The organism is Pontibacter populi, from assembly GCF_040278685.1.
Classification (GTDB): Bacteria; Bacteroidota; Bacteroidia; order Cytophagales; family Hymenobacteraceae; genus Pontibacter; species Pontibacter populi.
The window spans coordinates 1-57,671 of record NZ_JBEOKT010000021.1 but is presented as its reverse complement, the minus strand read 5'-3'; the positions used below and the strand labels follow the sequence as shown (position 1 = coordinate 57,671).

The following is a 57,671-nucleotide window of genomic DNA, read 5'->3' as shown; positions in this document are numbered from 1 at the left end:
TGCAACTGCTACGAACTATCTTAATACAACCGTTACACTCAAACTCCCGAGTAGTATTTTACATATCGCCCGACTTAGCAGATTGCTTCTCGGCTTTTTCGCGGGCTTTTATAGATTTTTGCTCGAGCTTGTATGTTTTTTTGGCCGCATTAGCAGCATCCGTGTTGCGTTTGTGCGCCTCCTTTGCAGCTTTATATTTATCCTGGGCCAGTTTTAACTCTCGTTCTGCTTCTTTTAGCGCCGATTTGGTTACTTCTGTTGAAGCACTTCGCACCTGAAATATCGAGTCGGCCAGATGAAGGCGGCGCGCATCTTCGTCAGCTCTAGAGTTAGTAGATTGTGCCATAGCCGGAAAACTGCCAATAAGCACGAACAGTAAAGCGATTATTGTAGATATGTATAACTTTTTCATAGTATTGTATACGCAAATTAATACATTGAGTCTCAACAAGATACTGCTACTAAAACGTTACAACCGAGGCTATACTTCAAGAAATAAAAACGCCTCTCCATTTCTGAAGAGGCGTTTTTATTTTATAATTTGATGAAGTTTACACCAGTATTCTAACAGGGTTCTCCAGCAGGTTCTTAAATGTCTGCAGGAAAGCAGAGCCAACAGCACCATCCACTACACGGTGGTCGCACGACAGGGTAACTTTCATTACATTGCCAATACGGATCTCACCGTCGCGCACAACAGGCGTTTGCTTGATACCACCAACGGCCATGATGCAGGCATCCGGCGGGTTGATGATCGCAGTGAATTCTTCAATACCGAACATGCCTAAGTTAGAGATAGTAAACGTGTTACCTTCCCAGTCTGATGGTTGCAGTTTCTTGCTCTTCGCTTTGCCACCCAGGTCTTTCACCTCAGCAGCTATAGTTGACAGTGATTTATAGTCGGCGTTGCGAACAACCGGCACCAGCAGGCCTTCTTCTACAGCTACGGCTACACCAATGTTAATGTGCTTGTTATAACGGATCTTATCGCCTAACCACGACGAGTTAACTGCAGGGTGCTGACGCAATGCCGCAGCAGCCGCTTTAATTACCAGGTCGTTGAACGACACCTTAACCGGAGACACTTCGTTGATAGAAACGCGGGCTTCCATCGCCTTGTCCATGTCAATTTCCATGGTCAGGTAGAAGTGCGGAGCCGAGAACTTGCTTTCTGCCAGACGGCGTGCAATTACCTTACGCATCTGCGATACGGCAACTTCTTCATAAGCATCGGCAGGTGCACCTGGTATAGTTGCAGTAGGTGCAGCCTGTGGTGCAGCAGCAGCAGCTTTCTGTGGCGCTTCAGCACCCGGTTTAAAGTTCTCAATATCGCGCTGAACGATACGGCCACCTTCGCCGGTACCTTTTACCTGTGCCAGGTTAATACCTTTCTCCTGCGCCATTTTCTTGGCCAGCGGAGAAGCTTTTATTCTACCACCTTCAGCAGTTGTGCTTTCGGTTTCAGCGCCTTGTGCAGGCACGGTAGTAGTTTCTACTTTATCAGAAGTAACAGCATCCACACCAGCTTCTACAGACTGGTCTGTCTGTGTGCTTTTCTTGCTTCCTTCGGTATCTGCGCCGCCTTCCAGCAGGGCTTTATAGTCTGCGCCTTCTTCGCCTATAATGGCAATAACAGCATCGATAGCAACAGAATCGCCGGCATTTACGCCAGTGTACAACAGTGTGCCATCTTCGTAAGATTCCAGCTCCATAGTTGCCTTATCGGTCTCTACTTCAGCCAGTACATCACCGGATTTTACTTTATCGCCTACTTTTTTCAGCCAGCTCACCAGTACGCCTTCTGTCATAGTATCGCTCATTTTCGGCATCCTGATAACAGATGCTTTAATGTTGCTGGTATCTACAGATGTTTTAGCAGCCGGAGCTTCTGTTTTTGCAGGTGCAGCAGCAGGTTTTGCTTCTTCTTTTTTCTCTTCCTTAGGAGCTTCAGTTTTTGCAGGTTCAGCGGGCTGAGCGCTTCCGCCTGCTTCGTTTAATAAGCCCGAAATATCTTCACCTTCTTTACCAATAATGGCTATTACAGCATCAATCGGAACAGCTTCGCCTTTTTTAGGACCAATGTAAAGCAGTGTGCCATCGTTGTACGACTCCAGCTCCATAGTTGCCTTATCAGTCTCTACTTCTGCCAGCACATCGCCGGAACTTACTTTATCACCAACCTTTACCAGCCAAGATGCGATCACCCCTTCGGTCATCGTGTCACTCATCTTTGGCATTCTTATTACTTCAGCCATATTTGTCGTATCGTTTTATCGCCCGGGTCGGGCTCCTTATAATCCGCCCAAAATTAGATTTAAAAATATTTTATTCAAACTATACTACCTAATTTGTTCGTGAGGGTCGGGTATAGTTTGGTCAGGTGATTTTTGAATGTGCAGATGGGCTGTGTCGCAATAGCTTTTAACGGTAAACATACTGCCCGTATAATCAAGCTGATACAGGCACAGGTTCTGGTGCTCGAACTGGTCCATGCAGCGGAGCGGGTACTTTAGCAACTGGCACAACAAAATGCGCATGGCGCGGCCGTGCATACAGATCAGTATAGTTTCTTCTTCGGGTCTGCTCAGTATAGTTTCGATAACCGACACCTGCCTTGCCGCTACCAGGTCCGGGCTTTCGCCGCCTTCAATGCAAACGTGGGTTTCGCCATCGCACCAGGTCTGCAGAATGTTATGGTAATAAGCGTCTTCTTCGGGCGTAATGCGGGTACCTTCGCGGGTTCCCCAGTTTATCTCGTTCAGGCCATCGTATGTTTCGTGCGGTATGCCCAGGTCCAGGAAACCCTGCACCGATTGTATGCTGCGCTGTAACATGGAGGTATAAACTTTATCGAAAGGGATGTGTTTATAGTGCTGAAAAAACAGGTTTGCCTGGCGCTGTCCTTCGTCGTTTAACTGCGAATCTACGCCGCTGCCCTGCACAATGCACTGTACGTTGTAATCTGTTTGCCCGTGGCGGATAAGGTATACTTTTTTGATACTCAAAATTCTTCTACTTTTGCTTTTAAGGACTTTTCAACCGCGAAAATAGCCATCGCAGCCCATGGATAAAAATATAAGTACGTTAGAGCGCGTAAAGGAGTGGAATAAAAATACCATGGTAGAGCACCTGGGTATTGAAGTAACGGAAGCCGGCGAAGGATACCTGGTGGGCAAAATGCCTGTCGATTTCCGCACGCACCAGCCGATGGGTCTGCTGCATGGCGGCGCTTCGGTAGTGCTGGCCGAAACGCTGGCAAGTATAGGTGCTGCCCTGCAGGTTGACCTGACTCAGAAAGCCTGTGTTGGGTTAGAGATAAATGCGAACCACATTCGCGGTGTAAGCGAAGGCTGGGTGTATGGCAAAGCAACCGTTTTGCACAATGGCCGCCGCACCCAGGTTTGGGAGACTAAAATTACAGACGAAGCCGGCAACCTGGTATGCATCAGCCGCATGACAGTGGCCGTTATCGATAAAAAATAGAATCATGGCAGATCATGCCCCTGGCAATACAAATTCCGGAACCGATACGCAAAAATATAGTTTAGAGCAGGTTGTAACTACCGCACTAGCCTTACAATTGCCTGTAGCCGTGTGGCGCTTTCCCTCCGCTTCAGGAGCAAACGCTTGCATCTCTTTTAATAGCGCTATACACATCGAACAACCCGAGCTTGAGAACAGTCCCTTTGGTTTTTTTTTCTGTCCGTTTGTAGTTGGTGAGCAACCTACTCTTTTTATTAAAGCTGATATTGTTCATAGTTCTGAAACCGGGCTTTTAACTTTTTCTGATGATGTAACTCAAACACAAAAGCAGGAATTTATAGTTGCGCTGCAAAGGTCGCAAAGTATAAAGCAAAACTGGCACCTGCATGCTTCTGAAACTATAAATCAACAAACCGAAGCCGGATTTAAAGATGCTGTTGCTGAAGCCATTACAACTATAAACAATGGCTACATGGAAAAAGTGGTGCTGTCGCGTACGGCTACCCACCCATTGCCTGCCGGTTTTAATTTGATAGCGATCTATAGTTTGATGCTGAAAAACTACCCGAACGGTTTTGTGTCGCTGGTTTCGGTGCCAGAGGCTGGAACATGGCTCGGTGCCTCCCCGGAAATATTGGTCAGCGTCGATACGGATAATGTTTTCAGAACAGTAGCTTTGGCCGGAACACAACCTGCCACACAGGGAGAGCCGGTAGGCAATGCAATCTGGCGGCAAAAGGAAATTGAAGAGCAGGGCATGGTAGAGCGCTATATCCTGAGCTGCTTCAAAAAACTACGCCTGCGAGAGTATACCGAAGTTGGCCCCCGAACGATTGTTGCCGGCAACCTGATGCACCTGCGCACTGATTTCAGCGTTGACCTGACCGAAGTAGACTTCCCGACACTGGGTTCAGATATGCTGGAACTGCTCCATCCTACCTCAGCGGTTTGCGGTTTGCCAAAAGAGCCGGCGCTACACTTTATAAAAGCGCACGAAGGCTATAACCGAAGCTATTATAGTGGCTACTTAGGTCCGGTTAATTCTCCTGATGGCACACACCTTTACGTAAACCTGCGCTGCATGCAGCTCCTTAAAGACCAGGCCATACTATACGCCGGAGCAGGCATTACCGGAGAATCAGACGCTGAAAAAGAATGGCAGGAAACCCAGTATAAAATGCAGACAATGGGGAAAATACTGTCTAATTTTTAATTTAGGATGAGTGAATCAGTGAATATTCAAAGTAAATTCATTTTTTAAATTCAGCTTTCTTAAATTCTATTCACTCGATCACACAATCGCTCATTCAGTCATTATGATACTTCAGCCAGTTGTTAATATAGCCGAGATTTGTGCCCGCAAGGGAGTGGAAAATGTTGTGTTGTCGCCGGGGTCGCGTTGTGCGCCTTTAACGATAGCGTTTGCGCGTCACCCGAAGCTGAACGTTAGAACTGTAAGCGATGAGCGTGCCGCTGCTTTTATTGCGTTGGGCATGGCTTTAAGAACTGGTAAGCCAACGGTATTGATCTGCACATCGGGCACTGCTGCGTTAAACTATGCTCCCGCCGTAGCTGAAGCTTTTTTCCAACAGGTGCCCTTGCTTATACTTACTGCTGACCGCCCACCTGAGTGGATTGACCAACTTGACGGACAGACCATCAGGCAGCAAAACATCTATGGTCAACACATCAAAAACAGTTATACTTTTCCGGTTGATTTATCGCATAAAGACAGTGTGTGGCATAGCGAACGCATGGTTTCCGAAGCGCTGAACGAAACATTGGCTTATCCTGCCGGTCCGGTTCATATTAACATCCCGCTACGTGAGCCCTTTTACCCTGCTGCCGGCGAAGAACTTGTTTTTGACTCTGATGTAAAGGTTATAGTAGAAGAGCCTGCCAACTATAGTTTAAGTGAAAAACAGGTAGCGCAATTGCAGAAGGAGATCAGCAACTATAACCGCATTCTTATAGTTTCCGGTCAGCAAAACCACACAACAGAAATACAACCAGCATTACAGCAGTTTGTCGAGAAAACCGGCGCCGTTATAGTTGGCGACCTGATCGCAAACATACATAGGTTACCGCAAACTATTCGCCACCAGGATGCCATCCTTGCCTGCTCTGACCCTGAGAAGTTGGAGAGGTTACAACCTGATCTGCTGATCACATTTGGTAAATCGGTTATCTCGAAGGCACTTAAACTTTACCTGCGCAAGTATAAGCCAAAAGCGCACTGGCATATACAGCCAGCCGGCCAGTTAGCAGATACGTACCAGTCGCTTACCCGCATTATCCGAAGCACCCCGGAGGCTTTTTTCGGAACTATAGACGCTACTAAAAATGACACAAACTATAGTTCGGACTGGACTGAGATTGAACATAAAGCAGCCTCGTTCTTAAAAGATCATACCTCCAAAGCCGAGCTTAGTGAGTTAACCATAGTTGCCCGGATTTTTGAGAATCTGCCGCCTCAAAGTAACCTGCATTTAGCCAATAGCATGGCTGTACGCTATGCCAACATCATAGGGTTAGCTGCCGGAAAAAATGTGGAAGTGTATGCTAACCGAGGCACCAGCGGCATAGACGGAAGTAACAGTACCGCCGTTGGTTGTGCCCTTACCAACTCCAATATCACCACGCTTGTTACCGGTGACATGGCTTTCTTTTACGACCGTAACGGTCTGTGGCATAATTACCTGCCTCAAAACCTGAGAATCGTTATTCTGAACAACCACGCCGGCGGTATTTTCAGGTTAATAGACGGCCCAAAACAGCAACCGGAACTGGAGGAGTTCTTCGAGACGAGACAAGCGCTGGATGCTGCCAACACAGCCCGTGATTTCGGAATGAACTATATTGCCTGCCATAGTTCAGAAGAAATGGAAAGTACTTTAATGACTTTTTTTGCTGCTGATGCCGGAGCAGGTATTCTGGAGATCTTCACGGATAGTAAGGCCAATGCAGCATCTTTTGCAGCATATAAGCAGGCGTTGTTGAAAGCATTGTAGGTTTATAGTTTCCGTGGTCTACCCCCCAGCCCCTCAGAGCTATGCTCGCTACCTTCGAAATCTCTTCTCGGTAGTTTAAGGCGGGGAGCTTTTCTGCTTTTTACTTTGTCATCTCGAACAGCGTGAGCGATCTGATCCAGTTTAACATCCCCCTTCGCCCCCTTCAAAGGGGGACTTTCTGCTGTTGCTATAGTTAGCATTATAGTTCTATAGTTTCAGCCTATCCCGCGGACAGGTCGCGACCTGTCCCTACGGAAATACAACCATGATGAATCTCGGAGCTTATCAGTTCAAACTATAGACAAACTATAACTATGAGAAATATCACAGTCTTCGGGTTGAGCGCCTTGTGAATATCTGGTGCCGCAGGCATTGCGACGCAGGAGCAAAAGAGATTCGCACAGCGCGATGCCCGAAGACGGGGCCTCCCGGCCGTGAGGGCACCAAAGCCTGATTGAAACGATAGGTTTGTAGAGCTCCCAGGATTAGATGTAGTTTGAAAGGATAGCTTGGTTCGGGAGGTATAGCTCGCTAAAAGCTGAGATAGATTTCTCACTTTGTTCGAAAAGACAGTAATGAAACTACAGGACACATAAGATTTCTCGGCTGCGCTCGAAATGACAATAGAGAATAGCTATTAAATTACCACTATTTACCCACCAACCTTATATTCCAGAAAATAACTATAATTCCCTTTGCTGCCTTTTTTACGGGCCATAACTGCGAGACTACCCTGGGCTGGTTTTAGCTGGATGATGTGGCTGGTGCCTTTCGTATCAAAGTAAAACCATTGTTTATTGTTTAGCACTAGCAACTCAACATCGTCGGCAACAGTGAACGACAAAAAGTAAGATTTACCGGGCTGCAGCTTTCCGTGCAATGGGGCTTTCTCTATTTTTATAGGCAGGTCGGTGTTCCAGGTAGTAGGGATGTTGCTGAGTTTGCCCGTGGTCAGGCCTGTTAATACTTCAGAAGCGTCGACACCCAGTTTAAAAAGCGACTCCTCTACAGAGGTAAGCTTTTCGTACTGTGCCAGTGTTATCGGCTTTTCAATTTGCTGCCATTTCGGGTCTTTGGGCAGGTGGCTGAACAGGAAGGCATGCGGGTCAACATCAAACCAGTATGGATTATAGGCAACTATAGTTTTCAGCTTCCCATTCACCATTCTCGCGCTCCCTGAGCCCCAGGTGGCATCAACCAACCTCCAGCTCCCATTCAGATACACGCTATTCCAGGCATGGTTTGTTTGGTTAAACCTTCTTCCGGGTGAATACCCATACCCTTTGGCATATCCGCTTATAATTTCAACTTTCAAACCCATTTCCTCACCAAGCGCTTTGTAAAGTCTGGCGTAACCATCGCAGACCGATAACCGGTTCCTCAAAACTACTTCCACTGAATTGTCACCGAAGTTACCGGCATTGTACCCGTGGTCGTTGTAGCGGATGTTCCGGGCAATCCAGGCGAAAACAACACGGGCACGTTCGTAATCGTTTGTGGCTTCTTTATTAAGGTAAGCTGCCAGAGTTTTTACGTTTTTGGCATATCGAGCATCGGTGTTAAAAGCAAACAGGTCAAGTTCCTGTAAGCGTGCGGGGCCTGGCAAATTAGTTGCAAATCCCTGTAAAACAGGAAGTGCCGCAAAAAGCAATACCAACAGGAAGTATCGAAATAAACGAAAGTGACTAAGTCTGTTTTTAAAGAATGAGTGATGTTTGGTAGAGAGCATAATAACGATGGTATTCAAACTATAAACAACAATGCCGGGTATAGCACATTGGTTCAACTATAACGACAGGCATAACTCGATAAGTATACTATTCCAAGACAATCAAACTAAAATCTTAAGATAATGAAGCAGTTACAGGCATGTATTTTGTGAATGATTTGCTTGGCGTAGCCCGGCGTTGTAATGTTGCACAAGTAGCTGCCGCTTGTTTTGCCGGTTGGTAGAATTTTATTAAGGCAGAAAAGTAACATTTCGGGTTTGTTTCACTTACAGAAACTATAGCGCTGACTTGTTGGTTTTCAATTAAATTTTGAGCTTATGACACAATACAACAGGTGGTACCACCCGTACGATATTGACGAAAAATACAATAAGAGAGTAGCCTACTTCAGCATGGAGTATGGCATAGATCAGGCTTTTAAGATCTATTCAGGGGGGTTGGGTTTTCTTGCTGGTTCGCATATGCGCAGCGCCCACGATCTTCGCCAGAACCTGATTGGAATCGGGATGCTTTGGAAATATGGTTACTACGACCAGGTTCGTCACGACGACCAGAGCATGCGGGCCCAGTTTCAGAAAAAGTTTTACTCGTTTCTGGAGGAGACCGATATAACAGTTACCGTTCTGGTGAACAATCACCCGGTAAAGGTAAAAGCCCTCGCGCTTAAACCTGAGATATTCGGTACAGTACCCATGTATTTCCTGACCACGGATATTGCTGAGAACGATTACCTTGCCCGAACTATAACGCACCGTTTATACGATCCGGAGGTAAGTACCCGAATTGCACAGAGCATTGTGCTGGGTATAGGAGGCGGCAAAGTAGTGGAAGCACTAGGCGGAGCAGATATCTATCACTTGAATGAAGCCCATGCCCTGCCGCTATCTTTCTCGTTACTTGATAAATACCGAAGCGTAGAAAAAGTGCGCGAGCACATGGTGTTTACCACGCACACCCCTGAAAAAGCAGGTAACGAAGAGCACGATATCAATTTCCTGGACAGGATGAGCTTCTTTAATGGCACCCCGTTGGAAGAAGTGCGCAAGCTAACCCATATGGAAGGCCATTTGTTTAACCACACGTTGGCTGCTCTCCGACTTTCTAAGGTAGCTAATGGTGTATCGCAGCTGCACGGCGAAGTAGCCAGGCAGATGTGGGATGAAAACCATGGTATCTGCGAAATAAAAGCCATCACCAACGCCCAACATGCCAATTACTGGACCGACGACGATATCTGGGATGCCCTTCAGGCTGGCAACGATAACGCCCTGCTAGTTCGCAAAAAGGAAATGAAGCACCTGCTCTTTAAAGTAGTAGCCGACCAGACGGGTAAACTGTTTGATCCGGAAGTGCTGACCATCGTTTGGGCCCGTCGTTTCGCTGCCTATAAGCGTGCCGATTTACTGGTTCGTGATTTTGAGCGTTTCCTGGAGATCATCAATCACAGCGAGCGCCCGGTGCAGGTTATCTGGGCTGGTAAGCCTTACCCTTTTGATGAAGGAGCTGTCAGCACATTTAACAAGCTGGTTCATTTATCCAGAAAGCAGCCGAACATGGCCGTTCTGTCTGGTTACGAAATGGAGCTATCACGTAAATTGAAACAAGGTTCGGATATCTGGCTAAATACGCCACGTCGTCCGCGCGAAGCATCCGGTACCAGTGGCATGACAGCCTCTATGAACGGATCAATAAACTTTTCGATTCAGGATGGCTGGTTACCTGAATATGCCCGCCACGGCGAGAACAGCTTTATTTTACCTATAGTGGATACCAACTTGCCGGAGCATCTGCAGGATTCAGAAGACCATCATAACCTGATGCATATCCTGGAGCACGAGATCATTCCTACTTATTATCACGATCGAGGTACGTGGCTGAGAATTATGAAGCAAAGTATGATAGATGTGTTACCGTTCTTCGGCTCAGACCGTATGGCGCATGAGTATTATGAGAAGCTTTATAGTTACTAAACTATAGTTTACTTATTTAAAAAGCCGCTTTGTTTATCGCAAAGCGGCTTTTTTGTGTTATTCATTTGTCATTTCGAGCATCAACCGAGGGATCTTAATTGTCCTATAGTTCCTTCTTTGTCATTTCGACGTCAGGAGAAATCTGAGTTCTATAGTTAGATCTCTTCCAACTTGAACCAAGCTGTAGTTTCAAACCACTCTTCATCCTGGGAGCTTTAGTTACCTATCGTTTCAAATCCGCTTTGGTGCCCTCATGGCCGGGAGGCCCCGTCGTTGGGCATCGCGCTGTGCGAATCTCTTTTGCTCGTGCCTCGCAATGCCCTACAGGCACCAGATATTCACAAGGCGCTCAACCCAAAGACTGATTCGTTTCTCATAGCAACCATCCATCTATAGTTTGATTCTATAAGCTCCGAGATTCATCATGGCTGTATTTCCGTAGGGACAGGTCGCGACCTATCCGCTCGATAGGCTGAAACTATAGAACTATGACTTCAACTATAGCATTAGCAGAAAGTCCCCCTTTGAAGGGGGCGAAGGGGGATGTTAAACCATACCAGATCGCTCACGCTGTTCGAGATGACAAAGTAAAAGGCAGAAAAACTCCCCGCCTTAGACTACAGAGAAGAGATTTCGAAGGTAGCGAGCGTAGCTCTGAAGGTTGGGGGTGGTTGGACAACGTTAACTATAGAAATATAGCCAAAGCTGCTACTGGCTTTGTCCCAGGCGGGCCAGTTGAGTCAGGAGACTCAACACCATCGTATGTCACGAGTCTGGAGACTCGCGCCAGCATTTATAAATCCATCAACCCCAAAAGCTTCAACTCATCCCTAAATTCCCTGAACACCTCAGCCAGCTTTACCGGCGGAAAATGCGCATTCAAGCCACTGGGGTTCGGCAACACCCAAACTATAGTTTCAGCAATTAAATCCGGTTGGCGGCCAAGTATAGCTTTAGGTTGGTTAAAAGCAGTACGGTAAGCAGAGATCCCTAAAATTGCCAGCACTTTTGGCCGGAATACCTGTAATTTACGCTTTAAGCTAATACCACCCTGTTTTAGTTCTTCTATAGTTACCTCTGCTGCTGACGCCGTGGCCCTATCCACTATATTGGTAATGCCATACCCCAGCGAGATCAGTTCCAGTTCTTCATCGGGCGCAAATAGGCGTGGCGTAAAACCTGACCGGTAAAGCGTAGGCCAGAACCTGTTGCCGGGGCGAGCAAAATGATGACCCGTAGCGGCAGAATACAAACCCGTGTTGATTCCACAAAAGAGCACACCCAGATCAGGCGCAATCACATCACGAATGGTCCTGTTCTGTGCAGCAGCAACTTCTGCTTTCGTAGGTTTGATCATCAGTTTTATACTATCTTTTCACAAGTTATTTCCGGTTAAATCTTTTCGTACAAGCCACTATATAGGTTTTCCCCTATTTAAATCCAATTTTGCCTATAACAAGGGTTGTAGTTAATACAAATTATCTCAACCTTCTGGTTTTGTAGTCGTACTTAGTCAAAACTTAATATAGTCGGCAACCATCCTTTTTACCTGTCACAGTACAAACTACGGCACTGGTAAAGTAAAGTCATGTTGCCGCCTACCGATCTGATACCTAACCGAACGAAACAGTGTATAGCAAACTTCTACCAACCACTATCGCTTTTTTGCAACAACTGTTTAGCCAATATGCTACTTCCGAAGCTACCCAATGGCTAACAGAAAAACAAAAACAGGTACAATCGTCTCAAACAGGCAAGGAGATATACTTGCCCTTCAGCGCCGCGCCGCGTTATGTAGGAAAAGCCCCTTTAAATCCGACATCTGAAGAGTTAGACCAGGCAAATCAATTACGCCAGGGTTTTAAACCAGACAACTGGACTACAGACCAACTAGCCAGAACTATACTACTGCTAGGTCTGTCAGGCGATGATGCCGACAACTATAGCAAAACCATACTGAAGCTGTTTGGCACCGCCGATATGGGAGAACTGGTAGCTTTGTATGCAGCCTTGCCGCTGTTGCCTCACCCCGACAAGTTTGTACACCAGGCAACTGAAGGCATCCGGACAAATATGGGGAACGTGTACGAAGCCATCGCTTTGGACAACCCCTACCCTTTTAAGAACTTCTCAGAAGCTGCCTGGAACCAGATGGTACTGAAGACGATCTTCACTGGCAAGTCGCTGAACAGGATTTACGGTTTAGACGAGCGCACAAACCCCGATCTGGCGCGTATGCTGTCGGACTATGCGCACGAGCGCTGGGCAGCCGGCCGCACCGTAACACCCGAACTGTGGAGACCGATTGGTCCTCATATCAACGAAACTATAGTCTCAGATATTAAAAGGCTTTTTGCCAGCGACAACGAGACCGAACACGAAGCTGCTGCCTTAACCTGCTATCAGAGCAATTACCCCGAAGCCCAGGCTTTACTGGACCAACACCCGCTGTTAAAACATAAGATCAGAGAAGGCCAGCTTACCTGGAGCCACATTGGCCAGAAAGCGATTACAGCCTAATATAACCTATCACCCGAACCAAATCCCTTACGCTAATGAACACGTTGCAAATGAAATTTATTGACCCGCACATTCACATGACATCCCGAACCACCGACGACTATGCAGCTATGCAGAAAGCCGGTATTGTGGCCATTATAGAACCTGCTTTCTGGCTGGGGCAACCCCGCACGGAACTTGGCTCTTTTAAAGATTATTATAGCAGCCTTATCGGTTGGGAGCGTTTCAGGGCAAGTCAGTTCGGGATAAAGCATTACTGCACCATCGGTCTGAACTCTAAAGAGGCGAATAACGAAGCGCTGGCAGAAGAAGTAATGGATTTGCTACCGATGTTCATCTGCAAAGAAGGCGTAGTGGGTGTTGGCGAGATCGGGTACGACGACCAGACCGCTGCCGAAGACAAATACTATAGATTACAACTGGACCTTGCCAAAGAAGCCAACCTGCCGGTTCAGATACACACCCCGCACCGCGATAAAAAAGCCGGCACCATCCGTAGCATGGAAGTGGCTCTGGAACACAAACTGGACCCGGGCATGGTGATAGTAGACCATAACAACGAAGAAACCGTGCGCGATGTGCTGGACCGTGGTTTCTGGGCAGCCTTTACCATTTACCCTAACACCAAAATGGGCAACGAACGCATGGTGGAGATCGTGAAGCAATATGGCTCCGAACGCATTATCGTGAACAGTGCTGCCGACTGGGGCATCAGCGACCCGCTTGCCGTTCCTAAAACAGCTTCGTTAATGTTAGAAAAAGGTATTAGTATCGCCGATATTCATAAAGTATGCTACCAGAACGCGCTGGATTCGTTCGGGCAAAGCGGACAGATGAAGGAAAGCGACTGGCTGGAGAATACAACGATAGATCAGAGCCAGAAGCTGTTCAACAACTCTATCCTGCGTGGCGGGCAGCTGCCAACTATAGGCGAGATCAGAACCAACCCGATCTTTGATTCCAACATTATCCGTTAACATGACTACATTCGGAGCATACATACGCCTGATGCGGCCAGCCAACATTGTAACCGCTATTGCCGACATCCTGATGGGTTTTGCCGCATCGGGTGCAGTGGTGTTAACTTTTACCAATGTTCGGGGTAATTTTCCTGAAAACGGTTTTGAGATCCTGGCCTGGCTTATCCTTTCAACAATAGGCTTGTATGGCGGCGGCGTGGTGTTTAACGATGTATTTGATGCTGATTTAGACAGAGTTGAAAGACCGGAACGCCCTATCCCCAGCGGAAAAGCAACTATAACCGGCGCATCTGTACTTGGAGCTTTGCTTTTAACTATAGGTGTAGTTGCTGCGCTGCAGGTTTCTATAGTTAGCGCGATCATCGCAGCTATAGTTGCCAGCCTGGCTGTGCTCTACGACTGGAAAGGGAAACATCATCCTGTACTTGGTCCGATAAACATGGGCAGTTGCCGTGGTGGTAACCTGCTGCTGGGTGTAAGTGCCATACCTGCTGCACTGGAGCAACTATGGTTTATCGCCCTTATCCCTATTATTTATATCTCAGCTATCACCATGATCAGTCGCGGGGAAGTGCATGGGGGCAGTACTAAAGCATTAAAAGGCGCGGTGGCCTTATACCTGATCGTTTTTGCTGGAATTGCCAGTTTAGCCTTATTGCCGCAGTTTTCGTTAGTATATAGTTTGCCGTTCCTGGCGCTGTTTGCGTACCTGGTCTTTCCACCCTTGTTTCGGGCTATGCCGTCGCCGGAGCCACAGTTTATTATGCGTGCCGTTAAAGCTGGTATTTTGGCCCTGATCGTGATGAATGCGAGCATTGCCGCAGGTTTTGCCGGGTGGCAGTACGGCCTGGCGGTTCTTTTATTGTTACCAGTATCTATGTTTATGGCGAAACGCTTCGCTGTAACCTGATCTATAGTTTAGGCTTATGAGAGCAATTAAACAGTCTTTTGCCGTGCAGTTTGAGTATGGCATTTACTTTACAGAAGATATTTTTGAGCAGGAGAACGCCATGCTCCGCGATGTGGTGCAACAAAGCAGTCATGCACCTGCCAAGGTGTTTTTTATAGTAGATAGCGGCGTAGCCGAAGCGCATCCGTTTCTGCAGCAATCCATGCTGAACTATACTGCTACACACGCTGATGTAATGACATTGGCTGCCAAACCGCTTATCATACCCGGCGGTGAAGCCTGTAAAAACAATCCCGAAGTGCTGCAACAGGTGCTGGAAAGCATCAACCAACACGGCATTTGCAGGCATTCTTACCTGGTAGCAATCGGTGGCGGCGCGGTGCTGGACCTGGCTGGTTTTGCGGCTGCTATCGCGCATCGTGGTATCCGCCTTATCCGTATCCCAACTACAGTTTTATCACAGAACGATTCAGGTGTAGGTGTAAAGAACAGCATGAACGCCTTTGGCAAAAAGAACTTCCTGGGCACCTTTGCTCCCCCGGTAGCGGTTATCAACGACAGCAACTTCTTGCTTACCCTGGATGAACGTGACTGGCGAAGCGGCATTTCCGAAGCAATTAAAGTAGCGTTGATAAAAGATGCCAGCTTCTATCAAAGTATAAAAGCCGATGCCAGCTTACTGAAACAACGCGACATGCGCGCCATGAACCGCCTGATACACCGTTGTGCCGAAATGCACGTGGAGCACATTGGCGGCGGCGACCCGTTTGAGTTTGGCTCATCGCGTCCGCTTGATTTTGGCCATTGGGCCGCCCACAAACTGGAGCAGCTCAGCAACTATAGTTTGCGCCACGGTGAAGCAGTTGCCATCGGCATTGCCCTGGATGTAGTGTACGCTAAACTAACCGGAATGCTTTCTGCAGACGCCTCAGATGATATTCTGAATCTGCTCTACAAACTCGGCTTTGACCTGTATACCAAACATCTTTCAACTTTAGAAAATGGCCAGCTGAGCATTTTAAGAGGCTTAACCGAGTTCCGGGAGCACCTGGGCGGACAACTGACCATCATGCTGTTGGATGAGATAGGCCACGGCATAGAAGTGCATCAGATTGACGAAACTATAGTTGCTGAGGCCGTTAAAGTCCTGCAACAAAAACAACGTCAACTTTCAGCAAATATCTTATCTGAATCAAAAAAGACAGAACTTGTAGTACCCTTATAATACCCTTAGCCATGATTTTACCAAACGGCACCCACCTTACCTATTGCACCAACATACACCCCGGCGAAAACTGGGCAGATGTGCTGGCAAGCCTGAAACAATACCTCCCTGAAGTTAAAAAACAGTTATCGCCAGAGGCGCCTTTTGGTGTGGGCCTGCGCCTGTCTAACCTGGCGAGCCAGGAACTCCTGATCGGCAATAACTTAGCTGAGTTTAAAAGCTGGCTGCATGCCGAAGGATTGTATGTGTTTACCATGAACGGCTTCCCCTACGGAGGCTTTCATCACCAGGAAGTTAAGGATGCCGTGCATAAACCGGACTGGACCACCCAGAACCGGCTGGCTTATACGATACGCCTGGCCTACATTCTGGCTGAGCTATTGCCGGAAGGGATGGAAGGTGGTATTTCCACATCGCCCCTCTCCTACAAACCATGGCTGGGCTTTAACAAGGTTCGTTTTAATGAAGTGTTTAAAACAGCCGCCAAGCACCTGACCCTGCTCACAGAAGAGCTAATTTATTTGAAAGAAACGACAGGCAAAAATATACATATTGACATTGAGCCTGAACCAGACGGCTTGCTGGAGAATACACAGGAGGTTATCAGTTTTTACCAGAAATGGCTTTTATATATTGGCTGCAAGCGCCTGACCAGTACAAGAGGCCTGTCGCCGGATGAAGCGGTGCATGCATTGCTAAACCATATCAGGGTTTGCTACGACGTTTGCCACTTTGCGCTGGCTTACGAAGCCCCTGCCGATACTTTTGCAAAGCTAAAGGCCGCTGGCATACAAATAGGCAAGATACAACTAAGTGCCGCTTTAAAGACCGAATTACCTACCGGCGAAGCAGCCCGCTCCGACCTGGCCCAGAAACTACAGCCTTTTGCAGAATCAACGTACCTGCACCAGGTAGTGGAACGCGATGTGTTTGGCAAGCTGAACTACTATAGCGACCTTCCTTACGCGCTGCAGCATATTCAGAAACCAACTGCCACCGAGTGGCGCACACACTTCCATGTACCGCTCTTTACCCAAAACTACATCGGCCTGAACTCTACCCAGGACGATGTGGAAACAGTGCTAACCTACATTGCAGAGCATCCCCAATTAACGCAGCACCTGGAAGTAGAGACTTATACCTGGGAAGTACTGCCGGAAGGACTTAAAACTGACCTGACCACTTCTATAGTCCGCGAACTGGAATGGGTATTGCAACAGACACAAATAAAAGAAAATGCGTAAAACCGTAGTTGTAAACGTAGTGGGCCTTTCCGGCTCCCTTATCGGCGAACATACTCCCTTTTTAAAGCGCTGGTCTGACCAAGGCAATCAGGCGACTATACAGCCCGCTATGCCTGCCGTTACCTGCTCGGCACAAGCAACTTATTTAACCGGCAAATGGCCCGAAGAACACGGCATCGTGGGCAACGGCTGGTATTTTAATGACGAATGCGAGATAAAGTTCTGGCGACAGTCAAACAAACTGATACAGGCACCTAAGATATGGGAGGTAGCTAAAGCCATGGACCCAGGCTTTACGGTATCCAATATGTGCTGGTGGTATAACATGTACTCCAGTGCTGATTACGCGCTAACCCCACGTCCGCAGTACCTAGCCGATGGCCTCAAACTACCCGACTGTTATACCCAGCCAGCCGACTTACGGGATACCTTACAAGCTAAATTGGGCGCATTCCCGCTGTTCAATTATTGGGGACCGATGACGTCTATCAAGTCCAGCCAGTGGATCGCAGAGGCCTCTAAGATCACCGATGACATGCACGACCCGACCCTGACGCTTATTTACCTGCCTCACCTGGACTACAACCTGCAGCGCTTCGGCCCAAATGATGCACGCATTGCCAAAGACCTGCAGGAAATTGATGCGGTAGTAGAAGATCTCGTCACATTTTATGAGGACAAAGGTGCACAAGTGATCATTTTGTCAGAGTACGGCATTTCGGCGGCAGAGAAGCCTGTGCATCTGAACCGCGTGCTGCGCCGGAAGGGCTATATTGCCGTGCGTGATGAACGGGGTACCGAGCTGCTGGATGCCGGTGTGAGCAAAGCCTTTGCGGTAGCCGACCACCAGGTAGCACATATCTATGTGAATGACCCGAATGATCTGGAGGCTGTAAAAGAGCTGATAGCGCAGGTACCGGGTGTACAACAAGTGCTGGCTGGCGAGGAACGAAACAAGTATCATCTGGCCCACGAGCGCTGCGGCGACCTGGTAGCCATTGCCGAGAAAGGTGCCTGGTTTACCTACTACTTCTGGTTAGATGACGCCAAAGCTCCAGACTACGCCCGCATGGTAGACATCCACAAAAAGCCCGGCTTTGACCCGGTGGAGATGTTCATCAACCCAACTATAAAGTACCCGAAAGCAGTGCTGGGCGGTAAGCTGCTGAAAAAGAAACTCGGCTTCAGAACAGTGATGGATGTGATACCGTTGGATGCCACGTTGATCAGAGGCTCGCATGGCAGGGTGCCTGAAGACAAAGCCGAATGGCCAGTGTTGCTGACCAAACAGAAGGAACTATTACCACAAAAAGAGCTGCAGGCAACAGAGGTTTTTAACATAATTCTCCAACATTTGCAGGCCGAACAATTTGTACTTAACTAAGTAAAAGAGCAACCACGCCGGTTGCTCATTTTTTATCTGTCATAGGGCTGCGCTATAGTTGGCCTGAAAACCAGCCACACTAGTAACCCGATCGGCCAGGAGAGCAACGCCACCATGAGCGCTACCAACCAGCCCGGCTTACCACGGCTGATCGCATCGCGGTACGCCCACACGATACTCCACACATACAGGATCAGCAGCGCAATTCCCAGTACAATACCAACCAGGCCAATGGCTGAAAAGATGTCCTCCATTCGCATAGGTGTTTCCATAGTCATTTCAGCTTATCATACTCTAAAAAACGCAGTACATCATCTATTGTTTAGCTTCTTGTTAATCAGACTTATATATTAGTTATAATAAATATACGCTTTAAACTATAAACGATTTTATAAGATCGATAAAACCCCTTTAACCACATCATTGAAACCTGCTCTATTCTCAAATAACCTAAACCCGCCTATAATTCAGCAGACACATACTATAACCACCATATATAAATGCACATTACGCTAAACAACATCTTAAACCATTACTCATTACAAATCCACTTAAACATACTGATATAAAACAACTTAATACACCATATAAGACAACTTGTCATAGTCTAAAAAATTGGCTTAAAGCTATAAACCCGGACCATAGTTCAAGCTACCTCATTTAACCACATCGCAGTTGACCGCGTAACTCTAAAGTCCTGCTACAGGAAAACACACTTAACGAGAGAACTATGGGACTGAAGGACCTGATCAATAAAGTAAAAAAAGAGGCCGCCGTTTTAACAGGTGATGCCACTAAAGACAAGCAATATTCCAACCAGAACAGCTATCAAGATGAGGCATCTGCCAGGGAGGCTTTTGAAAGATCGCGCCAGAAACTGTTTGATGTGAACCGCTGGTCTGAGCTACCCGGCATCAATTCTACTTTTGAACTTTTTAGTGAAACCGGGGTAAAGCTTACACAACCTGTAGACAAGCCGGGCTACTACATCCGGATAGAACTTCCGGGCCCTACTCCTGAAAACTGGGTGCATATAACCGAGCTGAACCAGGACGGGGACATGGCCGAATTTGTTGTACACCCCAGCCGTAAACCCCAACCTGCCCCCGACGAAAAAGATGAGATAAAACACTTCTTCGCCAAAGAGGCAAGCAGCACATTCCGGGTAGAACGGAACGGCAGTACCATCACCGCTTATGAGATCGGTCGTAACGAAGCAATAAATAATCAGGGCGAAGAAGCCGGCGACCGCGCAGTTGCCAACACCCTGATAGCCGAAGGCGGCTGGGCCGGTGTGCAGAAATTACAATGGGATAAACTGACCGCCTACCTGGTGCATATAGAAGAAGCAGAACCTAAAGAACAATAACTATGGAAAATGAGAATAAGAGCAAAGGAGTAGTAGTAGTAACGGGAGCATCAGCAGGGTTGGGCAGGTCTATTGCCAGGGAGTTTGCCAAAGAGGGCTACGACGTGTCGTTGCTGGCTCGCGGCGAAGACGGCCTGAAAGGTGCTAAGGCCGAGGTTGAAGCTTTAGGCAGGCGTGCTGCTTATTTTATAGTTGATGTAGCCGATGCGGATGCCATTGAGAAAGCCGCTGAAGAAACAGAAAAGCAACTGGGTCCGATAACTGTCTGGGTAAACAATGCTATGAACAGTGTTTTCAGCCCTATAAAGGAAATGCAGGCCGAAGAATATAAACGCGTAACCGAGGTTACCTACCTGGGCCAGGTATATGGCACCCTGTCAGCGTTAAAGCGCATGCTGCCCCGTAATAATGGTGTTATAGTATTGGTTGGATCGGCGCTGGCATACCGGGGCATTCCGCTGCAATCGGCTTACTGTGGGGCTAAGCACGCAATCCAGGGTTTTTTTGATTCGCTGCGGGCCGAACTGATGCACGACAAGACCAATGTACGGGCAACAATGGTTCAGCTTCCTGCCATGAACACCACGCAGTTTAAGTTTGTAAAGACCCGCCTGCCGAACAAACCCAAACCAATGGGCAAAATCTTTCAGCCTGAGGTAGCGGCCAAAGCTATAGTTTACGCTGCCGAAAACGACCGCCGCGAAGTTTATGTAGGTTACCCTACCGTGCAGGCTATAGTTGGCGACAAGCTAGCCCCGGAACTGGGCGACTGGGTGCTTGCAAAAACGGGGTTTAAAGGACAACAGACTGATATTCCGGAAGACCCGAACCGCCCTAACAACTTATGGGCACCAATCCCTGGTGATCACGGTGCACATGGCACTTTTGATGCTGAAGCTACCTACGACTCGCCGCAATTATGGCTGAGTATGCACAAAAAAGAGATACTATCTACAGCGGTGGCCTTAGGCGGTGTTTTGCTCGGGAGTATGGCCTTAAAAAAATGGTTTGGTGACAATGAGAACGACTGATCTGATTTAACAAATTATAGCACTTTAAACTGAACTACCTCTTGTTATTTTTGGTTTGTTTTAAGCCACAGCCGCTGAATTACGTGTTTTACTTTATATGATGAGAAAGCCCTCTGAAGGCTGGCAGCTGCTTGATCTGACCTGCTTGTTTTAGTAACACGGGGTATTTTTAGCAGCAGTTTTATACTGTAAAAATAAAATGCATTAAATTAGTGGTATATATGGTGATATCAGTGCTCCAATAAAGTTGAAAGACTTGTTTTGACGGAAACATGGCGCTGGTATCGGAATCAACTCATCATTTAACAACCTTAATTCAATGACTAGATCAGTTTTCAGATCGTTGCTATTACTTGTAATTGGTATTTTTCTTTTTACGGCCTGCGAGGACAAGGAGGAAGTTGCGCCGGTAGTGGAATTTAATACTGGTAACGCTTTCCAGATCGGCCCTAATAGTGCAAGCGTTTCAGTGGACCTGAATCTGGCAGAAGGTGTAGCCGTGGAGGAAAAAGGTATTTGCTGGAACACATTTGGCGGACCACGAATAGACAATGAAGTTTACAAAGCCGGCGATGGTTCTGGATCTTTCAGTGTGCAGTTAACAAACCTGTTATCCAACACCGAGTATTTTGTGCGTGCCTATTATATCAGTAACGGAGAAGTAAAATATGGTAACGAAATAAAATTCACCACGCTGGAATCTCCATTTAAAGGTGAATGGGCGAACGAACAAGGAACACTTAAGTTTACCGGATCAGGGCAGGGACTGGTGTTTAAAGTAGCCAACACTCCGGATTGGGCTGAGGCTGTGGCAGAAGGCTATGTAACGCTGAACAACACTTTCTTCCTTCGTAAGTTTGAAGCAGCCGGCAAAAAGTACCGTGTTGAGACCTTATGGAATTATGGTACTGCCTCAGATAAGGTAACAGGTGTAGAATACAGCACGAACTCAACTGTAACATTCAATACGTCCGGCTCCGAGATCATTATAGAAACCTATAGCCCGATAGACAACTCTTACAAAACGCTCACGCTTTACAGGCAGTAAAAACCTGAGCTAATCAACTATAGAAAAGCCCCGGCAGTCCAGCCGGGGCTTTTTATTTGCGTCATGATTCCGCCTTTCAACTATAGTTCATAAGCAACTATAAACCAGAACTATAACTCATTTACGCCAACCTCTACCACAGCCTGTCGTTTATTTATTTGAACATATTTCTAACCAATACAAACTATAAGGCTATGAATTACAACACACCAGACCGATACGACAGAAGCCGGGGAAGTTACCAGACCCACCGTTCAGAGCGATACCGCCATCCGGAGCAACAAAGCAACAGGTATAGATTTGATGACTATGGCGATGCTGCACATGGCGGCTACGGCAACGAAGGCTACAGCGGCACTTTTGGTAACCAGGGCATCGAATCCGGAGGTTCAAGACACGTCGCAAACCGTGGATCTTCAACGTATGCTACTTCGCAAAACTATGGCAACATGGGCAGCTATGGCGGAGCCCAGGGATTCGGTTCAGCCCGTTCCGGTTATGGCTCACAGCGTACCTTCCATTCTGGTTCACAGTTCGACAGCGGCCATGGCCGAAACCGCGGTGAAGCCTATTATCAACGTGAACCTGAACAACACAGGCATTATGGCTATCTGAGCGATTACGACAGCCACGGACAAACTGCCGGCAACTATGACCATGATCCAGGTAACCACGACCTGTATGGCGACTATAATCCCAGAAGGTTTAAAGGCGCAGACCAGGGGCATTATAACTTCGACCGCGACAATTACCAGTCGCACAGCTATGGCGGCAACCGGGGCAACTACATGGGAAGCGGCTACGAGCGCACTCCACGCCGAAACGAGTACGGCGCAACTCAGGGCGACTATGGCTCAGCAGGCCAGTACATTGGCCGTAGTTACAACCAACCCTACGGCATGAGCGGTTACTACCAGGGAGGCTATTACGACGACACTGACTACAACAGCTACGCCCGCGACCGCGACGAACGCAGCAACGATTGGTAAACAGCACTAAGATTTTTGAGATTTAACGGATTTTAAGATTTGGTTGGACCGGGATTAATTGAGGTTTCAATCGATTTATAGAGACGCAATACGTTGCGTCTCTTTTTGTATCAAAGAAAGAACACGGGTTGTATCAAAGAAAGCACACGGGCCTCGTAACGCACGCAGTTCCTATGAGCATCTTGCTACGAAGTTATTTAGACACTTGTAGGTATTTTAAACTACAAATAACTCTCCGGCAAGCCCGACAAATGCTCCAGCCGCTCGCCATCCAACGTCAAATAGCTTTTCATAATATCGGCGGTGAGGCAGGAATGGACAGGCAGAATGTACATGATATCCCCAACCTTATAGTTTACAAACTGCTCCGGTGTAGCTTTAACAATACCATGTTCCTGCGACAGCGATACCAGGTTTATACCTTCTACAGGCTCAGACCAACCGTCTAGTTCCATCTCCACTACCCTGCCGAACAAGTTGCTTCCATCGGGTTGCGGCAACACGTCTTTCGAGAAATGCACGCTGCCGCCGTAAAGTATAAGCTCGTTGCGCTCGGGGTGTTTGGCTATTACCGGGCAGGCCATGCACACTGCTATCTGGTTATAGTTGTTGCTGCCGATGTGCTGCTGCGTAAGGTCGTAAAACACGAAATTACCGGGCCTGATCTCGTCTACTCCAACTATAGTTTCCAAAATACTGCAGCTTGGCGTGTCGCCGATGGAGAGTTCTATAGTTTGGAACTGGGTTCTGTAGCGTTCGCGCAGCTGGTTTAGTAACTCAACTGTGGTTTTATGGATAGCGCGGATGGCTTCGGGGTCGGTTTGTTTGTAGGTATGGCCGTCGTGTGCCATAAAGCCCTGGAACTCCAGTTTACCGGATGCAGCTATAGTTTGCAACGTGCTGTCTATAGTTTCATAGTTGGTGGCCGGGATGCCGGTGCGGTGATAGCCTGTATCGATCTTAAGCCAGACAGCTACGTTGTGGTTTAAGCCTTGCTGCAGCGCAGGCAGCACTTCTTCGTTCACAACTATAAGGTGCAGGCGTACGCGGCCGGCCAGTTCGTTTATAGTTTCCAGTTCCAGCACATTTACGGGTATGGCCACCATAATATCGGTCCAGCCGTGGTTGGCAAAGTACCGCGCCATGCGCACCGACGACACCGTTATAGTTTTCACGCCTTCCTGCCTGAACCACTCGCCTACCTGCGCCGACTGGTGCGTTTTAAAATGCGGCCTCAGCCTAAGGTTATTGCGCCTGGCTTTCTCCACCATCATCCGGATGTTACGCTGGCATTTTTCCTTATCGAGCAGCAGGGTTGGTACAGTTATCTTCATCGGTCAGGTTCGGGTAAAGTATAGCCGTGAAAGTAGTAAGTTTTGGGGAGAGATGCTTTTGTAATCTTTTGATTTTGTTAAAACTATAGTATTAGATAAAGTTTATATATTGTAAAAGCATTTCAATAGTAGAATCGCATTTTTGCTCAAATAATATATCCCTACTTCTTATGGAAAATAAACTTATTGCCTTTGCTGATGAATTTGGAACTAATTCTTTTGACTTCGAAGGTCAGGGAACACATTTTATAGTTGCTACTGTAATTGTAAAAGAATCAGAAAGTAACAATCTTAGAAATGATCTTGAAGAAATCAGAAAAAGGCATTTCCAAACTGGTGAAATTAAATCTAGTAAAGTAGCTTCTAATCATAAAAGAAGAATTAAAATACTTCAAGATATATGTAAGTTAGATTTTTCGATTTATGCTGTAATTGTAGATAAAAGAAAACTATTTGGTGAAGGCTTTAAATATAAACCTTCCTTTTATAAATTTCTAAACGGTCTACTATACAAGGAGCTCTATAGGACATTCCCAAAACTTACTCTTAAGGTGGATGAGCATGGAAGTAATGACTATATGAAAAGCTTCAAAGCTTATGTTGAAAAGAATCATATAAGGTCACTATTCTCGGGTTCTGAGTTTTTGCTTGAAAATAGTAAAGGTGATATAATACTTCAGTTAGCTGATTTCATTGTCGGTACGTTAGGTTACTGTTTCGATGAACTTAAGATAAGTAACTATAGCGCTGACTTCAGGACACTTCTTGAAGATAAAGCTATTAGTTTTAATTTCTTCCCGAGCAATTACGACTTTGCTGAATTTATAGCCTCTAATGAAGCTGAGAAGTTTAACTCAGAAATCGCTGAGTTATGTTATAAGCGGGCATTAGATTTTATTGATACTACAACTCCTAATGACCAAGAAGCAATAGATCAAATTAATTGCTTAAAGCTCCTATTACTCTATTTGAGAAGTAGTAACAACAATAGGTTTATAGCTACTCATGAACTAAGAAGGCACTTAAATATCAATAGAACATTACCTATCAAAGAACAATATTTCCGAACACGTGTGATAGGTAAAATGCGTGATAAAGGTGTTCTTATAGCCAGTAGTAGTAAAGGTTATAAACTTCCAACCTGTGCAGGTGATTTAATGAAGTTTATAAATCATGGCAATAGAATGATTATTCCCATGGTTAATAGAATTCAAATTGCTCGTGATGCTATCAAATTAGTATCAAACAATGAAATTGATTTATTAGAGTCAGATGAATTTCAAAGTTTAAAGAATCTCATAGATATTCAAACCTCAACTTATAGCAACCTTTAAAATATCTATAGTCTCCCCAAACCTGACAAATATCCCCTTTCCACTCCCTTACTACTGACATATATCATTTCCTGCGGAGCGGCTTCTTCGGACATTTGCAGTATAAACTCAGCCCGAAACTTGGGCAACTATACTAAACCGTACGTTATGACCGCACCAGTAACTACACCATCTGAACTACTTGCCAAATACGATGTGCCTTCGCCGAGGTACACCAGCTACCCAACCGTGCCGTTCTGGGACGAAACTCCCCTGAGCGAAGCCGCCTGGATGCTGCACGTAAAACAGGCTTTCGATAAGACCAACGATACCGACGGCATCAGTGTGTACATGCACCTGCCTTTCTGCGAGAAACTTTGCACCTACTGCGGTTGCAACAAGCGCATTACTACTAACCACGCCGTTGAGGAACCTTATATAGTTGCCATTTTAAAGGAATGGGAACGCTACCTGCAGGTTTTCGGGAAGAAGCCGCGCATTACAGAACTGCACCTGGGTGGTGGCACGCCGACTTTCTTCGGGGCAGAGAACCTGAAACTGATGCTGGGCAAACTGCTGGAGAAAGCTGAACTGGCCCCGGATGCCGCTTTAAGTATAGAAGTGCACCCGAACGCCACCAACGCCGAGCAATTGCAGGTGCTTTACGACCTGGGTTTCAGAAGACTGAGCGTAGGTATACAGGATTTCGATATAAAAGTGCAGTTCGTTATCAACCGCATCCAGACCTTCGAGAAAACTAAAGAGATCTTTGATGCAGCCCGCGCCATAGGCTATACATCTATAAACGGAGACATTATTTATGGTCTGCCGATGCAAACTGCCGACAGCGTGCGCCATACTATAGAGCGAGTAAAAGAGCTTCGCCCGGAGCGGATTGCCTTTTATAGTTACGCCCACGTGCCCTGGAAAAGCAAAGCTCAGCGCCGCTACTCCGAAGCAGACCTGCCGGAACCATCCGTAAAACGAGGATTGTATGAGATGGGTCGCGCCATGCTGGAAGAAGCCGGTTACATCGAGATCGGCCTGGACCACTTTGCCCTACCAACCGATGAACTATACCTGGCTGCGCAAAACGGCACACTGCACCGCAACTTTATGGGCTACACCCCGCGCCACACCGAACTGTTGGTTGGCTTAGGCTGCTCCAGCATTTCAGATACCGGCACCGCTTTTATGCAGAATATTAAAGAAGTAGAAGCCTACGAAGCAGCCGTTAATTCAGGTGTTCTGCCAATACTGAAAGGCCACGAGCTAACCGCCGAAGACCGCCTGATCCGTCAACACATAACAAACCTGATGTGCCAGTTTAAAACAGAGTGGGACGAAGCCATTACACCATATTTTACCGATGCCCTTGTTCGCCTGCAGCCGCTTGCCGATGATGGACTCGTGGAGTACACTAAAAACAGCATTCAGGTACTGCCAGCCGGTTACCCTTTCGTGCGAAACATTGCTATGTGCCTGGATGCCCGCTTGTGGTCGCAGCAGCCAACTACACCAGTGTTCAGTAAGTCAGTCTAGACTAGTAATTAAGTGGGTTTTGGGGATTGATTTGATTACGCAGAGACGCAATATTTTGCGTCTCTTTTTTTGTCTGAATCAGGATTTTCAGGTTGGCAGGATTTAGACCAAGTAGCGTGCGCAGCTCCTGTTAGGTCTGGACTTTACCCACCCCTACCCCTCCCAAGAGGGGATTTTCCTTTTACCGCTATATTTGAAAGTATAGTTCTATAGTTAGCGTGGTCCAATCCCCCCAACCCCTCAGAGCTACGCTCGCTACCTTCGAATTCGCTTCCCGGTAGTCCAAGGCGGGGAGTTTTACTGCTTTTTACTTTGTCATCTGGAACAGCGTGAGAGATCTGGTATGGTTTAACATCCCCCTTCGCCCCCTTCAAAGGGGGACTTTCTGTCTTTACCAATTTTCAATCTTTAGTTCTATAGTTGCAGACCACGAGCGGACAGGTCGCGACCTGTCCCTACGGAACTATAGTCACGATAAAGTTCGAAGCTTACCGGTCTAACTATAGATAGGTGGTTGCTATGAGAAACGTATCAGTCTTTGGGTTGAGCGCCTTGTGAATATCTGGTGGCGCAGCCATTGCGAAGAATGAGCAAAAGAGATTCGCACAGCGCGATGCCCAAAGACGAGGCCTCCCGGCCGTGAGGGCACCAAAACAAACTATAAAACGATAGGTAAGTAAAGCTCCCAGGATTAGAAGCAACTATGGAAGTATAGCTTGTGTCAAGCAAGTACAGGCTCAAGCTATAGAACTATAAGCTGCAATAGATTTCTCGCTCAAGCTCGAAATGACAATGGGGAAACTATAAAACCATAACCATGCTCCCTTCCCTGCTTTTAGAGAAAGGCTGGAGAAGGGTAAAACTTTTAACTCTTAACTAAGAAACCTACCTTTGCCAAACAACTATAAACTATAGTTCATGGACTATTTCTACGTTAAGGCGCTACATATCATATTTGTGGTAACCTGGTTTGCCGGCTTGTTTTACATCGTGCGACTGTTCATTTACTTTGCCGAAGCTGCTGAGAAGCCAGAACCGGAGAAAACTATACTTCAGGAGCAATTTAAATTGATGCAGAAACGCTTGTGGTATGGTATTACCTGGCCGTCGGCAGTGCTTACGTTGATATTTGGCCTGAGCATGTGGCATTTGTACGGCGGCACACCTGACTGGCTTATCTGGAAACTGAGTTTTGTAGTGGGGCTCTATGTATATCATTTCCTGTGCCATGCCCTATTTAAGCAGCAGCAAAAAGGTATTTTAAAATATAGCTCCACCCAGCTTCGCATCTGGAACGAAGTAGCCACGCTTTTCCTGATCAGTATCGTGTTCCTGGTAGTGCTTAAAAATGCCTTAAGCATGGTTTGGGGCATTGTGGGGCTTATCCTTTTTTCGGCTATCTTAATGCTGGCTATCCGGATCTATAAACGTGTTCGCGAGAAGAATTAGTTATAGCCAAAAACACTTTAATCGACCATTTAACCATTCAGTAATTCAACCATTATCTATATGAAGCAGCCAGAACTTAAAGCGAACGAACGCGAACTGATCAAACTTATCCGCTTTTTTAGCAAGCGCGCCAAAAGCTTAATAGAGAAAGGCCAGCTCGATCCGGAGCACGAAAAACTGACTGCTGCCTGCGAAAACCTGGAGCAGCAACTATACACCCATGCCCAGAACCGCAGCATTATTTTAGACAAGCGAGCAAAACTTGAGAAGGTAGTAGAAGATAACGCCCAGTGCCCGCAATGTAAACACGCCGATATGCTGAAGCGTACCGGCACAACCAGCAACGAGCACGGCTGGCGCTGCAACACCTATAAATGCCGCCGTTGCAACATTACCTTTACCTGGAACCGACCAAATAACCCATGGCACCTGGTCGAGTTTCTGGAATTATATATTAAAGAGCTGAACGCTACCCTCGAAACGGAGCAGAACGAAGCGATGCGGGAACACATTTTACAGTCGATTGCGCAGATGCAGGACAGCCTCAGTCGCTTGCGCCCCGTATTGCAGGATTCGGACGAAGAAGTAACTGCCCTTGATCAGAAAGAACAGGAGATGACACGCTTGATCCATCAGTTCAAGAACTACCTGCTGATAGAAAAGATAAAACTGGATACGCTGGAAGAACCAGAGGTTTAAGTTATAGTTACGTTTACAATAACCTGTAACTATAGTTTGGCTGAGTTATGATCAGTAAAAAACCAAATGACTTTATAGTTTACTTATACTTAATAAGTTACATTTTTACTTCTCTTAAACACAGCAGCTTTTTATAGTTTGCACCGGGATATAATTTATGGTCTGGCAAGGCTTTTTTCTGAAAAAAGGGATTTTTAAAGATAAGCAATTTACCCGCCAATTGGATTTAACCCCATAAACCACAACATAAAACAACTCTTTTTATAACTATACCAACACAACTATAAAATTTAAAAAGAATATAACCTTATTCACCAAATTTCCGTAGGGCGGCCGTACAACCTATGTTTTTATTTTCTATATTGTACTTGAAGTTAGTTGATATCATTATGGAGTACAATATTATAATCGCACCGGATCTTGATTCTTTGGCTACAAAAGTGGCTGATTTTTTCCCAATGGGCTGGAAACTGAAAGGCAGTATTCTGGAACATAACGATGGCTTTGCCCAGCAATTGGAACGCAGGCCCTCAGATGCTATACGTATGCAGCGCAATAAACCGCGCCCATCTAAGCAAAAGCGTACAAAATGGATTGAATAATACTAGAAAATATAAGCCAAAGGCGAACCACTCCAGCAATGCGCTTTACGCAAAACCGGGAGTGGTTTTCTTTTTAAATGATTGCCAACTATAGCTAAAACCAAAATATATGTTCGATAGTATAGAGGGAGTACCATTTTCCACTGAATCTATTCGAGCATGGCACAACTTGCTACTATTAACGGCAATACTATGGGCAATTCAGGTGTTTCGTCTTTAAAGAACCAGTTCTACCTGCCTCTCAAACGCTGGCTGCTTTTAAATTTCCGTCTCGACGATACGTATTTCAAAAAGCAGCCCGACCGCATCTGGCTCAACACCCAACTATACCCCAGGCTGGCTAAACTAAAACAAGGCCGCATTTTATTTGTGGGTTGTGCTTATTATACCTGGGAATCGCTTAGACTTTTTGATAAAGGCGTAGACCTGGTTACTGTGGATATTGATGAGAACAATGTGATCTGGGGCGGCAAAAACCATATAGTAGCCAGTATTCTGGATATAGATACCTATGTTGAGCCCGGCAGCTTCGATATCGTTCTACTGAATGGTGTTTTCGGACATGGCGTAGATACCAAGGAAATGCAGGAACAGACTTATAAAGCACTTCATAATATCCTAAAGCCGGACGGTATGTTATTGGTAGGCTGGAACGACGATCTGATCCCTGACCCAACAGAACTGCAGATCAGCAAAGACCTGTTTTACAAATCAGAATACGAAGGGTTACCGCAGCGCACCACTTTCCAGAACTCAACCCACATTATGGATTTTCTGAGAGCGAAAAAAGCTTAACAGGCTTACTCTTCATCTGAACTATAACATGCAACTATAGATAGTATCTAACTATACCCAAATCAAAAAGGCGCTGCTAATTTATAGTGGCGCCTTTCTGATTTGGGTATGATATACCAGGTTATATTTTGGCTTTCAACTTAGTATACACCTCTTTCACTTTATCGAACATGTGGTAGTCCGATCTGTAAAAGTCGCATTGGTTTTTGACATCCTGATCGCCCCAGATGGTAAAACGGTTTAACGTAAGCAGATTTTTAGAATCATATAGTTGCGGACTGAAGTTTTTAGCATGATGCACGGTAATTCCCAGCTTTATACCTTCCTGTTTGCAAACCTGCAGAACCGTGTCGTTAAACTCACCACAAGGGTAGGCTATCGTTTCAGGGCGGTAACCAACCATATCTTCTATAATTTCCTGGGCTTTACTTATTTGTTCTTTTATGCCTTCCGCATCATAATTTGTCAGCACAGCATGGTCGCAGGTATGGTTTCCGATATATACCAACGGGTGTTGCGAAAACGTATGTAATTCTGAAGGGGTAAAAGGTCTGTCTGTATCCCCTATCGGCTTAAGGCAGCCAGGCCCGTATTTGTTTGTAAGGTAAGTATCAATTTCGACATCTGTCAGGGTCAGCAAATGTTCTTTTTCAGCCAGAATAGCGTCATCTGTCATCCTTGCTTTCTTACCTTCGCGGTAAGCTACATCCCACCAGAACGCCTTGTTATAACGCACGTGGTTTGCTGATATAAAAAACAGGGCAGGCACATTAAACTCCTCCAGTACAGGTAGGGCACGCAGGTTATTATAATAACCATCATCAAATGTGACCATGATGTACTTTTTATCAGGCGAAAGCCCTCTAAGTACTTCGTCAGGCGACACGAACGTAAAACCATTCTCTTTATGATAGGTTATAAACTGGCGGAAAACATCTACCGTTACCTGTTGCTGCGGATCAGCGATGCCTTTCGAAAGCTCCGCCTTATCTATGAAAAGCGCGTGAAAAAGATAGGTATTGAAAGCGTTGAGTTCTTTAACCGCAGATAGTACCCAGGGCGCTATCATCACATCTATCTGCCGGATTGTTTTACTTAAAGCTGTTTTCATGGGAATAGGTACACGGTGTGTTCTAACTATAAAATTTAGTAGTATATCATGAAAAACTTAATATTATCCGTTATATACTTCCTTAACTAGAATTTTGTTTGCCAATAATCTGATGTCGGAGACATGAGTCAGCTGAATTCTGCAACTATAGCATGTTTACTATAGAATACGAGGCAATTACAGTTTAAACACTAAAAAAGAACAAAAATATGCACAACCCAGCCCCTGTTTATAAGTATATGTATCAGTCGGCTCAGCAACATGGCTGCCCTCTCTTTCTAAGCTTACAATAAATTACATTTACGAAATCCCTATCTATGATGACTGTTGGCGTATGTGGCCCTATCGACCTTAAACTGCTACACTGGGATATACCAAAAAGATCGCTCCCAATAACTAATTCATTTCCGCTTACTTCTTATTTTGTTAACGCCCTCTTAAAGCGCGGCTACGAAGTTATTGCTTATACAAACTCTCCTCACATAACCGAACCGCAAGTGCTTAAAAGTGGCAAGCTTACTGTTTGTATCAGCAGAGAAAAAAATCAACCCGGTAGGCGTTTCTTTAAATTCGAGGTAGAAGATCTGCAGAAGATGATAAAGGCGCATCCAGCACAGGTTATCAGCGCTTTCTGGACCTACGAATACGCCTTGGCAGCCCTGGGTTCCGGCATACCAACTTTAGTCAACATACACGATGTAGCCCTCAAGATCCTCCTTAAGCAATTCGACCCGTTTCGGGTTGTAAGATGGATCATGAACTACAGGGTAATAAAAAAATCTTCGTTACTGGTAGCCAACTCAGACTACACGTTCGGTCAGCTATCAGCAAGTACAAAAGCCAAAACTATAGTTATACCCAATTTCTACCCCGATGAGCTCGAAGATGTCAGAAACCCGCTCGGAGTTAAAGGCAACTATATAGTGGCTTCTTCAAACGGTTTTACAAAACGCAAAAACATACACCTGGCGTTAGAGGCTTTCCAGAAAGTGCGCAAAACATTCCCGGATGTAGACCTGCATTTAGTTGGGGTAGACATGCAGGAGAATGGACCGGCTCACCAATATGCCCGTGAAAAAGGCCTGGCCGAAGGCGTTAAGTTTGTAGGTCCGTTGCCTTACCTAAAGGTATTGGAAGAAGTTGCCGGTGCCAAGGTGCTGGTTTGCCCATCAATGGAAGAATCGTTTGGGATGGCGCTGCTCGAGGCTATGGTTGTTGGAACTGCCGTAATTGGTGGCGATAAAAGTGGGTTTGTACCTACCCTTCTAGATCATGGTAACGCCGGTATCTTATGCGACATTTACTCTCCGGACAGTATGGCTGGTGCCATTAAAACCTTGCTGCAGGACGATGACCTGAGGCTGAAAATGGAACGTACCGCGAAGCAGTTTGCCAAAGATAATTTTTCGGAAGAGATCATTATAAACCAACACCTTGCCCTGATGAACAAGCTTTTGCAGGTAAAGGCAGGAGCAGGCAATGCAAAGGAACTGCATCAGCCCCAGACAGCTGACAAAAAGCTTGAGGTATATTAAAATCTCCCAGGCTTATAGTTCTGGTTTATCTCACTAACACAAGCATGCAGGCACATGGCCTATACAGGTACCCAGCTAGCTTCTTAGCTGAACTATAATTTTGCATTTTGATAATAAAGCAGAATCCCTCTCAGGCTTTTTAAAATAGTGCCTGCAGGTATCTTCTTGCTTTAAAGCGACTAACAAGCTGATCAAAGAATTACATATTAAAATATTGTATTTATTAATAACCCTTTTTTAACAAGAGAAGTATATATGCCTGAACTAATAAACAGGGATATCTGAAAGCCCTTTTTACTGAACTACTGTAATATCCTGAGTATTACTTAACCCTTAATCACAACACCCTTACATAAAATCATGAGAAACCTTTTATACTTTCTCTCACTCGTTTTGCTTGTTTCTTCGTGCATGACCAAAAAGGAACTTGTTTACATGCAAAACCCGACTTATAAGGAGAATTTACCCACTAACCACGCCACTTCCTATTCAGTATATAAGTTACAGCCCAACGATGTATTATCTATAAAGGTACTGAGCGTAGACCCTGATATGGCCGATATGTTTAACATAGTAAGCCCTACAAATGCTTTTGGCATGTCTGACCCAGGCTCTATGTACCTGAGTGGTTATACCATCGATAACGAAGGCTATGTAAACCTGCCAACAGTAGGTAAACTGAAAATGGAGGGACTTACTACTTCGCAGTCACAGGACCTGATACAACGCAACCTGAACCGCTATATAACAGATGCTACCGTAGTGGTTAAGCTTATTAGTTTTAAAATAAGCGTTTTAGGAGATGTTAAAGCGCCTGGCCGCTACTTTATCTATAACGACCGCGCCAACCTGCTGGAAGGCCTGAGCATGGCCGGCGACCTGACACAGGGAGCAAGCAGACAGAACGTAAAACTGATCAGGCAAAAAGGAGATCAGTCAGAGGTCGTACTCTTAGACCTCACCGATCCTAACCTCGTACAATCACAGTACTACTACCTGATGCCGAATGATGTAATTTATGTGGAGCCGCGTAAAACACAATTGAAACGAGAAAACCTGGTGGTCGTAGGCGTAATGCTGAGCATCATCTCTACTGGTGTCTTGTTGCTTAATTATCTGAAATAACCAATGAAAAGAAATAAGAAAAGTCACGAAATAGACTTAAAAAGCTGGTTCTTTAAGTTTAAGTCAAAATGGTATCTGTTTGCTGTCTTTGGCCTTATATCGCTTGCAGTGGCGTATGTATATGTTAAAACGTCGCAGCGTGTTTACCAATTCAACGCTACCCTCCTACTCGGCGATCAGCAAACCGGCTCTAAAAAAGCGCAGGAACTGTTAGAGGTTCTGCAGGTACAGAGTAAAGGCATTAAAGTAGAGGACGAGATTGGAATAATACAGTCAGCGGAAGTTATCAGGGAAGCACTTCAGGAACTTGACTTCTCGGTAGCATACTATAAGGTATCAGACCACTGGCTGAACAAGATAGGAAAACTGGTAGTGGAGGAACAGTACGAGTCTGCTCCTTACAAAGTAACCCTTGATACGAGTGCCCATCAGTTGGTAGATGTTCCTATAGTTGTGCGCATACTGGATGATAAGACCTATGAGATCAACATTGAGGCCGAAGAGGTTTCGCGTTATGATTTTGGGAAACACAGCGTTGTAGAAGCATTACCGGAAGTTAAGTTTACAAAGCAGCTGAAGTTTGGCGAACCATACAAAAGCGATTTCCTGAACTTTACACTGGAGCGTAACAAAGTAGAGGACCTGGCTCCCGGCAAAGAATATTATTTCCTGATCAACAGCCTGGAGAGCCTTGTAAAGCAACACCAGAGTTCGTTAGGTGTTGCCCCTATAGAACGTGAAGCCCGCGTGCTGTCCCTATCAACCAAAGGAACTATACCTGAAAAGCAGCTTGCTTTCCTTAATAAGCTGATGGAAACATATGTAGCCCGCGACCTGGAAGAAAAGAACCTGAATGGTCAGAAAACACTGGAGTTTATAGATAAGCAACTGGCTACACTCACCGATTCGCTTCGCCAGAGTAAGCAGGCATTATCGTCGTTCCGCTCTACGAACCGTATTGCCAATATTGGCGTGCAGTCGAATATCAGCTACGAGAAACTATCGCAACTGGAAGCTGAACGCGCCAAGCTTAACACCGACAAGTCTTATTTCGAAACGATACTTGACCAGGTGCAGAATGGTAATGGTATAGCGCAGTCTGTATCTCCTACGGTAGCCGGTATCCAGAGCCCGATCATCAACGACCTGTTCCTGCAGTTAGCCGACCTGAACCAGAAAAAGGCAGGCTATAGTGTAACAGCAAGCGCTGAAAACCCAATGCTTCGCAAAATTGAAGGGGAGATAGATAACACAAGAGGTGCTATAGTTGCCAACCTTAAAAACCTGATCCGCTCTGCCGACATCTCTATTAATGATGTGAACCAGCGTATTGCCAGAATTGAAGACAACCTGGCTTCTTTGCCTGAACACGAGCGCAAGCTGATGGACCTGCAGAATGAGACGGAGTTTGTAAGTAAGAAATACGACTTCCTGCTGGAAAAGCGCAGCGAAGCGGCTATAGCCTTAGCAACCAACACAACCGACAAAAAGATAGTGGACCATGCCTCTATGGTAGGTAACGCGCCGGTAAACGTCAAGCCCAAAATGATCTACCTGCTGGCCCTGTTAATTGGCCTGGCTATCCCGGCTGGTTTTGTGATACTGATGAATAATGTCGATAACACCATTCAGGGTAAAGATGACCTGAGTAACATTACCAGCATTCCGTTCCTGGGTGTAGTGGCTCATGGCCCTAAAGCAGATAAGCTTGCCGTACAGAACATGCCGCGCTCCGCTATTGCAGAGTCTTTCAGGTCGATACGCATTAACCTGCAGTACCTGATGTCTGACAGCAATTTTAAAGTAATCGGTATAACATCGTCTGTATCAGGCGAGGGAAAAACATTCTGTTCTGTAAATCTGAGTACTGAGCTTGCCTTATCCGGAAAACGCGTGGTACTGATAGAATCGGATATGCGCAAGCCTACTTTCACAAAGTATTTCAAGGATACTATAAATGTGGGTCTGTCCGCTTACCTGACCGAAGGGCTACCGCTGCATGAAGTTATTCAGAAAACACAAAACGAAAACCTGGATATTATACCATGTGGTGTAATACCTGAAAACGCGCTGCAGTTGCTGGAACAGCCTAGAATGCAGCAACTGATAGACCAGCTGAAAGAAGAATACGACTATGTAGTTATCGATACGCCACCTATCGGTTTCGTTTCGGAGTACTTTGTATTGATGCGCCATATGGATGTAAACCTGTATGTAGTGAAGCACAAGTACACTAACCGCGACCTGCTACACCAGATAGAGGAACTATATGCTGCTAAAAAGATCAGGAACATTTATATGCTAATAAATGATCTGGACTACAGCAACACCTACGAGTATGGGTATAAGCGTAAGGCACAATATTACTACGTATAGCACAGCACATTAACAAGACACAACAAGAGCTGTAGGTTAAAAGCCTGCAGCTTTATTTTACGAGACAGTTTTTGAGGGAATGGGACAAAGTTTAGCATCCAAGGCCATAAGCGGCTTAAAGTGGAATACCGTATCAACTATAGCAAATGCTGTGATGCAGATAGGGTACACCTCCATTATGGCAAGGCTTCTGGACCCGGAAGCATTTGGACTAGTTGCTATCTCTATTATTATACTGCAGTTTGGAGGCTATTTTGCCAACATGGGCCTTAACAAAGCCATTATCCAGATAGAGGAGTTAAAGAAGGAGCATATCCGGGCTGCATTTACATCTTCTTTTTTGCTGGGATTGGCATTTACAGGCTTGGTATGGGTACTTGCTCCACTGGCTGCCCAGCTTTTCAAGAACCCTGATGTGGCGCCTGTAGTGCGCATAATGTCGTTCACTTTCCTGGTGAATGGCATGTCTGCTACGGCCTTTAGTTTATTGGAGCGCAACATGCGGTTCAAAGCCATTAGCATCCTCGAAACAAGTTCTTATGTTATCTCTTACCTGGGCATAGGCGTATTGCTGGCTTACCTCGATTTTGGCGTTTATAGTTTGATTCTGGCTTCGCTGTCGCAGGCAACTATAGTAGCTATTGGCTCTTATGCTATAGTTCGGCATAACATTATAATGCTGTTTGACTGGAGCGCCTGGAAGCCTTTGTTCAGCTATGGCAGCAAAATGTCTGTTAATAGTTTACTGGAATGGCTGTCATCGAGCTTACCATCAATTCTGATCGGGCGTTTGCTCGGTGACTATAAGCTGGGTATTTACGACCGCGCTCACAAGCTGGTAAGTCTGCCCATGTATATGCTGACCCGCACTATCTCAAAGGTCATTTTCCCGTCATTCAGTAAAATGCAGTCTGATAATGAGAAGCTGGGCAAGGTTTATCTATCCAGTATAACATTGGTTATAGCCTTGATCATTCCTGCATGCGCCGGCATTTTCGTAGCTGCCCCTGAGATAGTTTATGTATTGCTGGGTAAACAGTGGGGAGAGTCTGTTCCTATTCTGCAGATATTATCGTTTGCGGTGGCACTTAACTTAATTACCATGTTTGCAGGCATTATCTGCGATGCGAAAGCGGCCTTAAATTCCAAGATCGTTCTCAACATCGTTTTTGTATCTGTGCTGGGTATTTTAATGTACGTGCTGCGTGGGTTTGGCCTGCAGGGTTTTGCAGTGGCTTTTTTAGTAGCCGAAGTCGTACGCATCCTGTTTTATCAGCGGGCAATGCACAAAATTCTGGCGCTTAAATACAGGCAGCAATTATCTGTTTACCTGCCAGGGTTAATAAACGGAGCCGTAATTGGCGTTTTACTATACCTTTTCAGCTCTTTCTTACGTACTACTGCGCTGTCGCCTTTACTGATCTTAGGAGTACAGATGCTAACAGGAGCTGTGTTGCTGGCTGTACTAAGCCTGTTGTTCCCACATAAGATCCTGAAAGCTGAAATTCAAACTATGTTGTCGAAAACAGGTCTTCCTGAAAAGATAAGCACCAGGTCAGGCCGGGCATTTCAACTATACAAGAGTTACATCTTAAATACTAAATAGAACTGACACACTACACCATAACAATGCGTAAATCAACATGCATAGCTTATAAGGTGAACTATAGTAGCTGTTAAACCAAGTTATACCATGAAACTGAATTACTCCTTTCTTTTTGTAATTCCCCTGGCACTTATCCTCCTCATGGATAACATGTTTATCGAGCTTCTGAGGCCCGAAGACCCGGTTGGCCAGGAGTTCCTGCTCAGCACGCTGGTGAAAGGTTCGGCTGTGTTGTCAATATTGTACTGCCTGTACTATTTCCAGCGCATGTCAACCTACATGCGGTTTGCGTTCTTTATGCTGTTGTTGTATGTGGCAGGCCTCGTTTTCGAATCCAGATATGTGTATGGTTCTTTTATGGTTTACCCGCACGTTTTCGTGAAGGTGCTCATTTTTGCCTATACCTTCTTTATCTATACCTTTTATAAAGCGAATTACTATATCAAGACCAGCCATGTGGTATGGTTCATCCTGATCGGTTTCTGGCTGAATGTCTTGCTTATAAAACCGCATACGCTTAGCATTTCAGCCTTTACAAACCATGAGCGGGGCGTTTATTCTACTTCGGTGTACATGCTGGTGGTGCCATTCTTATACTTCCTGAGCAACTACTTTTATAAAGGAAAGTTCATGAGTCTTTTCTGGTCCTTTTTTGTGTTGTTCGCCATTTTCTTTTTTCAGCACCGCACCGTCTGGATCTCAACAGCTTTTGTACTGATCATCTACTACGTCTTTATAAGGTTAAAAACAGACAAGCCAATTAACTTCGTGGCCAAGTTGCTGCCCGTCGGTACTATAGTTGGTATCCTGGCTGTTGTTGCCAGTGGCTTTATACTTTCCATTCACCCCGAGATCCTGGAAAAAGTACAGGAGAACTTCTCGGATATTGAGAACTATGACAAGCAGGGAACGGGAGGCTGGCGCTATATCCAGATCATGTCTTACCTGCCGTTTATTCAGGAGAACTTTTTCTTCGGGATGCGCTTTGATGGCTTTGAGTTGCCTATACAGTTCTGGCGGGATGACATTGATGCCCCGGTTTTCGAAGACGGCCATGGTCACCACTTCCATAGTTTTTACCTGGAGATCTTTTTCTACACTGGCTTGGTCGGATTTGGATTATACCTGCTGATTGCGCTATATCCTATAGTCCAGGCAGTCAAAAAGCGTGTACTAACTATAAACCAGATCATGCTGGTTGCCTTTATATGCAGCAGTTTCGTTTTTTCTATTTCCTACGTACTGCCTGTTTTCTTCTATGGCATTTTAGGCTGGGCCATTGCGGCTATAGAGGTAGAACATGTTCCGTATACCAGTTTTATTAAGGAATCAGGGTTACGAATGAGAGCCAGACGCCTTTTATCCAGACGTGCGCTTCCATCAAACGTAGAAGCCACAACTTCTTCTTATTAATAGCAGTAAGAGAATATACTAAAACCCTTATTGATGTATGAATACTTCATTACCGCAAGAACCTCTGCACACCCCGGTGTTGCTGATCATATTTAACAGAGCACATACTACCCAAAAAGTATTTGAACGCATACGACAGGTAAAGCCTAAAAAACTTTATGTAGCTGCCGACGGCCCCCGACCACATGTTACCACTGATGCTGAAAGATGTGCTGAAACCCGCCGTATAGTAGAACAGGTAGACTGGGACTGTGAAGTAAAGACCCTTTTCCAGGAGCAGAACCTGGGTTGTGGGGTGGCTCCCTCCCGCTCAATCTCCTGGCTTTTCGAGAATGAGGAAACAGGTATTATAATGGAAGACGACTGCATTCCATCGCAAAGCTTTTTCTGGTTTTGCCAGGAAAATTTGGAGCGATACAAGCAGGATTCCCGTGTAATGCACATCAGTGGCAACAACTACCTGGATGGCTGGCGCCGCGACTCTGATTACTCTTACTACTTTTCGGATAAAGTGAATAGCTGGGGTTGGGCAACCTGGCGCCGCGCCTGGCAACTATACGACTTTAACCTGAGCAACTACCAGGAATTAAAGAACAAAGGTTACTTAAACGGCATCTTCCTGAATAAACTAGAGGAAACATACCGGTTAAGCAAGCTCGAAGAAACTTATACGAACATACAGAAAGGCGATGTCTGGGATTACCAGTGGGAGTTTACCGTTTATAGTAACTCAGGCCTTTGTATAGTTCCGGAAGTTAACCTGGTTCGTAACATAGGCTTTGGCGAAGATGCGACCCATACGTTTAACCTGCATGATAAAAAGGCACAGGTTCATGAACAGGAAATCGAATTTCCGTTACGCCATCCAAAGTTTGTGATACGGGATGTGGAATCTGACCGCCGCAACTTTAATAAAATGATGCGCGATAAAGCGAGTGCCAAACTTAAGGCTTTGTTCAACTTTAGTCTTTAACAAAAAAATTACTTGATACGATGACACCTATACATATAGTGATACCTGTTTTTAACAGGAAAGAACATACCCGCGAGTGTTTAAAATCTCTAAGAGCCCAAACCGATACCAACTATAAAGTAACTATAGTTGACGACGGCTCTACAGATGGAACCGAAGAAATGCTGAAAACCGAATTCCCGGAAGTAGACATACTGAAAGGCGATGGCAATTTATTCTGGACAGCTGGCGTGAATTTGGGCTTGCGTCATGCGCTTAAACAAGGCTCAGAAGTGTTTATGACCATGAACAACGATGTGGTTACAGATGAGCAACTGATCGAGAAAATGATCTACTGGCACAGGCAAAAACCGGAAGCCTTAATTGGCGCACTGGAGCTGGATGCCTTTACAAAAAAACCAATTTTTGGTGGCGAAAGGCTTAACTGGAAACTGAATAAAATAGACCAGGTACTTGAAAAACTCCCGGAATCGAACCGTAGAGGACTGCATGCTGTGACGCACCTGCCTGGCAGAGGCTTGCTAATTCCGAAAATAGTGTTCGAAAAGATCGGTCTTTTTGATGAAGATAGGTTCCCGCACTACATTGCCGACTACGACTTTACACACACTGCCCGCAGAGCAGGTTTCGAGCTTTTCGTGAACTATGATGCTAAGTTACTGACTTACCCTGAAGAAAGCGGCGAGCGCCAGTTGCGTAGTAATAAAAGCTTTAAGAACTATTATAAGCACCTGTTCGACTTGAAGGGTGGTGGCAACCTGAGAGACTTTACAAGGTTCACGCTTAAAAACTGCCCTCCTCCTTATATTCCGTATCACCTGCTGAACGGCTATACCCGACGGCTTTTAGGATATTTTCTGAAGTAATGCGCAATGTTAATGTAGCTATTGCTGATAGAAGAACTACCCAGTACACCAACTATAAAACTATAGTTGGTGTACTATTGGTAGCTTTTATCGTAATAGTTGCAGCCATTTATTTCATCACAAATAACAGTTTTACCCCGTTTGCATTTAAACAAACGGCTGCATTAAGCTCCCAGAACTATAGTGGGCCCGTGGTTATAACAAAAGGCGGCACTTACACCGGCAACTGGGAATCAACCAACGCTGACATACCGGCTGTCGACATCCAAACCTCTGAACCGGTTGTGATCATCGATTCCAATATCCGTAGTTCGGGTATACTGATAAAGAGTTGGTACCACAATGCCGACATCACTATAAAGAACACCAATGGCTATGGCCTCTCTCCTACTCCTTACACAGGGTTTGCCAAAACGCGTCGCTTTATTGCCCTAAACGATTTCAAGAACCTGGTTGTGGAAAATTGTTACCTCGAGGGCACAGCCGGCATAGCAGTAGGCGACAACTATCGTGGCAACGGAACACCAGACCAGACGATCAGAATACGGTACAACCAGGTTAAGAATATAGATGGACGGATTTATGCAGGCACGGTGCATTCACAGTTCGTACAGTTTAACTTCCGGGGGAGCTTGCCGCATGCCGATATTTCCTGGAATCAGGTCATTAACGAACCTAACCGATCGCTGGTAGAAGACAACATCAACATACATAATTCACGGGGCACAGCCGCTTCACCTATCAAGATCCACAACAACTATATACAAGGTGCTTATCCCATTTTTGCTGCAGATAGTAGCTTTTCGGGTGGTGGTATACTAGCGGATGGCGACGGCGACTTAAAAATTTGTACGGCTTATGTTGAGGCGTATGATAACCACCTTGTGAACCTGGGCAACTATAGCATGGGCATTGCCAGTGGTAATAACATCCGGTATTACAACAACAGAGCTATTAACTCTGCTACTTTTGATGATGGCAAACGTTTCCTGATGTATACTTCCGGTTTCTGGTGCCTGGATTACTATAAAAAGAGCACTACCTTCTCAAATTCTATCGATAACAATACAATAGCTGTGATGGCCTGGGGATGGCCAAATGACAGGCGGGACATTTCTGATATAAAAGGAGCTATCCTAAAGAACAATACATTACTTCCGGGCATTATTACCAAAAAGCATGAAACGGATGAATTTGAAAAGTGGCAGCAAAAAGTAAGGAAGAACTCAGTTACAATTGGGCCAACAGGCAGGAATAAACCATTCATCCCTTTTTAAAGGGTCTCTACACTCTAATAAGTAGCTTATACTAAAAACAGAACCGTAACAGTACACGTAAAAGCTGCAGTAGAAGAATCTGAAATTTAAACACGTAATACCTGAAATAACATTTACACACTCCATTTCCCAAGCATAAACCCTATAATGAAAACTATTAACGCTGGAATATCAAAGTACAGAGTACTGATATCAAAAAAAATAAACAAACTGCTACTAGGCAAACTAAGCGGAAACACACCAGCAACTATAGTTAATTCTGTAGAAGAAGATTTTCACTTAAACTCTGTCAGCAGACACGTTAATAAAATAGTCCCGATCTCTCAGCCAACTATAGCACATTATCCATTTCCCGAAAGCTTTCCTGTAAACTTCAGGCGGTTCAAGGCATTCGACAAAAAGAACCTGTACCTGCTGAAAAATGTAACGGTCTCTCCTTTTTCAGGATTAACCTGGCTCGAGAATAAACACTTTTTAGTTGAAAGTATTGGCTCGTTGTACAGGCTGATTGGCTGGGACAATGTATTGCACGAGCCACTGCTACCGAGCAGTGAATTAACGGAGCAGGATGTGGTGGTAAGTTGCCCAAAGAATCCTTTTTATCACTGGGTATTCGAATCGCTGGCAGGACTTCTGGTAACTCTGGAGCATATTCCTAATGCCAAAGTAATGATACCGGCGAACAGCCCACAATACTGTCAAGATGTTTTAAAACTGATCTTTGATGAAAAGACCTATGCCGAGCGAATTATAGTTGCTGATGGCGTAAAGCAGGTACCGAATTTTGCCATGTTTCAGCAGGAACAAGATGCAGGCTTTGTACACCCGGTAACCATACGCGCACTACAGAACTTCCGTGATAAGGTGTTAGGCCAGGTACAACTATCTGTTCCTAAGGAGCCGATGCTCTATATATCCAGAAGTAAAACCAGTAACCGAAGTTTGGCAAACGAAGAGGAACTGGAGAAAGCGCTGGAAGCGATCGGCTTTACCATTATCTATAGTGAGCAGTTATCGTTGGCCCAGCAAATTGTTCTGTTCTCGCAGGCCTCATTTATAATTGCCCCGCATGGCGCCGGCTTAAGTAATATAGTCTGGACAAAAGGGAAAGCACGCTTATTGGAAATATTTGCGCACAACCACTTTAATGATTGCTTTGCAAGGCTGGCTGCAGGATTAGGGTTTAACTACCGCTATACGCAGGCAGGACCTCATCCGGGTACTTGCGGGCGTGTAAATGTGCAGGAGATAATTGATCTCACTACCGAAATGCTTAAAACAGAATCCCGTGCCACACAACAGGTAGCATAACGAATTATAGTTTAAGCCCCCTTTCAAAACAAACGCTGGTAGATACACTATCAGCGGTTGTTTTGAAAGGGGGTTTCTGTTTCTCTACTATAAAAATAAAGCTTTTGCCAGGTAGCTTCAAACTGCTCTTCTATTCTAAGACTAAGCGACTTCTTTAGCCTTAAATATTCTTATAGCGCTATATCTTATTAATATTTAAATGCTATAACTTAATATAATTCAACCTCTCTTTCACTATATAGTTATATCCATATCTAACTATAAAAGTATATCAACCTAATTTATCTTCAATTTCATGGCAAACTTTCTGGCCACAGATACAATAATTCGGAACCAATTATTTTTGTCATATTTTTAACATAAATAATAACACATTTTAATTATAATTATTTTAATAAAAAAATAATTTGTGTAACCGAAACTTTTTCAAAAACCTGCAAATTTTTGCTTAAAAGCATTTTATACAGTCACTTACATTTATAAATTTTTGAAGTAATTATAATTTTATTCAGAAATTTAAGGTAAGTGTTAGCATTTGTAAAATTTTCCAGCATATATTTGCAACAACTTATATATGAGCAATTTAAACAAACCACTCATTATCGGTATGTTAATCAAATTGCTCTTCTTCTCTTAGGTAAAGTAAATTTTACGAGAGTATCTAAGAGAGGAATAAGTAAGGTAAATTAATATTTTCAACTTTTAGCCAAAAAAGATGAATCCAAACACCTCTTATGCAAATAAGAAGGCGAGCTCAGTTTTGCTTGCTCTATTGCTTACATTCATCGTGAGTGTATTCACACCAAAAACAGTTCAGGCTCAAACCTATAGTGGTCCCCTGGTGATCACGAAGGGCGGTACCTACACCGGAAACTGGCAATCAACTAACTCTGATGTTCCTGCCGTTGATATTCGTACTTCCGAGCCGGTTGTAATCATCAACTCTAACATTCGTGGTGCTGGTTACCTGATAAAGAGCTGGTATTATGCAGCTGATATAACTGTAAAGAACACCAATGGCTACGGTATCGCTCCAACTGCTTACTCGGAGTACCCGAAGACCCGCCGTTTTGTTACCCTAAACGACTTTAAGAACCTGGTAGTAGAAAACTGCTACATGGAAAGCACAGCCGGTATTGGCGTTGGTGATGATTACCGTGGAAATGGTACTACAAGCCAGACGATCAAGATCCGCTACAACAAAGTGAAGAACATTGACGGTCGTGTGCACGGCGGTAAGGTTCACTCACAGTTTGTGCAGTTCAACTACCGTGGCTCAGTTCCTAACGTAGAGGTAGCCTGGAACCAGGTAATCAACGAACCAAGCAAGTCGCTGGTAGAAGACAACATTAACATCTTCAACTCACGCGGTACTTCTTCTTCTCCGATCAAGATCCACAACAACTATATACAGGGTGCTTACCCTGTTGATGCCAAGGGCAGCAGCTACTCTGGTGGTGGTATACTATCAGACAGCGATGGCGACATGAGTACTGCTACTGCTTACATCGAAGGTTTCGATAACCACCTTGTAAACGTTGGTAATTATAGCATGGGTATCGCAGGCGGAAATAACATCCGTTACTATAACAACAGAGCTATCAACTCAGCTACTTTCGATGATGGTTCACGCTTTAACATGTATACTTCAGGCTTCTGGAGCCTGGACTACTACAAGATGGGAACTACCTTCTCTAACACTATTACCAACAACACGATTGGTGTAATGGCATGGGGATGGCCAAACGACAGAAGAGATATCTCTGACATGGAAGGTGCTACGCAGTCAAACAACACCTCTATTGCAGGTACCATCACAAAGCAGCACGAAATAGACGAGTTTAACAGATGGCAGCAGAAACTGAGCAGCAAAGGAATTGTATTAGGACCTAACGGTTCAGGTGCAACTACAACTACTTCACCAGAGCCTGCTCCGGCTCCGGCACCAGCTCCAGCCCCGGCTCCTTCAACAGAAACATCTATCACTACCTCGCCTTCAACGGGCACTGGCAAGATCACGCATGAGTTCTGGACAAACGTACACGGCAGCAGCACATCGGTTATCCCGGTAAGCACTACGCCAGCTAAAAAGACAGAGCTTGCTTTGTTTGAAGCACCATCGAATGTAGGTGATAACTATGGACAGCGTGTTCGCGGTTATGTAACGGCACCGGTAACTGGTAACTATACTTTCTGGATCGCTTCTGATGATCAGGCTGATCTGTACCTGAGCACATCTGAAGACCCTGCTAAGAAAGTAAGAATCGCTTCAGTGTCTGAATGGACTAACCCACGTGAGTGGACTAAGTTTGGTGAGCAGAAGTCAGTAGCTATTAAATTAGAGGCTGGTAAGCGTTACTACATCGAAGCGCTTCACATCGAAGGCGGTGGCGGAGATAACCTGGCCGTTGGTTGGACACTACCAAACGGCACGCAGGAAAGACCAATACCAGGCAAATACCTGTCACCAATGGGAAGCACAGCAATTGTATCAGCTCCTACAACAGAACCTGCTCCGGCACCAGCACCAGCTCCAACTACAGAGCCGATCACCACTTCGCCTTCAACAGGCACTGGCAAGATCACACATGAGTTCTGGACAAACGTACATGGCAGCAGCACTTCGGTTATCCCGGTAAGCACTACGCCAGCTAAAAAGACAGAGCTTAGCCTGTTCGAGACGCCTTCAAATGTAGGTGACAACTATGGCCAGCGTGTACGTGGTTATGTAACTGCACCGGTAACTGGTAACTATACCTTCTGGATCGCTTCGGATGACCAGGCTGAACTATACCTGAGCACGTCAGAAGATCCTGCTAAAAAGGTAAGAGTAGCATCAGTATCGCAGTGGACAAACCCACGTGAATGGACTAAGTTTGGTGAGCAGAAGTCGGTAGCTATTAAATTAGAAGCTGGCAAGCGTTACTACATCGAGGCCCTTCACATCGAAGGCGGTGGCGGAGACAACCTGGCTATCGGCTGGACACTACCAAACGGCACGCAGGAGAGACCAATACCAGGTAAGTACCTGTCGCCAATGGGAAGCACGTCTACTACAACGACAGCACCGGCACCGGCTCCAACTACAGAACCGATTGCAACTATAACAACCGGTACTGGTAAGATCACGCACGAGTTCTGGACAAACGTACATGGCAGCAGCACTTCAGTAATACCTGTAAGCACTACGCCAGCGAAAAAGACAGAGCTTAGCCTGTTCGAGACGCCTTCAAATGTAGGTGACAACTATGGCCAGCGAGTACGTGGTTATGTAACTGCACCTGTTAGCGGTTACTATACCTTCTGGATCTCTTCGGATGATATGGCTGATCTGTACCTGAGTACTTCAGAAGATCCGGCTAAGAAAGTAAGAATCGCTTCAGTGTCTGAGTGGACTAACCCACGTGAGTGGACCAAGTACAGCGAGCAGAAGTCAGTAGCAATCCAGTTAGAAGCTGGCAAGCGTTACTACATCGAAGCATTGCACCTGGAAGGTGGCGGTGGTGATAACCTGGCCGTTGGCTGGACATTGCCAAACGGCACGCAGGAAAGACCAATACCAGGCAAGTACCTGTCGCCAATGGGAAGTACCGGAGCTATAACTACAGCAGCGGTAACAACAGAAGATACGCAGATAGTTTTTGAGAATACAACTGCTTATCCGAACCCGTTCACGAACACAATTACGCTGGATTTCGCAAACCAGCAGAATGTAAAACTGCAGAAGGTAGTTCTTCTGAACCAGGTTGGCAAAGTAGTTTATGAGCAGAAGGCACTTGAACTTACTAACAACAAGCTGGTACTTGACCTGACAAGCATCAACATCAAAAAAGGTCTTTATATCCTGAGATACACAGATAGCCAGGGTGTAGCTAACAGCATTAACCTGATGAAACAATAAGGTTTCTGAACCATAAAAAAAAGGGCACTTCAGCTGAAGTGCCCTTTTTTATTTTCTATAGTTCTGCTATTCTGTAACGATCAGTTTTCTGCTGATGCTTCTTTCTGTTGAGTATAAGGTCAGGTTATAGAAGCCTGCATCAATCTTATTCAGCGAAAGGACATTTTCCAGGAGGCCTGCTGCATTTGCCTGTACAGTTGTCTCCAATACTTTCCTTCCGGTAGCATCGGTCATCAGTAAGGTCAGGGTTTCGTTAGGCTTAAGTGTAGTAACATGCAGTGCAACCTGGTTGCCTTTAGTTGGGTTAGGGTACACATCAAATTTGCCTTTAAAGTTTACATCCTTATCGATGCCAAGCGGATTTGTACCGCAATACGTTCCACTACCGCCATTAAACTCCTGGGTTATATCGGCAGCGGTTAGCGCTCTAGAATATAGCTTGACCTCATCCAGGTCACCTTCGAAATGGTAACCATCTCCTAAGTCAAGGTAACCAATGTTCAAGGCCGCGGCACCTTCAAAGCCATTGTCATAGCTGATATCGATCTCATCAACTTTAACCCCATCAACATAGAGGATGTTCTTGTTAGAACCTGCATCGCGAACGGCTGTATACAAGTGCCAGTTACCATCATTCACTTTTGGTCCTTTACCTCCTACAAAATTACCCTGGTGGTTAATATCCTTTAACATGAACATGGCATGTCCCTGATCGTCTGTACCGATCCACCAGTGCATAGCTGATTCGGTTGCGTTACGGCCCATGATAACAGAGTTGCGGTTTATAGTTGAGCTCGTACGCATCCAGAAGCTGATCGTAAATGGCGTGCTAGCTCCCCAGTTGAAATTAGAGGCATCGCTTAGGTTTACACCCGTTGTACCCGCAAACTTAAGTGCGTTATGGAATTTACCAGTTACCAACTCAGGACAGGTTGTGCAGTTTGCCACAGCTGCCGAAGCATAATCCTTAAATCCGGCATCGGTAGTAGTTTCATCAAAGCCTAAGTATTGAGCAATTCCCGGCATACAATTCGGAAGATCTACCTGGGTTGAGCCTCCTACTGCAATTTTCACTGCATCTGTCGTCTGGAAATGTACACCATCGTCGGTAGCCTGTGCTGTAATGTTGTAAGTGCCTGCTGTAGCGCCGCTCCATTTTGTTGTAAATGGTGCCGTGGTAGATTCAGCGATCTGTGCAGTACCAGCATAGTAAACCACTTTTGTCCACTTACGATTAGGGTCTGCAAAGCTTACTTTCAGTTCGATATCCTGCCCTATTTCGTAGCTGGCATTGTTGGTTGGTGATGTGATAGTTACTGGCTTAACTACACCGCCACTGCAATTCGGGTACACATCCACAAAATCTGTAGCAGACAAGCCTCCGGCATCAGTTACCTTCAGGCTGATCCTGTAAAAGTACGTTTCACCATCGCAACCAATCGGAGTTATAGTTGTGGTTGTTTCTTTTTTGGTGTCTACCGGCTCTGGATGTACGTGCGTGTTATGGTGTAAGGTGGTTTGCCACTCATAGCTTAGCTGATCACCCGTATGTTCGTTGTCGGTTACATCGGCCCGTAAATTATAAGTTGTAGGCTTATCAAGCGGGTAAAGCGTTCCCTCGGCCGGGCTGGTGATGTTTGCAACAGGTGGCGTATTGTTAAGTGTTATCGTCAGTTTTGCTGTAGCTGTTAAACCACCATCATCCGTCACCTTCAGGGTAACGGTACGGGTTACGGTCTGGGCAGAGGTAAATGTATGTTGGGGGTTTGCATCAGTTGACTTTGCAGAACCATCGCCAAAATCCCATTCGTACTTTAGCGCTTTGTTCTCAGGGTCAGTAGACTCGCTGCCGGTGAACTTAACTGTAAGTGGGCTTGAACCAAATAGTTTATCTGCTTTTGCTACCGCTTTAGGAGGCTGGTTTCCGCCGTAATAAGCGATCTTTAGAACTTTAGTGGCGTAGTTGATATAATAAAGCCCGCCCGTTACCGGGTTAGTTGCAAAACCGGTAACAGTGGCATCTTTGCCTATAAAGTTACGGATAGAAGTGAGCTTATTGTTCGCATCAAACACGGCATTCTTTATCCAGCCGGCACCATAGTCCCCGAAAAAGTAGGTATTCTTGTACGTTGCCGGCAAGTCAGAGCCAGTGTACCAGATACCACCCGTAGAAGAACTGCCATAAAATGGACTGCCTGTCACATTAGATCCGGCCTCGCCTATACCAACAGTTGCAGCGTCTTCGCCATTAAAAGTACCGATCCTGGTTATCGCCTTAGGCTCAACCCCGTTCTGCACAATATCATTTACCCAATCCACGACAGGCCTGGAATGCACGAAGGTATACTGTTCAGGAATTGGAGTAGTATTATCACAGGGATTCAGGAATTCTGGCTGGGTGGTTTTGCGGGCTTGCTTCAAAAGACTTCCGAACGTGTAAAATTCTTTACACATATCAGAGTTACCAGCATTTGCCGCGCTGTACTTAGGGTTTGGAATAAACGGGTTCATAACCACGCGAGCGATCTCGAAATAAGACGGCTGCGCCATCAGGCCTTCGAACATAGGCCAGCCCAGGTTCATGCCACCTTTATCAACCACACTGATCTCTTCCCAGTCCATCCAGCCTACATCGCCAACATATAAAATGCCCGGAGAAGTAGAACTACCAGTACCCGGTTTTACAGTAAAGCGGAACGGGTTTCTTAAACCCAACGCCCACACCTTCGACTCCACTGAATTAGGTTTGCTGGCATCATAGAATGGGTTAGATGGCAATCCGTTACCGGTAGCCGGGTCTATACGAAGTATCTTGCCATTATAAGACTGGATCTGCTGTGAACGGAAAGCGCCGACATCTTCTTTAGAGCTGATGATGCCATCTGCAAGCGCCTGCGGAACGAACGTATCATTCTTAGGATCATTCGGGAAATAGCCATAGTCTACGCCGTTGGCAGTAGCGCCGTCGCCGGCTGAAACCAGTAAAGAACCATCTTCACCGAAAACCAGTGAACCTACCCCATGCGAAATGTATGTTATAGGAATACCTGTAGATACTGTCGCGCCAAGTAATATTTTTCTACTGCCGGTGTTAACAGTTAAAGTACCATTCGACAGGCTGGCTGTGTAACGCGTAACCCTGCCTATAGTTGCTTCATTCTGGCTGATGTTTGATGGGTCGTAGCCACTTTTGCCCGAGTTCATCAGGTGGTTGCGATCTACTACATACAACAGGTAAATAAATCCGTTTGTATCGAAATTAGGATCCAGCTCAAAACCAAGTAAGCCGTGGTCTCCCCAGTCGCCTACTTCATCGGTTATATCAATAAGTGGGTTAGCTGCTCTTTCACCATTCTCAACAACCCAAACTTTACCTGCTTTCTCCCACACAAACATTTTCTTTCCGTCTTTAGAAAACTTAAGGCCAACTGCCATATTCCATTCTCCGCCCACCGGCTCTTCAACAAAGCCTTCAGGCAAACCAGACGAGGATTGTGCAGACGCTTGTGCTATAAAGAAGAAAGCAAAAACTATAGAAAGTATACTATTAAGGAGCGCTGACTTATATCTGAAAGGGTGCCTCAGCTTCTTATTATGAGGTAGCAGGAAGTATGCTTGATAAGAAGGCTCTCTTCCTGTTATGTAAAAGTTATTCATAATTATTCGTAAATATTTGATTTACTATAGATTACTATTAAAATTCGTTTTGTTAGATGACCGCAGAAACCAGGGCCGAAAAACCGGTATACACAGATGAGCTATAGTTGTTGCATTAACTTACCTGTGTACAACTTTCTTAGTCTATTACCACTAATTTTCTGCTTATAGTCTTAACATCTGAGATGACAGAAATCACATACATACCTGCCCTTAACTGGTCTGGTACAGGAACTATAAAATCTAAGGTGCCATCTGAAGCTACCTGTAACTCCCGGGTTATTATTTTTTTACCTGTTATGCTCGACAGCATGTAGATCACGCGCTCGTCAGGCACCAGATTGGTAACATTTACGTTTACCTCGCCACTCTGTACCGGGTTAGGATATAAAAAGAAACTTGATGCAATGGTACCTCCAAACTCGATTATGACCACATGCGAGTGGGTAAAAGCACCATTTTGCTTCACAATACGCAGCCTGTAGTATCCGCGTTCCTTTATAGGGGCAGGATCGGTGAAACTATAGGCCAGGCGCTCAGCGCTGGTTCCTTTAGCCTGCACGGTCCCTATTTCGGTAAACTCGGTACCGTCTTCAGATCTTTCTACAACAAAATGCGATAGTTCAACTTCTGTTTGCGTTTCCCAGTCCAAAACAACGGATCCACCTTCAAATCTGCCTTCAAACGAGATGAGCTCCACTATTCCATCGAAAACCGTCTGGTAGCGTTCTTTTATTTCTGCTGCTGACAGAGCACGTCCGTAAAGCATAACTTCGTCCATGTCTCCTTCAAACCGGTATCTGCCTTCGCGGTCCAGGTATCCGATGTTTACCGGTGTTAAAGACTGAAAGCCGTTTTTATAAGTAAAGCTGCCCTGGGCTACCTGCTCTCCATCCACGAAAAGCCTGTTTGCTCCAGACCCGCCGTCTCTTACAGCAACTATATGGTGCCATACGCCATCGGTCAGTTTGGGTCCGCCGCCTATTCCTATTCCATCCCAGAGGTAATCTTTTAACTGAAAACTTGCATGGCCTTCCGAGTCAGCTCCTATCCACCAGTGCAGGTCAGAATCACGGGCATCGCGGCCGATCAAAACCCTGTTACCAGATGTGCTGGCAGTAGTTCGCATCCATAGTTCTATCGAGAAACTTTCGTCGGGTAGCCAGTTAAAGTTGGAGCTGTTCGCCACATTAAGTCCTGTAGTTGTCCCGTTAAAGCGCTGCCCTCCGGAAATCACCCCCGGAATTGGTTGTGGCCTGGCTTCCGGTTTACAGCTGGCATTATAAGGGGTATAGTAATCTCTGAATTCAGTTCCGCTTACCTCGTGCAGCATCCAGTGGTGGCGCAGGCCTCTTAGTTCAGTTATGCTGTTCTTCACACTGATCGAATAGGATTGCTGTACCTTGCCCTGACTGTTCTCGACATTAACAGTAACATTAAATTTGCCGGCGCTGGCAGGTGTCCATTTAATCTGGCCGGTGGTGGCGTTTATCTGCATTCCCTGCGGGCTGTTAACCAGCGAGTAAACCGGGGCAGGAACCCCGATGGCCTCTACATCATAAGTATATGGCTGTGCAGCCACACCAAATGTTACAGGATCAGACATAATTACCGGCGGAAGATTTTTAGGGCCGCAGTAGGCAGCAGAGCCATAGTTATATCTTGACCTTACTTCGGTTTCGTTCAGTGCCTTGTTATAGACCATCACCTCATCTATAGCTCCGGCAAAATGGTAGCCATTGTCTAGTTTGTAGTAGCCTATAGTTGCCGGCGCAACAGACTTAAAATCGGTTGTGTATTTATCGTAAAAGAAATCAGCTGCCTTATAGCCGTCAATGTATAGTTTGTTTTTGAGCAGGCCGCCGTTACGCATCACCACGATATGGTGCCATTTACCATCGTTGATCTTCTTGCCCATTTTCTCGGTCTTAAAGCCAACACGGTTCTTGTCGTATAATTCAAAAACGGCATAGCCTTCCGGGTCTACACCTATCCACCACGACATTTTAGAGTCCGTGGCAACACGGCCCATGATTACCTGGTTCCTGCCTGCGTTACCGGTTACCTGTACCCAAAGTTCTATCGTAAAGTCAACATTATTTTCCCAATCAAACCGTTCTGTCTCAGGGATAACTATTCCATCATTCTTACCATCAAACCTCTGAGCGCCTGCAAATAAACTTTCGGTTGGTGTCGGGCAATTGGTACAGTTGGCTACAACCGGGCTTACATAATCTGCATAAGTTCCGGCAGTTTTTTCATCAAATCTATAGTGATGGATAAGATTGTTAGGGCACTGGGCCTGCGCTGAAAATGAGGGCAGACAAAGTAGTACAGCTAACAGAACAGCACCATACGCATGAAGCCTGCAACTGCTAATCTGGTTAAAAGCCGCAACTATAGCTTTAACCATATTACTTATGGAGTAACAGTAAGTATATATCATAAGTAAGATCGCTCTTGATAAAGGGTAAATTTGGGTTAAGGAAGTAAAAGCTACTTATTCGAAAATGATGATCAGAAATAAGCAGATTTTGCTTCGCAGGCTGGATTTAACCAGCAACCATAGTGTGTTTATGCTAAGTATTCAGATTTCCTTTTATTGGAAACTTCTTATATTACGGAGGTTTGATCTATAGGTTTACAGAAAAAAACAGGATCTGTTTCTGTACTGATATGGCGGCTGTTTGTTCCTTGATTTTAATTATCAGGTAGTTACAAACAAACTATAGTAAGTAACTATAGTTCAGACCGATATCCCTTGTATAACCGACCTGAATGACAATGCAATTTTATAGTTTAAAACCGCCAGTAATTACCAGAGAACTACCTGCTTTTGAGGCGAGGCTGTTTGCCTGCCACGGAGCTTATATGCAAGTGTTATTTCATTCGATGGTTTGTCTATAGTTGCGGCATCGGCTACTGGAGTTTCGTACAGGTAGCTGATCTGTAGTTTATTGAATTTGATGCCGGCGGTAGCTGTAAAAGCCAGGTTATTCCGGTAACCGCCTCCCGCCCATAGCATGTTCTGGTAAACTGCTTTCAGTTGGCCTTCTATAGTTGCATCGGTCTGTTTGTCGTGCTGGTATATGGTATTAAGCACAAGGCCCAGGTCATCTGTCAGGGCGGTGCGGTAACCGGCGAGGCCCACATGCCTGCGGGCATACATTTCATCCATAAACTCATCCCCGGACTTTATCAGTTTGCCTTCTGTTACATCCTGCATACTATAACTAATGTAAAAGTTACTTGCTTCCAGGGTTAAGCCCAGGTTAAGGTCCGTTTTGCTGCCACGGTTGTTCTGGCCCAGCAGGCCGCTGTATTTCGGGTCGTTTTCCTGGTCCAGGGTTAGTTTGTTGCCATCCAAAGCCAGCAACGTGTACGTTACAGCACCACCCCAGCGGAGCGTTAATTTTTCGGAAAGCCTGATGCCGGAACCATAACTCAGATTTGCCTGTGTTTCGCTGTAAGGCCCAAACGACTCTCGGAGCAACAACAGGCCAAGGCTGTGCTGCATGTCGGTTGTATAAGCGCTTCCGTTGTTTAACTGGTAGCCTTTGCCCTTTTTAAAGTCGTTAAGGTTAAATTCTGCCGAAGCAAAAATTGTTTTGGGAGCATCTTCAAAACCTGTCCATTGGTTGCGGTACAGCGTTTTTAGCTGGCTTCCCTCCTGCCCCGTCAGCGACGGATTATAGTAGGGCCGCACCTGCGAAAAGTTGCCAATGTATTTACGCGTCTGTGCAGTGGCGCACAAACTATAGAATGCCAGTATAGTCAGGAGTATATATCTTTTCATGTTACGCAATTATAAAACGGTTAGCACCCCTTTTTGTACCAGGCCGGTATCTTTTACATGTATGATATAAAAGTATGCCCCCTGTTGTACTTCGCCGTTCTTTCCTTTTCCGTCCCAGCCTTTTTCAGGGTCGGTGCTTTGGTACAGTCGCACGCCGGCTCTGTCCATTACGGTAATTTCCACCTCGTTATAGAAGCGTAATTCCGGCACAGTCCAGGTATCGTTCACTCCGTCACCGTCCGGCGAAAAAGCATTTACCAGTTTTATTTTTTCCTGCGGCTCGTAAACCGATTTGGTTAAAGTAAATGTCTGCTCGATGGTGTTGTTGTAAGGGTCTTTACTTTCTACCCTGATCTTAAAAGTAACGACACCGGAAAGTCCCTTGTTAGAGGTCAGGTGCAGCTCATTATCCTGGATAAAGAAATAGGAATTCTGGTCATCTCCTTCGCCAGCGATCAGCCTGTACGTGAATACTTCATCATCCGGGTCTTCGGTAGTAAATGTTCCCAGCACTTCTGTTGGCTCCGCTTCCGGCTTAAATTTGCTGATGCTCAGAGTTAGGGCTGTAGGCGGTCTGTTAGGCTCTACTTCTATTATCAAAGTACCTTTCCGGTTACTGAAGTTGGTCGTATTATCCGCCAGTTTAAGGTCGCCGCTGATGGTATACTTGCCTGCTACCAGTTGATTATAGTTACCCTTCTGCCAGGTTACGTCCAGGTAATCCTCTTCGCCGGTATTGTATGTTACTTTTACCTTCTGCGGCAATGGTATTTCACTAAAATCAGTATTGAAAGGCACTTTAAGTTCACCGGTCGGGGTGACAGAAGCAATGTCTTTGGTAGCCTTTAAAACCTGGGCAGTTGCATTATCGCCTTTGTTTCCGGCTTTATCAGTCAGGTAAACCGTCACTGTTAAAGTCCCGTCTTTTAACCCTGAGAGGTCCAGGCCCGGTATGTTTATAGTTGCTGCTGTTGCTTCGCCAGTTCCCGTTACCGGATCACCGCCATTGTTACTTGTAATGGTATAAACATAGCTTGCACCTGTTTCAGAACCTGTAATTTTTAACGCTACATTCTTCTCGTTGGTGATATCAACCTGCTCGACGCCAAAAGCAACCGCATAGCCTGCCGGAGCCACGGAGTCGAAAGTACGCTTTAGTATGTTCGATGCCTCGTTACCGTTCTTAGCTGCATCCTGTGTTTTGTTGGCGGCTATCGTTACGCTAACTTCACCTTGCACAGTTGGGCTGATGAGCACAGTATAGGTCTTACCATCACGTTTGGTGAGCTCTGTGGCAGTGCCATTGGTAACAGTAACATCACTTACATCAAGTCCGGTTACAGGTTCGCTTAACGTTATAGTTACCTCAAAGGCTGTATTTATAGTTGCCGCTGCATTTGTGCTTAACACTATAGTTGGCTTCGTAACATCATACTGCATCACGAAAGCATCAGAAGCTGTATTGTTATTTCCGGCCAGGTCTGTCACTTTTGCGTCAGGCAACTGCACTGTTACGTTACCATCTGCAGACGGTGTTATAGTGGCGGTATAGTTTGCGGCATCAGTACTTTTCAGGTTGTTTATAGTTCCGTTTGTTACAGCCACATCAGCAGCAGCCAAACCATAAACAGCTTCACTAAACTTAATACTGATCTCGAAAGGCCCGTTTACAGGGCTGCTTTCTGTGGAGGTAATGGCTACAGACGGTGCTGTAAGGTCTATAGTTACGGCAAAGTTACTTCCGACTGTACTCGTGTTTCCTAAGGCATCAGCGGCTGTAGCAGTAAAGGTGTGGTTGCCTGCAGCCAGGGCAGTTCCTTCATAATTAAATTCCCAGTTGCCTGAGCTGTTTGCTTGTGCTGTTCCTATAGTTCCTTTTCCGGTCAGGGCTATAGTTATAGTTGCATTGGCTTCTGAAGTGCCACTCAGTTTTAAAGTATTATCTGATGTGATCTTATCGTTGTTAACAGGACCACGATCTTCGGAAATGGCAACTATAACCGGAGGCGCAGGTGGTGTGGCATCTATCGTCCAGGTATGCGTTGCCGGCGAAGAATCTATGTTTCCGGCTGCATCTATAGCTCTCACTTTAAAAG

The 57,671-nt window shown here is 45.6% G+C and carries 42 protein-coding genes; 30 read left to right on the top strand and 12 right to left on the bottom strand.

Going from position 1 to position 57,671, the window contains the following annotated elements; translation table 11 throughout:
• Positions 1 to 58: 58 nt before the first annotated feature.
• The 3 genes from ABS362_RS17315 to ABS362_RS17305 all read right to left on the bottom strand — a co-directional run bounded on the left by ABS362_RS17315 (position 59) and on the right by ABS362_RS17305 (position 3,005).
• Positions 59 to 412: a hypothetical protein gene (locus tag ABS362_RS17315; protein WP_350414044.1), complete on the bottom strand. Its 354-nt coding sequence runs from the start codon at positions 410 to 412 to the stop codon at positions 59 to 61.
• A 139-nt stretch (positions 413 to 551) separates the two neighbouring features.
• Positions 552 to 2,255, bottom strand: coding sequence for a pyruvate dehydrogenase complex dihydrolipoamide acetyltransferase (locus tag ABS362_RS17310; protein WP_350414042.1), 1,704 nt, complete (start codon positions 2,253 to 2,255; stop codon positions 552 to 554).
• A gap of 84 nt (positions 2,256 to 2,339) precedes the next feature.
• Positions 2,340 to 3,005 carry a histidine phosphatase family protein gene (locus tag ABS362_RS17305; RefSeq protein WP_350414041.1) on the bottom strand — a complete coding sequence of 222 codons (666 nt, stop codon included), beginning with the start codon at positions 3,003 to 3,005 and terminating at the stop codon, positions 2,340 to 2,342.
• Positions 3,006 to 3,063: 58 nt separating this feature from the next.
• Here ABS362_RS17305 and ABS362_RS17300 point away from each other — a divergent pair, with 58 nt between their 5' ends.
• From ABS362_RS17300 to menD, 3 genes are all read left to right on the top strand, one after another.
• A complete protein-coding gene (locus tag ABS362_RS17300) occupies positions 3,064 to 3,483 on the top strand; it encodes a PaaI family thioesterase (protein ID WP_350414039.1) in 420 nt (139 codons plus the stop codon).
• A 4-nt stretch (positions 3,484 to 3,487) separates the two neighbouring features.
• The gene (locus ABS362_RS17295; RefSeq protein WP_350414038.1) at positions 3,488 to 4,696 is read left to right on the top strand and encodes an isochorismate synthase; all 1,209 of its coding nucleotides are present in this window, start codon (positions 3,488 to 3,490) and stop codon (positions 4,694 to 4,696) included.
• Positions 4,697 to 4,799: 103 nt separating this feature from the next.
• On the top strand, positions 4,800 to 6,494 hold the full coding sequence (menD, locus tag ABS362_RS17290) for a 2-succinyl-5-enolpyruvyl-6-hydroxy-3-cyclohexene-1-carboxylic-acid synthase (protein ID WP_350414036.1): 1,695 nt from the start codon (positions 4,800 to 4,802) through the stop codon (positions 6,492 to 6,494).
• A 652-nt stretch (positions 6,495 to 7,146) separates the two neighbouring features.
• On the opposite strand, the gene ABS362_RS17285 is transcribed toward menD, so the two are convergent.
• Positions 7,147 to 8,223 carry a transglutaminase domain-containing protein gene (locus ABS362_RS17285; RefSeq protein ID WP_350414034.1) on the bottom strand — a complete coding sequence of 359 codons (1,077 nt, stop codon included), beginning with the start codon at positions 8,221 to 8,223 and terminating at the stop codon, positions 7,147 to 7,149.
• A 318-nt stretch (positions 8,224 to 8,541) separates the two neighbouring features.
• Between ABS362_RS17285 and glgP the strand changes: the two genes are divergently transcribed.
• Complete coding sequence (gene glgP / locus ABS362_RS17280) at positions 8,542 to 10,194, top strand: alpha-glucan family phosphorylase (protein WP_350414033.1); 1,653 nt, start codon at positions 8,542 to 8,544, stop codon at positions 10,192 to 10,194.
• Between the two features lie 793 nt (positions 10,195 to 10,987).
• Here the strand turns inward: glgP and mug are convergent.
• Positions 10,988 to 11,551 carry a G/U mismatch-specific DNA glycosylase gene (gene mug / locus ABS362_RS17275; RefSeq protein WP_350414031.1) on the bottom strand — a complete coding sequence of 188 codons (564 nt, stop codon included), beginning with the start codon at positions 11,549 to 11,551 and terminating at the stop codon, positions 10,988 to 10,990.
• A gap of 308 nt (positions 11,552 to 11,859) precedes the next feature.
• Between mug and ABS362_RS17270 the strand changes: the two genes are divergently transcribed.
• From ABS362_RS17270 to ABS362_RS17245, 6 genes are read left to right on the top strand one after another with little or no spacing between them, the layout of a single operon-like run.
• Positions 11,860 to 12,714 carry an EboA domain-containing protein gene (locus ABS362_RS17270; protein ID WP_350414030.1) on the top strand — a complete coding sequence of 285 codons (855 nt, stop codon included), beginning with the start codon at positions 11,860 to 11,862 and terminating at the stop codon, positions 12,712 to 12,714.
• A 50-nt stretch (positions 12,715 to 12,764) separates the two neighbouring features.
• Positions 12,765 to 13,691, top strand: coding sequence for a TatD family hydrolase (locus ABS362_RS17265; protein ID WP_434086531.1), 927 nt, complete (start codon positions 12,765 to 12,767; stop codon positions 13,689 to 13,691).
• A 1-nt stretch (position 13,692) separates the two neighbouring features.
• Positions 13,693 to 14,604 carry a UbiA-like protein EboC gene (gene eboC, locus ABS362_RS17260; RefSeq protein ID WP_350414029.1) on the top strand — a complete coding sequence of 304 codons (912 nt, stop codon included), beginning with the start codon at positions 13,693 to 13,695 and terminating at the stop codon, positions 14,602 to 14,604.
• A 16-nt stretch (positions 14,605 to 14,620) separates the two neighbouring features.
• Positions 14,621 to 15,829 (top strand): 3-dehydroquinate synthase, encoded by a 1,209-nt coding sequence (locus ABS362_RS17255; RefSeq protein ID WP_350414027.1) that lies wholly within the window; start codon positions 14,621 to 14,623, stop codon positions 15,827 to 15,829.
• A gap of 11 nt (positions 15,830 to 15,840) precedes the next feature.
• Positions 15,841 to 17,073: a metabolite traffic protein EboE gene (gene eboE, locus ABS362_RS17250; protein WP_350414026.1), complete on the top strand. Its 1,233-nt coding sequence runs from the start codon at positions 15,841 to 15,843 to the stop codon at positions 17,071 to 17,073.
• Positions 17,066 to 18,457, top strand: coding sequence for an alkaline phosphatase family protein (locus ABS362_RS17245; RefSeq protein ID WP_350414024.1), 1,392 nt, complete (start codon positions 17,066 to 17,068; stop codon positions 18,455 to 18,457). The genes eboE and ABS362_RS17245 overlap by 8 nt, the downstream gene beginning before the upstream one ends.
• 32 nt (positions 18,458 to 18,489) lie before the next feature.
• On the opposite strand, the gene ABS362_RS17240 is transcribed toward ABS362_RS17245, so the two are convergent.
• The gene (locus ABS362_RS17240; protein WP_350414022.1) at positions 18,490 to 18,729 is read right to left on the bottom strand and encodes a hypothetical protein; all 240 of its coding nucleotides are present in this window, start codon (positions 18,727 to 18,729) and stop codon (positions 18,490 to 18,492) included.
• Between the two features lie 458 nt (positions 18,730 to 19,187).
• Here ABS362_RS17240 and ABS362_RS17235 point away from each other — a divergent pair, with 458 nt between their 5' ends.
• The 4 genes from ABS362_RS17235 to ABS362_RS17220 all read left to right on the top strand — a co-directional run bounded on the left by ABS362_RS17235 (position 19,188) and on the right by ABS362_RS17220 (position 22,894).
• A complete protein-coding gene (locus ABS362_RS17235; protein ID WP_350414020.1) occupies positions 19,188 to 19,826 on the top strand; it encodes a hypothetical protein in 639 nt (212 codons plus the stop codon).
• A 2-nt stretch (positions 19,827 to 19,828) separates the two neighbouring features.
• Positions 19,829 to 20,857, top strand: coding sequence for an SDR family oxidoreductase (locus tag ABS362_RS17230; protein WP_350414019.1), 1,029 nt, complete (start codon positions 19,829 to 19,831; stop codon positions 20,855 to 20,857).
• 319 nt (positions 20,858 to 21,176) lie between these two features.
• On the top strand, positions 21,177 to 21,905 hold the full coding sequence (locus tag ABS362_RS17225) for a hypothetical protein (protein WP_350414018.1): 729 nt from the start codon (positions 21,177 to 21,179) through the stop codon (positions 21,903 to 21,905).
• A gap of 194 nt (positions 21,906 to 22,099) precedes the next feature.
• A complete protein-coding gene (locus ABS362_RS17220; RefSeq protein WP_350414017.1) occupies positions 22,100 to 22,894 on the top strand; it encodes a hypothetical protein in 795 nt (264 codons plus the stop codon).
• Positions 22,895 to 23,115: 221 nt separating this feature from the next.
• On the opposite strand, the gene ABS362_RS17215 is transcribed toward ABS362_RS17220, so the two are convergent.
• Positions 23,116 to 24,228 (bottom strand): alanine racemase, encoded by a 1,113-nt coding sequence (locus tag ABS362_RS17215; protein ID WP_350414015.1) that lies wholly within the window; start codon positions 24,226 to 24,228, stop codon positions 23,116 to 23,118.
• 170 nt (positions 24,229 to 24,398) lie between these two features.
• Between ABS362_RS17215 and ABS362_RS17210 the strand changes: the two genes are divergently transcribed.
• The 6 genes from ABS362_RS17210 (at position 24,399) to ABS362_RS17185 (ending at position 30,628) form a co-directional block, all read left to right on the top strand.
• Positions 24,399 to 25,562 (top strand): DUF3800 domain-containing protein, encoded by a 1,164-nt coding sequence (locus tag ABS362_RS17210; RefSeq protein ID WP_350414014.1) that lies wholly within the window; start codon positions 24,399 to 24,401, stop codon positions 25,560 to 25,562.
• A 147-nt stretch (positions 25,563 to 25,709) separates the two neighbouring features.
• The gene (hemN, locus tag ABS362_RS17205; protein ID WP_350414013.1) at positions 25,710 to 27,083 is read left to right on the top strand and encodes an oxygen-independent coproporphyrinogen III oxidase; all 1,374 of its coding nucleotides are present in this window, start codon (positions 25,710 to 25,712) and stop codon (positions 27,081 to 27,083) included.
• A 918-nt stretch (positions 27,084 to 28,001) separates the two neighbouring features.
• Positions 28,002 to 28,532 (top strand): CopD family protein, encoded by a 531-nt coding sequence (locus ABS362_RS17200; protein ID WP_350414011.1) that lies wholly within the window; start codon positions 28,002 to 28,004, stop codon positions 28,530 to 28,532.
• Positions 28,533 to 28,592: 60 nt separating this feature from the next.
• Entirely contained in the window at positions 28,593 to 29,231 is a 639-nt protein-coding gene (locus tag ABS362_RS17195) for a hypothetical protein (RefSeq protein ID WP_350414009.1), read from the top strand.
• Between the two features lie 389 nt (positions 29,232 to 29,620).
• Complete coding sequence (locus ABS362_RS17190; RefSeq protein ID WP_350414007.1) at positions 29,621 to 29,833, top strand: hypothetical protein; 213 nt, start codon at positions 29,621 to 29,623, stop codon at positions 29,831 to 29,833.
• A gap of 159 nt (positions 29,834 to 29,992) precedes the next feature.
• Positions 29,993 to 30,628 (top strand): class I SAM-dependent methyltransferase, encoded by a 636-nt coding sequence (locus ABS362_RS17185; RefSeq protein ID WP_350414005.1) that lies wholly within the window; start codon positions 29,993 to 29,995, stop codon positions 30,626 to 30,628.
• 121 nt (positions 30,629 to 30,749) lie between these two features.
• Here the strand turns inward: ABS362_RS17185 and ABS362_RS17180 are convergent, their stop codons facing one another.
• Positions 30,750 to 31,739: a polysaccharide deacetylase family protein gene (locus tag ABS362_RS17180; protein ID WP_350414003.1), complete on the bottom strand. Its 990-nt coding sequence runs from the start codon at positions 31,737 to 31,739 to the stop codon at positions 30,750 to 30,752.
• A gap of 317 nt (positions 31,740 to 32,056) precedes the next feature.
• Here ABS362_RS17180 and ABS362_RS17175 point away from each other — a divergent pair, with 317 nt between their 5' ends.
• The 10 genes from ABS362_RS17175 to ABS362_RS17130 all read left to right on the top strand — a co-directional run bounded on the left by ABS362_RS17175 (position 32,057) and on the right by ABS362_RS17130 (position 48,122).
• Positions 32,057 to 33,274: a glycosyltransferase family 4 protein gene (locus tag ABS362_RS17175; protein ID WP_350414002.1), complete on the top strand. Its 1,218-nt coding sequence runs from the start codon at positions 32,057 to 32,059 to the stop codon at positions 33,272 to 33,274.
• Between the two features lie 360 nt (positions 33,275 to 33,634).
• On the top strand, positions 33,635 to 34,399 hold the full coding sequence (locus ABS362_RS17170) for a polysaccharide biosynthesis/export family protein (protein WP_350414001.1): 765 nt from the start codon (positions 33,635 to 33,637) through the stop codon (positions 34,397 to 34,399).
• 3 nt (positions 34,400 to 34,402) lie between these two features.
• Positions 34,403 to 36,775: a GumC family protein gene (locus ABS362_RS17165; RefSeq protein ID WP_350414000.1), complete on the top strand. Its 2,373-nt coding sequence runs from the start codon at positions 34,403 to 34,405 to the stop codon at positions 36,773 to 36,775.
• Between the two features lie 79 nt (positions 36,776 to 36,854).
• Positions 36,855 to 38,381, top strand: coding sequence for a lipopolysaccharide biosynthesis protein (locus tag ABS362_RS17160; RefSeq protein WP_350413998.1), 1,527 nt, complete (start codon positions 36,855 to 36,857; stop codon positions 38,379 to 38,381).
• 87 nt (positions 38,382 to 38,468) lie between these two features.
• A complete protein-coding gene (locus ABS362_RS17155; RefSeq protein ID WP_350413996.1) occupies positions 38,469 to 39,794 on the top strand; it encodes an O-antigen ligase family protein in 1,326 nt (441 codons plus the stop codon).
• A 37-nt stretch (positions 39,795 to 39,831) separates the two neighbouring features.
• The gene (locus ABS362_RS17150) at positions 39,832 to 40,767 is read left to right on the top strand and encodes a nucleotide-diphospho-sugar transferase (protein ID WP_350413994.1); all 936 of its coding nucleotides are present in this window, start codon (positions 39,832 to 39,834) and stop codon (positions 40,765 to 40,767) included.
• 20 nt (positions 40,768 to 40,787) lie between these two features.
• On the top strand, positions 40,788 to 41,633 hold the full coding sequence (locus tag ABS362_RS17145) for a glycosyltransferase family 2 protein (protein WP_350413992.1): 846 nt from the start codon (positions 40,788 to 40,790) through the stop codon (positions 41,631 to 41,633).
• Positions 41,633 to 42,910 (top strand): glycosyl hydrolase, encoded by a 1,278-nt coding sequence (locus tag ABS362_RS17140; protein ID WP_350413990.1) that lies wholly within the window; start codon positions 41,633 to 41,635, stop codon positions 42,908 to 42,910. Before ABS362_RS17145 ends, ABS362_RS17140 begins: the two co-directional genes overlap by 1 nt.
• Positions 42,911 to 43,057: 147 nt before the next feature.
• Positions 43,058 to 44,221, top strand: a complete 1,164-nt coding sequence (locus tag ABS362_RS17135) for a glycosyltransferase family 61 protein (protein WP_350413988.1) — start codon at positions 43,058 to 43,060, stop codon at positions 44,219 to 44,221.
• A 715-nt stretch (positions 44,222 to 44,936) separates the two neighbouring features.
• Positions 44,937 to 48,122 carry a PA14 domain-containing protein gene (locus ABS362_RS17130; protein WP_350413986.1) on the top strand — a complete coding sequence of 1,062 codons (3,186 nt, stop codon included), beginning with the start codon at positions 44,937 to 44,939 and terminating at the stop codon, positions 48,120 to 48,122.
• A gap of 66 nt (positions 48,123 to 48,188) precedes the next feature.
• Here the strand turns inward: ABS362_RS17130 and ABS362_RS17125 are convergent, their stop codons facing one another.
• The 4 genes from ABS362_RS17125 to ABS362_RS17110 form a co-directional block, all read right to left on the bottom strand.
• Positions 48,189 to 51,779, bottom strand: a complete 3,591-nt coding sequence (locus tag ABS362_RS17125) for a PQQ-dependent sugar dehydrogenase (protein WP_350413984.1) — start codon at positions 51,777 to 51,779, stop codon at positions 48,189 to 48,191.
• 139 nt (positions 51,780 to 51,918) lie between these two features.
• The gene (locus ABS362_RS17120) at positions 51,919 to 54,225 is read right to left on the bottom strand and encodes a LamG-like jellyroll fold domain-containing protein (protein ID WP_350413982.1); all 2,307 of its coding nucleotides are present in this window, start codon (positions 54,223 to 54,225) and stop codon (positions 51,919 to 51,921) included.
• A 369-nt stretch (positions 54,226 to 54,594) separates the two neighbouring features.
• Entirely contained in the window at positions 54,595 to 55,575 is a 981-nt protein-coding gene (locus ABS362_RS17115) for a PorP/SprF family type IX secretion system membrane protein (RefSeq protein ID WP_350413981.1), read from the bottom strand.
• Between the two features lie 9 nt (positions 55,576 to 55,584).
• On the bottom strand, positions 55,585 to 57,671 hold a 2,087-nt coding region (locus ABS362_RS17110; protein ID WP_350413980.1), incomplete at its 5' end, for an Ig-like domain-containing protein.

Coding starts and splice junctions, on each gene's coding strand:
- ABS362_RS17315 (WP_350414044.1), bottom strand. CDS start 412: ATGAAAAAGTTATACATATCTACAATAATCGCTTTACTGTTCGTGCTT.
- ABS362_RS17310 (WP_350414042.1), bottom strand. CDS start 2,255: ATGGCTGAAGTAATAAGAATGCCAAAGATGAGTGACACGATGACCGAA.
- ABS362_RS17300 (WP_350414039.1), top strand. CDS start 3,064: ATGGATAAAAATATAAGTACGTTAGAGCGCGTAAAGGAGTGGAATAAA.
- ABS362_RS17295 (WP_350414038.1), top strand. CDS start 3,488: ATGGCAGATCATGCCCCTGGCAATACAAATTCCGGAACCGATACGCAA.
- menD (WP_350414036.1), top strand. CDS start 4,800: ATGATACTTCAGCCAGTTGTTAATATAGCCGAGATTTGTGCCCGCAAG.
- ABS362_RS17285 (WP_350414034.1), bottom strand. CDS start 8,223: ATGCTCTCTACCAAACATCACTCATTCTTTAAAAACAGACTTAGTCAC.
- glgP (WP_350414033.1), top strand. CDS start 8,542: ATGACACAATACAACAGGTGGTACCACCCGTACGATATTGACGAAAAA.
- mug (WP_350414031.1), bottom strand. CDS start 11,551: ATGATCAAACCTACGAAAGCAGAAGTTGCTGCTGCACAGAACAGGACC.
- ABS362_RS17265 (WP_434086531.1), top strand. CDS start 12,765: ATGAAATTTATTGACCCGCACATTCACATGACATCCCGAACCACCGAC.
- eboC (WP_350414029.1), top strand. CDS start 13,693: ATGACTACATTCGGAGCATACATACGCCTGATGCGGCCAGCCAACATT.
- ABS362_RS17255 (WP_350414027.1), top strand. CDS start 14,621: ATGAGAGCAATTAAACAGTCTTTTGCCGTGCAGTTTGAGTATGGCATT.
- eboE (WP_350414026.1), top strand. CDS start 15,841: ATGATTTTACCAAACGGCACCCACCTTACCTATTGCACCAACATACAC.
- ABS362_RS17245 (WP_350414024.1), top strand. CDS start 17,066: ATGCGTAAAACCGTAGTTGTAAACGTAGTGGGCCTTTCCGGCTCCCTT.
- ABS362_RS17240 (WP_350414022.1), bottom strand. CDS start 18,729: ATGGAAACACCTATGCGAATGGAGGACATCTTTTCAGCCATTGGCCTG.
- ABS362_RS17235 (WP_350414020.1), top strand. CDS start 19,188: ATGGGACTGAAGGACCTGATCAATAAAGTAAAAAAAGAGGCCGCCGTT.
- ABS362_RS17230 (WP_350414019.1), top strand. CDS start 19,829: ATGGAAAATGAGAATAAGAGCAAAGGAGTAGTAGTAGTAACGGGAGCA.
- ABS362_RS17225 (WP_350414018.1), top strand. CDS start 21,177: ATGACTAGATCAGTTTTCAGATCGTTGCTATTACTTGTAATTGGTATT.
- ABS362_RS17220 (WP_350414017.1), top strand. CDS start 22,100: ATGAATTACAACACACCAGACCGATACGACAGAAGCCGGGGAAGTTAC.
- ABS362_RS17215 (WP_350414015.1), bottom strand. CDS start 24,228: ATGAAGATAACTGTACCAACCCTGCTGCTCGATAAGGAAAAATGCCAG.
- ABS362_RS17210 (WP_350414014.1), top strand. CDS start 24,399: ATGGAAAATAAACTTATTGCCTTTGCTGATGAATTTGGAACTAATTCT.
- hemN (WP_350414013.1), top strand. CDS start 25,710: ATGACCGCACCAGTAACTACACCATCTGAACTACTTGCCAAATACGAT.
- ABS362_RS17200 (WP_350414011.1), top strand. CDS start 28,002: ATGGACTATTTCTACGTTAAGGCGCTACATATCATATTTGTGGTAACC.
- ABS362_RS17195 (WP_350414009.1), top strand. CDS start 28,593: ATGAAGCAGCCAGAACTTAAAGCGAACGAACGCGAACTGATCAAACTT.
- ABS362_RS17190 (WP_350414007.1), top strand. CDS start 29,621: ATGGAGTACAATATTATAATCGCACCGGATCTTGATTCTTTGGCTACA.
- ABS362_RS17185 (WP_350414005.1), top strand. CDS start 29,993: ATGGCACAACTTGCTACTATTAACGGCAATACTATGGGCAATTCAGGT.
- ABS362_RS17180 (WP_350414003.1), bottom strand. CDS start 31,739: ATGAAAACAGCTTTAAGTAAAACAATCCGGCAGATAGATGTGATGATA.
- ABS362_RS17175 (WP_350414002.1), top strand. CDS start 32,057: ATGATGACTGTTGGCGTATGTGGCCCTATCGACCTTAAACTGCTACAC.
- ABS362_RS17170 (WP_350414001.1), top strand. CDS start 33,635: ATGAGAAACCTTTTATACTTTCTCTCACTCGTTTTGCTTGTTTCTTCG.
- ABS362_RS17165 (WP_350414000.1), top strand. CDS start 34,403: ATGAAAAGAAATAAGAAAAGTCACGAAATAGACTTAAAAAGCTGGTTC.
- ABS362_RS17160 (WP_350413998.1), top strand. CDS start 36,855: ATGGGACAAAGTTTAGCATCCAAGGCCATAAGCGGCTTAAAGTGGAAT.
- ABS362_RS17155 (WP_350413996.1), top strand. CDS start 38,469: ATGAAACTGAATTACTCCTTTCTTTTTGTAATTCCCCTGGCACTTATC.
- ABS362_RS17150 (WP_350413994.1), top strand. CDS start 39,832: ATGAATACTTCATTACCGCAAGAACCTCTGCACACCCCGGTGTTGCTG.
- ABS362_RS17145 (WP_350413992.1), top strand. CDS start 40,788: ATGACACCTATACATATAGTGATACCTGTTTTTAACAGGAAAGAACAT.
- ABS362_RS17140 (WP_350413990.1), top strand. CDS start 41,633: ATGCGCAATGTTAATGTAGCTATTGCTGATAGAAGAACTACCCAGTAC.
- ABS362_RS17135 (WP_350413988.1), top strand. CDS start 43,058: ATGAAAACTATTAACGCTGGAATATCAAAGTACAGAGTACTGATATCA.
- ABS362_RS17130 (WP_350413986.1), top strand. CDS start 44,937: ATGAATCCAAACACCTCTTATGCAAATAAGAAGGCGAGCTCAGTTTTG.
- ABS362_RS17125 (WP_350413984.1), bottom strand. CDS start 51,779: ATGAATAACTTTTACATAACAGGAAGAGAGCCTTCTTATCAAGCATAC.
- ABS362_RS17120 (WP_350413982.1), bottom strand. CDS start 54,225: ATGATATATACTTACTGTTACTCCATAAGTAATATGGTTAAAGCTATA.
- ABS362_RS17115 (WP_350413981.1), bottom strand. CDS start 55,575: ATGAAAAGATATATACTCCTGACTATACTGGCATTCTATAGTTTGTGC.